The 57671-nt window shown below is 32.5% G+C and carries 43 protein-coding genes, 1 tRNA gene and 14 pseudogenes (1 of these 58 running past the window's edge); 22 read left to right on the plus strand and 36 right to left on the minus strand.

Going from position 1 to position 57671, the window contains the following annotated elements; all coding sequences use genetic code 11:
• A protein-coding gene (locus tag ACU8YW_RS28515; RefSeq protein WP_001036800.1) for a saccharopine dehydrogenase family protein crosses the window boundary here: on the plus strand, positions 1 to 435 show its 3' portion. It extends 654 nt beyond the left edge of the window; only the last 435 of its 1089 coding nucleotides appear in the window; the start codon falls outside the window, past its left edge; the stop codon is at positions 433 to 435.
• Between the two features lie 248 nt (positions 436 to 683).
• Positions 684 to 2120: pseudogene (locus ACU8YW_RS28520) on the plus strand (IS4 family transposase).
• 302 nt (positions 2121 to 2422) lie between these two features.
• On the opposite strand, the pseudogene ACU8YW_RS28525 reads toward ACU8YW_RS28520, so the two are convergent.
• Positions 2423 to 2536: pseudogene (locus ACU8YW_RS28525) on the minus strand (DUF4083 domain-containing protein); the annotation flags it as partial.
• A gap of 336 nt (positions 2537 to 2872) precedes the next feature.
• Here ACU8YW_RS28525 and ACU8YW_RS28530 point away from each other — a divergent pair.
• The 4 genes from ACU8YW_RS28530 (at position 2873) to ACU8YW_RS28545 (ending at position 6091) form a co-directional block, all read left to right on the plus strand.
• Positions 2873 to 3319: a hypothetical protein gene (locus ACU8YW_RS28530; RefSeq protein WP_426936035.1), complete on the plus strand. Its 447-nt coding sequence runs from the start codon at positions 2873 to 2875 to the stop codon at positions 3317 to 3319.
• A gap of 378 nt (positions 3320 to 3697) precedes the next feature.
• The gene (locus tag ACU8YW_RS28535; protein WP_426936036.1) at positions 3698 to 4186 is read left to right on the plus strand and encodes a hypothetical protein; all 489 of its coding nucleotides are present in this window, start codon (positions 3698 to 3700) and stop codon (positions 4184 to 4186) included.
• A gap of 100 nt (positions 4187 to 4286) precedes the next feature.
• Positions 4287 to 4586 (plus strand): contact-dependent growth inhibition system immunity protein, encoded by a 300-nt coding sequence (locus tag ACU8YW_RS28540; RefSeq protein WP_426936037.1) that lies wholly within the window; start codon positions 4287 to 4289, stop codon positions 4584 to 4586.
• A gap of 716 nt (positions 4587 to 5302) precedes the next feature.
• The gene (locus ACU8YW_RS28545) at positions 5303 to 6091 is read left to right on the plus strand and encodes an MBL fold metallo-hydrolase (protein ID WP_426936038.1); all 789 of its coding nucleotides are present in this window, start codon (positions 5303 to 5305) and stop codon (positions 6089 to 6091) included.
• 217 nt (positions 6092 to 6308) lie between these two features.
• On the opposite strand, the gene ACU8YW_RS28550 is transcribed toward ACU8YW_RS28545, so the two are convergent.
• The 6 genes from ACU8YW_RS28550 to asnB form a co-directional block, all read right to left on the minus strand.
• A complete protein-coding gene (locus tag ACU8YW_RS28550; protein ID WP_088609821.1) occupies positions 6309 to 6908 on the minus strand; it encodes a TasA family protein in 600 nt (199 codons plus the stop codon).
• A gap of 258 nt (positions 6909 to 7166) precedes the next feature.
• Complete coding sequence (locus ACU8YW_RS28555; RefSeq protein ID WP_446894125.1) at positions 7167 to 11408, minus strand: S8 family serine peptidase; 4242 nt, start codon at positions 11406 to 11408, stop codon at positions 7167 to 7169.
• Positions 11409 to 11810: 402 nt separating this feature from the next.
• Positions 11811 to 12452 carry a response regulator gene (locus tag ACU8YW_RS28560; protein WP_088123113.1) on the minus strand — a complete coding sequence of 214 codons (642 nt, stop codon included), beginning with the start codon at positions 12450 to 12452 and terminating at the stop codon, positions 11811 to 11813.
• A 1-nt stretch (position 12453) separates the two neighbouring features.
• Positions 12454 to 14286: a GAF domain-containing sensor histidine kinase gene (locus tag ACU8YW_RS28565; protein ID WP_427325535.1), complete on the minus strand. Its 1833-nt coding sequence runs from the start codon at positions 14284 to 14286 to the stop codon at positions 12454 to 12456.
• 455 nt (positions 14287 to 14741) lie between these two features.
• The gene (gene satA / locus ACU8YW_RS28570; RefSeq protein ID WP_262750244.1) at positions 14742 to 15296 is read right to left on the minus strand and encodes a streptothricin N-acetyltransferase SatA; all 555 of its coding nucleotides are present in this window, start codon (positions 15294 to 15296) and stop codon (positions 14742 to 14744) included.
• A 216-nt stretch (positions 15297 to 15512) separates the two neighbouring features.
• The gene (asnB, locus tag ACU8YW_RS28575) at positions 15513 to 17339 is read right to left on the minus strand and encodes an asparagine synthase (glutamine-hydrolyzing) (protein WP_097892063.1); all 1827 of its coding nucleotides are present in this window, start codon (positions 17337 to 17339) and stop codon (positions 15513 to 15515) included.
• 403 nt (positions 17340 to 17742) lie between these two features.
• On the opposite strand from asnB, the gene ACU8YW_RS28580 reads away from it, so the two are divergent.
• Positions 17743 to 18312 (plus strand): TetR/AcrR family transcriptional regulator, encoded by a 570-nt coding sequence (locus ACU8YW_RS28580; protein ID WP_446894126.1) that lies wholly within the window; start codon positions 17743 to 17745, stop codon positions 18310 to 18312.
• Positions 18313 to 18402: 90 nt separating this feature from the next.
• Here ACU8YW_RS28580 and ACU8YW_RS28585 read toward each other — a convergent pair.
• The 3 genes and pseudogenes from ACU8YW_RS28585 to ACU8YW_RS28595 form a co-directional block, all read right to left on the minus strand.
• Positions 18403 to 18844 (minus strand): annotated as a pseudogene (locus ACU8YW_RS28585) (ArpU family phage packaging/lysis transcriptional regulator).
• 546 nt (positions 18845 to 19390) lie between these two features.
• Positions 19391 to 20734, minus strand: coding sequence for a patatin-like phospholipase family protein (locus tag ACU8YW_RS28590; protein WP_227557858.1), 1344 nt, complete (start codon positions 20732 to 20734; stop codon positions 19391 to 19393).
• A 174-nt stretch (positions 20735 to 20908) separates the two neighbouring features.
• Positions 20909 to 21355, minus strand: coding sequence for a hypothetical protein (locus ACU8YW_RS28595; RefSeq protein ID WP_427325538.1), 447 nt, complete (start codon positions 21353 to 21355; stop codon positions 20909 to 20911).
• Positions 21356 to 21591: 236 nt separating this feature from the next.
• Here ACU8YW_RS28595 and ACU8YW_RS28600 point away from each other — a divergent pair, with 236 nt between their 5' ends.
• Both ACU8YW_RS28600 and ACU8YW_RS28605 read left to right on the plus strand, forming a co-directional pair.
• Positions 21592 to 22047, plus strand: coding sequence for an exosporium protein D (locus tag ACU8YW_RS28600; protein ID WP_088123109.1), 456 nt, complete (start codon positions 21592 to 21594; stop codon positions 22045 to 22047).
• Between the two features lie 773 nt (positions 22048 to 22820).
• Positions 22821 to 23007: pseudogene (locus ACU8YW_RS28605) on the plus strand (hypothetical protein).
• Positions 23008 to 23581: 574 nt separating this feature from the next.
• Here ACU8YW_RS28605 and ACU8YW_RS28610 read toward each other — a convergent pair.
• A complete protein-coding gene (locus ACU8YW_RS28610) occupies positions 23582 to 23806 on the minus strand; it encodes a hypothetical protein (RefSeq protein ID WP_088062870.1) in 225 nt (74 codons plus the stop codon).
• Between the two features lie 385 nt (positions 23807 to 24191).
• A pseudogene (locus tag ACU8YW_RS28615) lies at positions 24192 to 24299 on the minus strand (cell division protein FtsK); the annotation flags it as partial.
• Between the two features lie 87 nt (positions 24300 to 24386).
• On the opposite strand from ACU8YW_RS28615, the gene ACU8YW_RS28620 reads away from it, so the two are divergent.
• Entirely contained in the window at positions 24387 to 24599 is a 213-nt protein-coding gene (locus ACU8YW_RS28620; RefSeq protein ID WP_427325540.1) for a hypothetical protein, read from the plus strand.
• A gap of 78 nt (positions 24600 to 24677) precedes the next feature.
• Here ACU8YW_RS28620 and ACU8YW_RS28625 read toward each other — a convergent pair whose 3' ends face one another.
• Positions 24678 to 24992 (minus strand): hypothetical protein, encoded by a 315-nt coding sequence (locus ACU8YW_RS28625; protein ID WP_306008528.1) that lies wholly within the window; start codon positions 24990 to 24992, stop codon positions 24678 to 24680.
• Positions 24993 to 25575: 583 nt separating this feature from the next.
• Between ACU8YW_RS28625 and ACU8YW_RS28630 the strand changes: the two genes are divergently transcribed.
• Positions 25576 to 25860 (plus strand): DUF4183 domain-containing protein, encoded by a 285-nt coding sequence (locus ACU8YW_RS28630; RefSeq protein WP_001123250.1) that lies wholly within the window; start codon positions 25576 to 25578, stop codon positions 25858 to 25860.
• Between the two features lie 511 nt (positions 25861 to 26371).
• Complete coding sequence (locus ACU8YW_RS28635) at positions 26372 to 26827, plus strand: MarR family winged helix-turn-helix transcriptional regulator (protein ID WP_426934406.1); 456 nt, start codon at positions 26372 to 26374, stop codon at positions 26825 to 26827.
• A gap of 184 nt (positions 26828 to 27011) precedes the next feature.
• Here ACU8YW_RS28635 and ltrA read toward each other — a convergent pair.
• Positions 27012 to 28759 (minus strand): annotated as a pseudogene (gene ltrA, locus ACU8YW_RS28640) (group II intron reverse transcriptase/maturase).
• 1584 nt (positions 28760 to 30343) lie between these two features.
• Here ltrA and ACU8YW_RS28645 point away from each other — a divergent pair.
• The gene (locus ACU8YW_RS28645) at positions 30344 to 30601 is read left to right on the plus strand and encodes a hypothetical protein (protein WP_098649088.1); all 258 of its coding nucleotides are present in this window, start codon (positions 30344 to 30346) and stop codon (positions 30599 to 30601) included.
• A gap of 288 nt (positions 30602 to 30889) precedes the next feature.
• Positions 30890 to 31102 (plus strand): hypothetical protein, encoded by a 213-nt coding sequence (locus tag ACU8YW_RS28650; protein WP_097892084.1) that lies wholly within the window; start codon positions 30890 to 30892, stop codon positions 31100 to 31102.
• 373 nt (positions 31103 to 31475) lie between these two features.
• Here ACU8YW_RS28650 and ACU8YW_RS28655 read toward each other — a convergent pair.
• The 6 genes and pseudogenes from ACU8YW_RS28655 to ACU8YW_RS28680 form a co-directional block, all read right to left on the minus strand.
• Positions 31476 to 31549, minus strand: a tRNA-Ile gene (locus ACU8YW_RS28655).
• Positions 31550 to 31783: 234 nt separating this feature from the next.
• Positions 31784 to 32779, minus strand: a complete 996-nt coding sequence (locus tag ACU8YW_RS28660) for a type II toxin-antitoxin system antitoxin SocA domain-containing protein (protein ID WP_446894127.1) — start codon at positions 32777 to 32779, stop codon at positions 31784 to 31786.
• Between the two features lie 40 nt (positions 32780 to 32819).
• Positions 32820 to 32999, minus strand: a pseudogene (locus ACU8YW_RS28665) (hypothetical protein); the annotation flags it as partial.
• A gap of 355 nt (positions 33000 to 33354) precedes the next feature.
• Positions 33355 to 33960: a hypothetical protein gene (locus ACU8YW_RS28670; protein WP_242015977.1), complete on the minus strand. Its 606-nt coding sequence runs from the start codon at positions 33958 to 33960 to the stop codon at positions 33355 to 33357.
• Positions 33957 to 34439: a hypothetical protein gene (locus tag ACU8YW_RS28675; RefSeq protein WP_000825893.1), complete on the minus strand. Its 483-nt coding sequence runs from the start codon at positions 34437 to 34439 to the stop codon at positions 33957 to 33959. Before ACU8YW_RS28675 ends, ACU8YW_RS28670 begins: the two co-directional genes overlap by 4 nt.
• 415 nt (positions 34440 to 34854) lie before the next feature.
• Complete coding sequence (locus ACU8YW_RS28680; RefSeq protein ID WP_446894128.1) at positions 34855 to 35148, minus strand: ArsR/SmtB family transcription factor; 294 nt, start codon at positions 35146 to 35148, stop codon at positions 34855 to 34857.
• 625 nt (positions 35149 to 35773) lie between these two features.
• Between ACU8YW_RS28680 and ACU8YW_RS28685 the strand changes: the two are divergent.
• Positions 35774 to 35992: pseudogene (locus ACU8YW_RS28685) on the plus strand (hypothetical protein).
• On the opposite strand, the pseudogene ACU8YW_RS28690 reads toward ACU8YW_RS28685, so the two are convergent.
• Positions 35916 to 36276, minus strand: a pseudogene (locus tag ACU8YW_RS28690) (hypothetical protein); the annotation flags it as partial. The pseudogenes ACU8YW_RS28685 and ACU8YW_RS28690 sit on opposite strands and share 77 nt — an antisense overlap.
• A 395-nt stretch (positions 36277 to 36671) precedes the next feature.
• On the opposite strand from ACU8YW_RS28690, the gene ACU8YW_RS28695 reads away from it, so the two are divergent.
• Positions 36672 to 37139, plus strand: coding sequence for a hypothetical protein (locus ACU8YW_RS28695; protein WP_098134995.1), 468 nt, complete (start codon positions 36672 to 36674; stop codon positions 37137 to 37139).
• A 246-nt stretch (positions 37140 to 37385) separates the two neighbouring features.
• Here the strand turns inward: ACU8YW_RS28695 and ACU8YW_RS28700 are convergent, their stop codons facing one another.
• Positions 37386 to 38756, minus strand: a complete 1371-nt coding sequence (locus tag ACU8YW_RS28700; protein ID WP_446894129.1) for a lytic polysaccharide monooxygenase — start codon at positions 38754 to 38756, stop codon at positions 37386 to 37388.
• Positions 38757 to 39054: 298 nt separating this feature from the next.
• Positions 39055 to 39216, minus strand: coding sequence for a hypothetical protein (locus ACU8YW_RS28705; protein WP_179864182.1), 162 nt, complete (start codon positions 39214 to 39216; stop codon positions 39055 to 39057).
• Positions 39217 to 39701: 485 nt separating this feature from the next.
• Between ACU8YW_RS28705 and ACU8YW_RS28710 the strand changes: the two genes are divergently transcribed.
• Positions 39702 to 40121, plus strand: a complete 420-nt coding sequence (locus ACU8YW_RS28710) for a hypothetical protein (protein WP_097890828.1) — start codon at positions 39702 to 39704, stop codon at positions 40119 to 40121.
• Between the two features lie 69 nt (positions 40122 to 40190).
• On the opposite strand, the gene ACU8YW_RS28715 is transcribed toward ACU8YW_RS28710, so the two are convergent.
• The 4 genes and pseudogenes from ACU8YW_RS28715 to mntA form a co-directional block, all read right to left on the minus strand.
• On the minus strand, positions 40191 to 40406 hold the full coding sequence (locus tag ACU8YW_RS28715; RefSeq protein ID WP_001167052.1) for an alpha/beta-type small acid-soluble spore protein: 216 nt from the start codon (positions 40404 to 40406) through the stop codon (positions 40191 to 40193).
• A 206-nt stretch (positions 40407 to 40612) separates the two neighbouring features.
• Positions 40613 to 42307, minus strand: a pseudogene (locus tag ACU8YW_RS28720) (methyl-accepting chemotaxis protein).
• Between the two features lie 494 nt (positions 42308 to 42801).
• On the minus strand, positions 42802 to 43215 hold the full coding sequence (gene hepT, locus ACU8YW_RS28725) for a type VII toxin-antitoxin system HepT family RNase toxin (RefSeq protein WP_097890830.1): 414 nt from the start codon (positions 43213 to 43215) through the stop codon (positions 42802 to 42804).
• Positions 43205 to 43612, minus strand: coding sequence for a type VII toxin-antitoxin system MntA family adenylyltransferase antitoxin (mntA, locus tag ACU8YW_RS28730; RefSeq protein WP_097890832.1), 408 nt, complete (start codon positions 43610 to 43612; stop codon positions 43205 to 43207). The genes hepT and mntA overlap by 11 nt, the downstream gene beginning before the upstream one ends.
• A gap of 100 nt (positions 43613 to 43712) precedes the next feature.
• Here mntA and ACU8YW_RS28735 point away from each other — a divergent pair.
• A pseudogene (locus ACU8YW_RS28735) lies at positions 43713 to 43885 on the plus strand (TetR/AcrR family transcriptional regulator); the annotation flags it as partial.
• Positions 43886 to 44395: 510 nt separating this feature from the next.
• On the opposite strand, the gene ACU8YW_RS28740 reads toward ACU8YW_RS28735, so the two are convergent.
• Positions 44396 to 46036, minus strand: coding sequence for a S8 family peptidase (locus ACU8YW_RS28740; protein WP_446894130.1), 1641 nt, complete (start codon positions 46034 to 46036; stop codon positions 44396 to 44398).
• Positions 46037 to 46368: 332 nt separating this feature from the next.
• On the opposite strand from ACU8YW_RS28740, the gene ACU8YW_RS28745 reads away from it, so the two are divergent.
• On the plus strand, positions 46369 to 46836 hold the full coding sequence (locus tag ACU8YW_RS28745) for an RsfA family transcriptional regulator (protein WP_262720367.1): 468 nt from the start codon (positions 46369 to 46371) through the stop codon (positions 46834 to 46836).
• Between the two features lie 170 nt (positions 46837 to 47006).
• Here the strand turns inward: ACU8YW_RS28745 and ACU8YW_RS28750 are convergent.
• Both ACU8YW_RS28750 and ACU8YW_RS28755 read right to left on the minus strand, forming a co-directional pair.
• Positions 47007 to 47222: pseudogene (locus ACU8YW_RS28750) on the minus strand (MDR family MFS transporter); the annotation flags it as partial.
• 236 nt (positions 47223 to 47458) lie between these two features.
• Positions 47459 to 48106, minus strand: a complete 648-nt coding sequence (locus ACU8YW_RS28755; protein ID WP_097890836.1) for a lysozyme family protein — start codon at positions 48104 to 48106, stop codon at positions 47459 to 47461.
• Positions 48107 to 48320: 214 nt separating this feature from the next.
• Between ACU8YW_RS28755 and ACU8YW_RS28760 the strand changes: the two are divergent.
• A pseudogene (locus ACU8YW_RS28760) lies at positions 48321 to 48443 on the plus strand (histidine kinase); the annotation flags it as partial.
• A 78-nt stretch (positions 48444 to 48521) separates the two neighbouring features.
• On the opposite strand, the gene ACU8YW_RS28765 reads toward ACU8YW_RS28760, so the two are convergent.
• Entirely contained in the window at positions 48522 to 48878 is a 357-nt protein-coding gene (locus ACU8YW_RS28765) for a YxeA family protein (RefSeq protein ID WP_426934409.1), read from the minus strand.
• Between the two features lie 497 nt (positions 48879 to 49375).
• Positions 49376 to 51190 (minus strand): acyltransferase family protein, encoded by a 1815-nt coding sequence (locus ACU8YW_RS28770; protein WP_262720459.1) that lies wholly within the window; start codon positions 51188 to 51190, stop codon positions 49376 to 49378.
• Between the two features lie 454 nt (positions 51191 to 51644).
• On the opposite strand from ACU8YW_RS28770, the pseudogene ACU8YW_RS28775 reads away from it, so the two are divergent.
• A pseudogene (locus tag ACU8YW_RS28775) lies at positions 51645 to 51876 on the plus strand (zinc ribbon domain-containing protein); the annotation flags it as partial.
• 338 nt (positions 51877 to 52214) lie between these two features.
• On the opposite strand, the gene ACU8YW_RS28780 reads toward ACU8YW_RS28775, so the two are convergent.
• The 3 genes from ACU8YW_RS28780 to ACU8YW_RS28790 are packed head-to-tail and all read right to left on the minus strand — an operon-like array spanning position 52215 to position 54315.
• Positions 52215 to 52826, minus strand: a complete 612-nt coding sequence (locus tag ACU8YW_RS28780; protein WP_353842101.1) for a replication-relaxation family protein — start codon at positions 52824 to 52826, stop codon at positions 52215 to 52217.
• Complete coding sequence (locus tag ACU8YW_RS28785) at positions 52813 to 53979, minus strand: FtsK/SpoIIIE domain-containing protein (RefSeq protein ID WP_088062831.1); 1167 nt, start codon at positions 53977 to 53979, stop codon at positions 52813 to 52815. The genes ACU8YW_RS28780 and ACU8YW_RS28785 overlap by 14 nt, the downstream gene beginning before the upstream one ends.
• A 15-nt stretch (positions 53980 to 53994) precedes the next feature.
• Positions 53995 to 54315: a hypothetical protein gene (locus ACU8YW_RS28790; RefSeq protein ID WP_088062830.1), complete on the minus strand. Its 321-nt coding sequence runs from the start codon at positions 54313 to 54315 to the stop codon at positions 53995 to 53997.
• Positions 54316 to 54608: 293 nt separating this feature from the next.
• Between ACU8YW_RS28790 and ACU8YW_RS28795 the strand changes: the two genes are divergently transcribed.
• Complete coding sequence (locus tag ACU8YW_RS28795) at positions 54609 to 54830, plus strand: helix-turn-helix domain-containing protein (protein ID WP_088062829.1); 222 nt, start codon at positions 54609 to 54611, stop codon at positions 54828 to 54830.
• A gap of 212 nt (positions 54831 to 55042) precedes the next feature.
• Here ACU8YW_RS28795 and ACU8YW_RS28800 read toward each other — a convergent pair whose 3' ends face one another.
• Positions 55043 to 57025: a methyl-accepting chemotaxis protein gene (locus ACU8YW_RS28800; RefSeq protein ID WP_426934410.1), complete on the minus strand. Its 1983-nt coding sequence runs from the start codon at positions 57023 to 57025 to the stop codon at positions 55043 to 55045.
• Positions 57026 to 57671: the final 646 nt, after the last annotated feature.

Genomic DNA, 57671 nt, shown 5'->3' on the forward strand with positions numbered 1-57671 from the left:
TCAATTCATGCTGTTTCGGCTAACTTTCGGATTGCTTTTGATAGTAAAATATCTACATATGGACTGGTTTCTCTGGTGAATACAGGAATTTGGAAACTGATTAGTGGAGAAAAATTTAATGACTTACGAAAAAATATTCTTTATAAACCCGGAAGTGGAAGTGCACATAACATAGTTATTCACCTTAAAGGTTATGATGCTACTGGTGTATTGCATAGACGATGTGTGAACATATCCGATCCGTTAGGACAGACACATCTTACGGCTTTAGGAGCGGCTGTCCAAGCAGAGAAAATTTTACAAACATCTGATATTGTGGTTCGGGATTCTGAAATTTACTTTCCGGAAAATCTATTAGATTTGGGTGTGAATGCATCTGTAATTATAGATTTTTATAGAGAATATGGGGTCACTATTACGAAAGAAAATATATAAAAAGTACCGTTCTATACTTGGTAGTACACATATGGCTATCCAGATAAGAAATACAAATATCTCCAAAACGAGAGAATGTACATCTTCATGTGAAAATGTACATTCTCTCGTTTTGCGGTGTTATAAAATTCTTAAGTTGATGGATGTGGGTTACCATACATGCCCATCAACTTAAGAGTTTTACTACCCCCAAGTGTCAAAAAACGTTATTCTTTCTAAAAAACTAGCTAGAAAGGGTGACATTTTTTTTGAATCTTTCGATTCAAGATGAATTACAACTATTTTCTGAAGAATTGTATCGTCATTTAACCCCTTCTCTTTTGGAAGAACTCGCAAAAGAATTAGGTTTTGTAAAAAGAAAACGAAAGTTTTCAGGAAATGAATTAGCTACCATATGTATCTGGGTAAGTCAACGTACAGCGAGTGATTCTCTCGTTCGACTATGCAGTCAATTACACGCAGCCACGGGCACTCTTATGAGTCCAGAAGGACTCAATAAACGCTTTGATAAAAAAGCGGTTGAATTTTTGAAATATATTTTTTCTGCATTATGGAAAAGTAAACTTTGTAAAACATCGGCCATTTCAAGTGCGGCACTCACGTGTTTTCAACGCATTCGCATTTTAGATGCAACGATTTTCCAGGTACCGAAACATTTAGCTCATGTATACCCTGGGTCAGGAGGTTGTGCACAAACAGCGGGTATCAAGATTCAATTAGAATATGATTTACACAGCGGACAATTTTTAAACTTCCAGATAGGACCTGGAAAAACAATGATAAAACATTTGGTACAGATTGCTTAGATACCTTACAACCAGGTGATCTGTGTATTCATGATTTAGGTTATTTTTCATTGGAAGACTTAGATCAAATGGATCAACGTGGCGTGTGTTATATATCAAGGCTTAAGTTAAACCATACCGTCTATACGAAAAATCCGCTTCCGGAATACTTTCGTAATGGGACAATAAAAAAACAATCACAGTATATCCAAGTTGATTTAGAGAACATTATGTACACGTTAAAATCAGGGCAAACGTATGAAATAAAAGAGGCCTATATTGGCAAGAGCCAAAAACTATTTACAAGAGTAATTATCTACCCGATTAACAGAGGAACAAATACTAGAGCGTAGAAAAAAACAAAGCTATACCAAAAGTAAAAAGGGGATTACGTTTTCAGAAAAGAGTAAACGATTAACGGGTATCAACATATATATTACGAATACGCCTTGGGAGATGGTTCCGATGGAACAAATTCATGATTTTTACTCCCTTCGTTGGCAGATCGAAATCATATTTAAAACGTGGAAATCGCTATTTCAAATCCATCACTGGCAAACTATCAAACAAGAAAGATTAGAATGCCATGTGTATGGAAAGCTCATTGCCATTTTTATCTGTTCTTCTACGATGTTTAAGATGCGCCAACTTTTGTTGCAAAATCACAAAAGAGAACTAAGTGAATATAAAGCAATTGGGATGATTCAAGATCATCTCTCCCTGTTATATCAAGCGATACAGAGAAACACCCATATAATAGCAAAGGTTTTTATCCGTCTGTTTACCCTACTAAAGAAAAATGGCCGGAAATCTCATCGATATGAGAAGAAAACTCTCTTTGATATTATGGGTGTTATCTATGAGTATAGTGGATATAGAAAACAAAAGAAAGTTGCATAAGTGAAAAAATGAAACCCGTTAGGGTTTATTTCGTATGCTTATTTTTAAGAGGATTATACTGTTTAAAAATTTATTCATTTCAAATAATGAAAAACCGTGGAGTTTCTATCCTTAAGTTGATAGGCATGGGGTACTGCCAGCATTTCGCTAAGAAAAAAATGAGCCGTCCATATGGACAGCTCATTTACATAATTTTCGTTATTGGGATCTATTGCAAGCTACTTATATTTTGAGTAGGGTTAATCTTTATTTTTTTCTAATAATCGAATAACCTTATATAAATTTTACTCAACTGAATTTTACTTTTTGCGATTGCTAGAATATCGAATTATACGTATAATCCCCCCAAGCAGTGCACCGATGATCATTAATATAATAGCAACTCCAATGTAATAAATAGAGTTTTCTAAAGGCATTATACAGGACCTCCTTTTCCCTATTTTACCATTTATAAGAAGTGATTTGTTGTTTGATTTTGGTTGTATACTCTATACATGTCAGGTTAGTATAACATCTCATTATCGGTACCAAGAGCAAAGAGTCCCCCCTACGCTCAGAAAGAAACCTCCTTTTTCTTTTAGTTATTTTCGTATCCCGAATGTAACCGCAAGAGATTTATGTATCCAAGTTTTGGTGTACTTTATATTATATTTGCATAATTACATAATTATCCTTTATATAACGATATTTAAATTTATATTTTTAACCTGTAAAATACAGGATATTAAATAAACACCTAAGGGGTTGTTAATATGAAAAAATTTATGAGCATGTTAGCTATGTGTTTTGCACTTACACTAGCATTTTTACCAACTATTTCAAAGGCGGATTCTTCTCCACTACGAAGTGTTAGCATTAGTGCTGTAGGCGATAATAACAAAATGTATAGTGCAAGTTCTTACTTAACTATTCCTGTTCTTAAAGGCGATTACCTTTATGTGAAAGTTAGTGAAGTAGGTACACCGGATTCATATTCTGAGGCTTTAACTGTTAATGGTGTTAGATATGCAGGAAGTTCTTTAGACGAAGTCAGTTCTTATACTGGTCCATTCGGATCTGAAAAAACATTTAGATTACGTATTAAGGATTCTTACATCTTCTCAAACACAACAAATTCAACAAACACTATAGCTTTTGAAGCTAGAGTCCCTTTCTCAATGCAAGTATTATCTAAAAGTATATCGGTTCATGTAGAATAATTTATAACATTTTTATTTAATAGAAACATAATTTGAACTTACCATTATAGAAGAAGGGGTACCATAAAAATGGTGAACTTAATATTGTTCAAAGTTACTTATACTTATCTCCCAATTAATTGTACAATCTACCCTTTTCATCTACTAAGTTTTTTTACTAAAGAATAGAAACTAAAAAAGAAATAGAAATAAACCTTTTTTATTATTTTGTTCATCTTTTTTTTCGTTTTAGGGGAGATATTGTTTTTTGGCTTGATAACAATGTGGAGGTATCCTAGGTTTAAAAATCCCTGTAGTTACTGCATACTAGCAACACCCTTTTTGAAATTTAGGTTACTGTGATGTATAATTACCAAAAAAATCTAAGGAGTTATATATATGGCTAATATAAAAATAATAGCTGAGGTTCTGAGTATAGGGTTACAAATTGGTTTATTTTCAAAAACTGAAGTAATTAATTGGGCTGATCATACAATTGAAACATTAGATAACCCTTCTATTGAAATTATAGAAATTTCTCTATCTAGTAATGATAAGTTGGTTGACATCGTACCTAAATTAAAAAACGTAAAAGGAACGTATGATAAAAATTTACCCGTAAAAATTATACTGGGACTGTTATGGGATAAATTTATTCTAAATGAAGAAAATGTATTGAAGATAAAACCATTTATATCTAATTTGATACATAATAATTGCTGTGAGGGATTTAGTTATGTAGATGAACAGCTATATAATTTTAATGAGGAAATTAATTTAGCCGCAGATAATATATATGGGAATCTAGAAGATATTAGTCAAGACTTAAAAAGCTTTTTATCTCCTTATAAAGACTTTAGTAAATACTTTAGTTTTTGGGAAACTTGAAAAATATTAAATGGATGGAAATAGTTCCTTTAGAGATAGATTCTCATAAAATGGTAGTTTTATGAGTACAGGATTTCCAGAAAGATAGAGGTGAGTTTACATGAAAGATAAATACACACAATATGAAGAATTAGGTTGTTTTTTAGCAGGAACTTTCCATCAAGATATTGAATCACTCCAATTTGCCATAAACGAATTTATCACTGAAGTTACTACTATATGTTTAGAGAATACTATTGAAGACATTACAGCATTCCTACAAAGTGGTTTATCCGTTCATGAAAAAGAAGAATTCATCATATATAATACCGAAATTTATTTTCCTGCTTTAAACCTTACTCCTATAGAATGGCTAGAACAAATAATTGAACTCTTAAAAAGAGCATTAAAAAATAAATAGTAAGACCGATTTTCAACCGCCCTTTACAGGTTATTTTTTACTTTTTCTACTTCACATATACAAAAGGTTCATTTGTCGTAACATAATATATCCCCCTCCTTTTCATTCATGATTTTTTACTTCTTTTCTCTCCCTTGCCAATGAATATAGTATATAATTCAGCACCTCCCAAAACTATTTTTCTTCCACATTACGAGAAAAATCCCCTCAAGGTATCTCAAAGGCAGGACAATTATTTAATATTCCTATACTCTCCAACATACAACAAAATACATCGTAAAATATATCTTAAGATGTATTTTAAAAGGGAAATCGGCATCAGTTTTCTAACCCATATATTTATGAGGAGCTTTACCCATAAGTTGGTCTTGTGTTAATTATTAACCTATAAGCCGGCCATTATTTTATGCGAAATTTTATACATATGGAGTAAAGGAAATAAAGATAATGATTGCTTTTAACCACTGATATAATGGAATGAATAAGAAACTGCATACGTAAGTGAATAGGATGTTTCACGAATATTAATTAGTCGGGGATTGTTGATAAGGAGAACTTCTGATAATGAGACGTTACGTTAACCGAACATGTATAGGATATACACTGTTCCTTATTCAACCAAATGGCATTTTAGTTCAAGAATGACAGTAGAAGGTTTCAAGTAAGTTAATAGAGAAAATTGTTGGTATGAGATTTTAGAAAGGAGAATTTAATAAATGGTTAAAATTAAAGACTCATGGTTTACAGTAAATCAAATAGATAATACAACTTTCGCTATTAGTGAGTATGGACATTGGGAACAAGTTCACTCTTATTTATTAATCGGTGAGGAGAGAGCTGCATTAATTGATACGGGTCTTGGGATTGATAACATAAAAAGGATTACAGACCAGCTTACAAATTTACCGATTATTATTTTAACAACACACGTCCATTGGGATCATATTGGAAGTCATGGTGAATTTAAGAATATTTATGTACATAAGGATGAAGAAGACTGGCTAGTCAATGGTATTAAGAAACTTTCTATCGAACAAATCAGAAAAGATGTAAGTCGTGATATTACAATTCCTACACCAAAAACGTTTAATCCAGACACCTATAAACCCTTTCAGGGTAATCCTACAGGTTTGTTAAATGACGGTGATGAAATAGAGATAGGCAATAGAAAATTGACTATCTACCATACTCCAGGACATTCTCCGGGACATATTTCAATTTTAGATAATAGTAAAGGTTATTTATTTACAGGTGATTTGCTTTATGATGGGACTCCAGTGTATGCTTTTTTCCCTACGACCAACCCTGTGGATTTAACGCAATCGTTAAAGAAAATATCCAAAATCCCCAATGTTACGAAGATTTATGGAGGACATAATACAATAGGTCTTGATGCAAGCCTTTTAAAAGAAGTGAGAAATGCAGTTGAGGAACTTAAAGAAAAAGATCAAGTAAGATTCGGAACTGGAATTCATAAATTCAAAGGATTTAGTTTGCAATTTTAATTATGTTTATTAAACTAATTGGGGCTTTAATTGAGCAAGAAACTAAAAACTTTTAACTTTCTCTTTTGAATTTCACGTCAACTAGTACCTCTTACGAGGGTCTAGTTATTATTTTTGTTGTATACATATTAGAAGCATAAGTTGGCCAAGTTGATCAAAACAGCCATCTTATGCTTCTTGTTACAGTTTTGAACATAGAGTATACAAATTATTACACTTACTTTTCTTCACCGCTTGCTTGCATGGAATTAAAAGTCCAATTTAATTTCAATGCATCTCCCTGAAATACATTTTGGTCTTCACCGCTATTTACAAATGTGAACATTACATAAAATGTATCATCATCACCAGGAGCAAGTCCATTTCCTTCTCGATCTACAATACCTTTCTTTACAAGGTCAGGAATACTTCCATTTTGGGTAGCTACCTTTAATTCAGATAATGTAGTAGACCATACTGGAACTTCATTTTTATCCAAATTCCACAAGAAATCCACACGGATATGATCACCAAAATCAGCATTTCCATTATCCCCTTTCGCATCGATTACACTGTAATCTGTCAGGAGTTTCACATCTCCTATTGCTAAGGTTCCTTTGTTAACTAATTGAAAACCGCGCTCCATTTCATCACCTGGTTTCAGATTGTCGACATTAATAACAACTTCAGGATTTACACTCAAATCTAAAGTACCCGCTGCAAACGTGTTTTGTGATACTTCCTTATCACTGAAATACGCGTATGTTCCCCCGCCAATTAAAGATAAGCCTAGCGCTGCAGTTATGACACCCATACCAAGTTTTTTCTTCATACCCATTTCACAAGTCCCCCTATTTTTAAAGTTCAAACTACAAACCTTATTTCCATCCCACAAACAATAATCATTAAGCAATTACCTTGTCCCATAACGAAAGCGAACTTAGTTTAAACAAATTACTTCATGTACCCAAACGACTATAACTTTTAAAATGACCGGTAATATTACCGTGAATCATTACCGGTCATTTGTTAGCCAATCTCATTTCATTTACTATTCATTGTCCGATTACTTTATTTACTCTATAAGTTTGTCCACTTATTTTTTGGGTTCTAAGCCGATAGATCGTAAGATTTTATCTAACGTCACTGGCCCTACATTTTCTTTCGGTTTCTGATTTTCTTTGGCATCTGGACCCTTTTTCAAGAAGTTTTTCTCAATAAAACGAATATCTGTTTCATCTACAACACCATCTTGATTTATATCTCCATCTTTTACAGATACTTTTCCTTTTCCATATGACAGAGCTGCTATTCTAGCATCTTGAATATCCACCATTTTATCGCCGTTTACATCACCTGCAAGGTTATCATCCATGTCAGCTCTAAAGTTTTGTCCCACTAATTCTCCATCCTGCATTTTCCCTATTTTTGTTGTTAATTTACTATTTAAATGACCTGGCATTTCTACGAAAATATCATATTCTTTATCGCTCACTGGGACACTATGAATTTCAAATTGCCCGTTATCATTAATCGTTCCTGTATATTTCTTTCCGTCCTTGCCAACTGCATACACTTTTGCTCCTAGTTTTGTATAGTCTTTCTTACCTAAATACCCCTCTTCATTCAAGAAAGCTTCCGGACCAATATAACCTGTAACCGTTGAATGTTTCGAAACAATAGCAAAAGATTTATCTTTAAACACAGGAATCTCATTGCCTTCTGTTGCACCAACTTTTGTATAAGAGAACTTATCTACTCCAAATGCAGTTAACTCATTAAAGTATTCATCGCTCGTCATCTCGAATGTAACATCTAAAAATGGTGTATCTCCATCTAATCCTTTAAATTCTTTTCCTTCCAATGACGCGCCAACTTTCACCTTGTTTTCCCAAGCTCCTTCTTCACTTACCTTCGGATCTTCTAATTTAAGGTTCAGTCCATGTTGTTTTACATATTCCGTAAGTGCTGGATTTGGTTTCACATCTGTAAATTTAAAGAGCTGCTTGTAATAAGGAATTTCAAATGTACCTGACATAAGCTGTTTTACATTATTGAGATTCAAAGTTAACCTAATTTTTTCACCTAATTTTATTTTATCTTTGTCATAACTTGGAACAGCGTATTCTGTCCCTTCTTTTACAAAGACATAATCTTTATATCCAGTTGCCATATTCCCTGCAGTGGCAAGGTCATATCCAAATAATTTTAAATTTAATGGCTCATTTATTTCCTCTGGAAGTACTCCAAATTTAAAATCACCATTTGCTTGAATTGTATTCAACCAACCTGATGGGAAGGCTGAGTTTTGATAATATACGATTTGATTCGCTTTTTGATCATACTGCAGGCCTTTTTCCTTTAATGCATCTACTGTAGAATCATAAATATTACCATGCACCCATAATGCACGTTGACCGTCTTCTTCTTTAAACATGGAATCATTGACTTCGTGTATACCAGGTTCTACATCCTTAAATTTCATTTCAGGTATTACATTATCAATGATTATGCTATCGCCTTTTGTATACGATTTTCCTTCTTTATCATATCCAACGAAGTTCAATTCGTAATCTCCATCAGACAACATAACAGGTTTATCTCCAATTGGATGAGCTGGATCTCCTGTGAATGGAAGTACATACCCTCCCATACCAGAAAACATCATATACTCAACATTTGGTGTTAGACTACTTGCATTAAGTGTACCAACGACTCCTAGTGCCTTCCCTGTCTTTCGGTCCTTCACAACTGCATCAATGGTTTCAAGGGGACTATTTAATTTAAATGTCAACGGCGAACTTGGTCTTTCCATAAATGGATGGAATTTAGAAGCATCTGTTGCCATTGCATCTCTTAGTAAATCCACAGACGCAATCCCTTTTTCTGTGAATTTAACTGCAAATGGTACTTGATATACTTCTTTTTCATTGTTTTTATTTGAAATATGAATATAGCCCTCATATCTGCCAAATTCAGCGTTTTCCGGAATTATAATTTCAGGACTAATTTCCCCTGATGTACCAGGAGCTACTTTAATAGAATCTGGTACGTTTAGCTTCACACCATTCTTCGCTGCATCTTGCACACCTACACTTGTAGGTGAAAACTCTACTTCTAATTTAAATTCTTTCCCATCTGTTTTACTGCTGTTCTTAATTAACACTTTTCGGCTATCTTTAATAGGCCCAGTTTCAATTTGATTTTTATACCCAAATGCAATAGAACCTGTTTTTTCTTCAATTTCTACTTCTTCATCATCTACAACGTTTGATGTTTTATCGATAACCTCGATAGATGTATCTGCATGAACTGCACGATATGCATCAATTCTTCCTGATCCCACCTCAAATACAGAACGCTCTTCTTTTAAGTCAACTGCGGTATTCATAAGTGCTTCTTTTACTTCAAATGGACTATAATTTGGATGTTCTTGTAAAATGAGTGCCGCTACCCCCGCAGTATGAGGAGTTGCCATAGATGTACCTGACATACGTCCATACGCTACCGGATAATTTTCTCCATCCTTTGGATCATTAATATATTCCGGAACGGTTGAGAAGATAGACACACCTGGTGCTACAATATCTGGCTTAATATCATCTGTTTTAGTTGCAGGACCACGGGAGCTGAAATCAGCTAAGTGATCTCCCTCTGTTTTTATATTACTAAGTTCCCCAAACGCTAACGACACATCTCCTTGTACAGCTTTTGCTTTTAATTTCTCACCATCTCCTTTTGTTAAGCGGAACGATGGAATAGATGAAGTACTTTCTCCAAGATAACTTGTAATTTCCCCATCTACATTGTTATATACAATTACTGCCTTTGCGCCTGCTTCCTTAGCATTTTTAATTTTTTCATCAAATGTAATCTCACCGCGTTGGATAAGAGCTAACTTCCCTTTTACATCTTTCCCTGTAAAATCACCTGATTTCCCAAGCCCTGCATATACAACCGATAAGGATTGTCCTTTCAAATCTTCAATCTTATCAGTAAAACTTTTTCCAAGTAGCATCATCTTATCTACATGTACATCACCTGCATCGGCGGAAAACGTTGGAATAGTCATTGCAGCGTCACTGGCTCCAACTGTAATGGGAAGTGCTGCTGCACTAGGAGATCCAATGGTACCTTCTTCCGGACCACTATTACCAGCTGCTACTACTGTAACAACACCAGCTAACATCGCATTGTTCACTGCGACAGAAGTAGGATATAAAGGATCATTAATAGACGCTCCTAGTGATAAATTAATAACATCCATATCGTCTTTCACTGCTTTATCAATCGCAGCAAGAATACCACTTGTTTGTCCACTTCCATATGGACCTAATACGCGATATGAATATAAATCTACATCTGGGGCAATGCCCTTAACCGCATAATCTACATTATTTTTTTTGTCTGCAGCAATTGTCCCAGCTACATGCGTACCATGGGATGTATAATATGCACTTCCCTCATAAATCTCAGGATATCCCCCAGAATTTTGCCAATCCTTATACGTTGTCTCCATTGGATCAGCATCATTATTAACAAAGTCCCATCCTTTTATGGAGTTCGGATCTATTTTGCTTGAATCCTCACCTTGTTTTGCACGATACCCTTTATATGCATCTTTCAAATCCGGGTGGTTGTAATCAATACCTGTGTCCAGTACACCTACCTTAATTCCTTTACCTGTTATTTTTTCATCATGCAGCTTGTCCACACCAATTTGCGGTACACTATCTGCCATTTTCGGTTCAACAGCAGTCTTAGCTGTTTCTTTCGGCAAATCAATTTTAACCTCATGATCTTCCCATACGCGCTTAACGATACCGGTACGAACTAAGTCCTCAATCATATTCGCTGGTAAAGAAATCGCTACACCATTAAAAGCATTCTTATACTCTCTTGTTATTTTTGCAGATTTTACATTTGTCCCTTTCTCTTTATTCTTTTGCAGCTGTTCAAGCTCTGCTTTAAACCCTTTATGTGATGCCTCTACCTTTTGTTCCGCATTTGAAAGAGCTACCTTTTTCCCTTTAGCCGCTTGTTTTAATACCTCAATTTTGCTAGGTGCTTGCTTAAATTCTATAATCACATTCACATTATTAGGACTCGCTGTATTGATACCTGGCGAAATAACAAAACCTGGTTTTGCATCTAACGTTTTTAAGGCATTACGTTGTTCCTTTGTAAGACCTTTCAAGATAGCATTTGCATCATCAACTCCAGTTAAAGTAGATGTATTTACCTCTTCCGCTAATACGTTATATGGAATCCCTTGAGACAATAACATTCCAGCTGTTAACGTTCCAATAAGAATCTTTCCAAATTTCCCTCGTTTCATATTGCATCTCCCCATTTTTAATATTATTTTTTGAAACAAATTGATTCTTAAATTCCCATTTAGCATTGGAAACTCTATTAATCTTAATCTTTTGTATCATGAAAGATTTCCAACACTACTACCATCCCCATACCTCATATAGCTAATCACTCACTTTACTCTTTCTATAAGAGCCCCCCATCATTTATTTTCAACAAAATATTTTTACAAAATGAATTATTAACAAGGTTAAAATGTAATTCTATTTTTATTATTCCACATTTAGATTATTCTGAAAATTAAACAAAAGGAGTATCTTTTCTCTAAGGATTCTATGCCTACATAGTACAAAAGAACTATCTTGCCTTTATTCTTTGTGATACAGAATAAAGCAACACGATAGTTCTTTGAAAGATTTCTTATTTAATCTAGCGGAACCAATTGATTTCGGACTGCATAAATCACTGCTTGCGATCGACTTTTCACATTTAGCTTTTTAAAAATTTTATTGATGTGAATTTTAACTGTTTTATCACTAATATATAAAACTTCAGCAATCTCTTTATTACTAAGTCCTTTTACTAGTTCAAAGAGAATTTCCTTTTCACGTTCCGTCAGTTCATTTTCATTTGATTCTACTTTCATTTTTTGCTGATGATATGTAATTAATTTTTTAGTCATACGCGGATGAATAACGGAATCGCCTCGATATAACATTCGAATTGCTGCTACTACCTGCTCTGATGAGGAATCCTTCAATAAATAACCATCAGCACCGGCCTGGAGTGCATCCATTAAATACTCATCATGCTCATACATTGTAAACACAAGTACTCGGCAATTTGGATATTTTTTTTTCACTAACTCGGTAGCTTCAATCCCATTTTTCCCTGGAAGGTTAATATCCATCAAAATACAATCTGGTCCGCATTCTTCTACTTTTCCCAATACTTCATCCCCAGAGCTAGCTTCTCCAACCACTTTCATATCAGATTCATCCTCTAGTATGCTCCGAATTGCATCCCGTAAAAAAGCATGATCATCTACTACTAATATTTTAATCATTTTACGCACCCCTTGTTTGTGAATCTGGAATTAACAGTGTAATTTCTGTCCCTTTCCCTACAGAACTATCAATCTGTAAAGTAGCCCCTAATTGTTCAGCTTGTTCATTCATATGTAATATACCATAATGTGGCTCATTCTTCGTTTTAACCATAGACTCAAACAGTGAAAAGCCAACTCCATTATCCTTAACCCTTAAAAGCACGTGCTCACTTTGATAACTGAGTAAAACATCAGCCTTTTTTGCTTGTGCATGTTTTACAATGTTTTGCAAACTCTCTTGTAATGTATCAAATATCACTCTTTCTTTTGAAAAGCTAAGCGCACGTGCATGACCTCTTTCATGATAGGTAATGTCTAGTTCATATTCTTGTTTTAAAGATTTTATTTTACTTGCTATCGCCTGCTTAAAACCTAATTGTTGTGTCGGATATGGTTTTAAAGCATAAATAGAATAGCGAACTTCTCCTAGGCTTCCTCTTAAATCTTTTATGTTTTTCTCAACTACTTGCTGCATATCTTTTGGTTTATCACGGTATTTTTTCTGCGCGGATTCTAGTTGGAATATCACCCCGGCTAATGTTTGCGCAATACCATCGTGAATTTCACGGGCGATTCTATTTCTTTCTTCTAAGATCATTCTTTTTTCCTGTTCAGAAATCAATATCCTTGTTTTAACAACGTTAGCTAATTGGTTAGAAAATGTAGCTAACGACTGTACATCTTCCGGAAAGAAACCCGCATTTCTACTTTTCCCTGCAACAAACATTCCGACTAATTCATCATTTACTATAAGAGGAAAATATACAAGTGAGCGTATAACACTATCAAATATTTCATCTCCAGGAGCCGTACCAACTTTCCAATCATTAAATACAAGATTTTTAGAGATTCCTTCAAACGCCCTAAATTTTTCTGAATCATCAGATATATAGGAGCGGACTTTCCCATCTTTTAATAGAATATTCCAGTTCCCATCATCTTTTGTCCATATTACATATGCTTGTATGCCAAAAAAACCTTTGAGTGCTTGTTTAATATGTTTCAAGTTTCCTCCGGTTAATCCTCGACTAATTTCGGTCGTAATAAGAAATAACTCATATAATCGTTCCTTTTCCATCCTTATCCGTACAGAAAAAGAACTTATCACTGAAGTTGCTACAAGTGGAAAAAAGAAAAACAGTACTGTAATCTCGTTTACTTCCACACTATATGTACTAATTAATACGTGCATCAGTGCCGCATAGGAGAAACCAAAAGTTTCGCAAAGAAATACCGTTACAGTTTTTTTATACCACTGATAAATTGAATATGGCTGCGGAAGAAGTATCATTAACAAATCGTAAAAGCGATTGTTGAAAAAACAAAAAAATACACAAAATAATAATAAAGATATTAAATTTCCATACAGAACCGACATATCTATTTTATTAATTAATAAGGACATACATTTGTTTGAGAGCCATTCGGCCAAGATCAAACTAAGTGCATGCTGAGTACTATTAAATAACATTCTTTGTATCGGTGAACGGCGATGCAGATGAATAATTAGCGTAACGAGTACAATAGCAACAATAGTTATATGGATTCCAAACTGCCAATTCATTGCGTAAATGATCGGAAAGGTAAGCGAGCTAGTTCCTCTCCAAAATCTTACGGGAAAATACTCTGCGATCCCCATAAATAGTAACAACAATATTAGTATTGTTGGATGAGAAGGGATTTTAATTTCAAGTAAAGATATAGTTATAGTAACCAAACCAAGAAAAGAAATAAAATAAAGATAAGAACTAGCAATCTTTTCTCTCATAAAGATAGAATTTACATCTTTCAAAACAACCCCTTCTTTCTTTATAAAAACTTTATTTTCTCTATTATCCAATAAAAAACCGGCACTGGCAAAATGGAAGAGCATCCACTAGCCAATCACCGGCTGTGTACTGCACCTAAAAAGGCAAGACACAATACTAGTATAAATCAGTTCATAAAATTTACCCACTAGCCAAATGGTGTAATTGTACATACTTTTAGACTTATATCTACTAGTACAAAAGATATATACAAAAATAGAATTTTGATTCACTAAATCAATTCTAAAAAAAATAGAAAGGCAACCGTAAATACCTACCTATTGATTTTATCCAAGTCTAATTAATATATCGTTTGATTATTGGTAGAAAAATCAAAGATGCCCCCTAATTTCAGAAAGAAACCTCCTTTTTCTTTTAGTTATTTGCGTGTCCCGAATGTAACAGCAAGGAATTTATATATCCGCGTTTTGGTGTACTTTCATTTGAAATGCAAATACCAATACATTGCAACTTCATCGCTTTCTTCATGTATTCCTTTATAGATAAAAAAGTCGAACCCACCTATTACAAACCCACATTTTTCATAGAACTTACATGCTGCTACATTATTATTTTGTGTTTCAAGCATTAAACCTGGCATATTATTTTCTTTTGCCCACTGTGTTGCTTGCTCAATTAACCTTCTACCAACTCCAAGTGAACGATATTTTTTATCCACCTTTATATCTTCTATGTAAGCATAGTGATTCCAATTCTTTTTCAATACCATTACTCCTATAATTTGATCATGTAAAATTGCTATGTAAATTACTTGATCAGGCTTATTTATATATTCAGTGTAGGCTAATTCATCATTATATTGATCTTGTAAATAACTTTTCTCATAACTTGGAACGTCTTCTACTGTATATTCTATTTGCTTATTTACTTTTGAAAGAGAAAGAATTAACCGAGAGTCTACTATAAAACTATCATCAATCTCCGGTAAATTGTCTAAATCATCTACTTCTAATTCTCTAATTAAAAGGTTCATCGTATTCTCCTTTACGTGGGACCTCCAATTCATATTATTCCCCCTAGTTCTTTCCATGTCCCTTATTCAATTCTAATTTACTAACTGATTAGCGTTATTGCAAATGAAGATAATAAAACCGCATCTCCAAATGTTAGATAACTATCTAATACATTGGAGATGCGGTTCACTTAGGTCATTAATGTTTCAGCTATTCTCTTTATTTAAAAATTACATCTACCATACTAATTTAATATTATATTCCTGAAGCCAACTATTAACTTGAAGTAAATAATCTATTATACCTCGTGCATCATTACCTGAAATTACTTCGTCTTTTCCTTCTGCAATAGCACGAACTCTTTCTACATTAATTAATGGCAAAATAGGTGATTCAGGATTGTTCAACACATGCAACATCCAATCACTAATACCTTGTAGATAAGAGGCATCCTTAGTGCTTGGATATGCACTTTTTTTGCGATAACGTACATCCTCTGGAAGTACATTTTCAAAAGCTCTACGTAAAATACCTTTTTCAATATTGTCTATGCTTTTCATTTCGAATGGGACATTCCATAGGTATTCTACAAGCCGGTAATCGCAAAATGGAACTCGTACTTCAAAGCCATTCATCATACTTGTGCGATCTTTTCGTTCTAGCATAAATGGCAAGAAACGTGTAATAAACATGTAAGACATTTGACGTTGCTTCATTTGCAGATTACTTTCACCTTCTAAAAAGGGAACCTCAGCAACTGCATCTTCAAATTTTTGTTTTTGATATTTTTCAGGGCTAATCTTCGCTTTAAAATCCTCTGATAAAATTTCTGTACTATACCATAAATTAACACTCCAAGGGAATATCTCTGCATCTAGAAACTTCTCTTGATGGAACCATGGATACCCTGAGAATACTTCATCTGCGGATTCGCCTGAAAGTGCAACTGTTGCGTCTTTTTTCATTTCCTTAAATAGCAAATAAAGAGACGTTTCTAGTTCTCCAACTCCAGGTAGATCACGCGCTCGCATTGGAGTTAATAAATGCTCTATTAAACTATCTGATCCCAACTCTATAGAGTGATGCTTTGTTCCTACATATTCAGCCACACGTTTCACCCAAGGTTCATCACGATCGAAACGAAGGAAGTCTTGCTCAAAGTCTTTTTCATCATTGATGAAATTCAGGGAATATGTATGAAGGTGTTCCCCTTTATTCCCAAATTCGTTTCCTGCTAAACCTGTTAGACCACTTGAATCTAAACCTCCGGAAAGCATAGATACCACTGGTCTATCAGCAATTAACTGACGTTTAACCGTATCTTGTAAAATGGAGCGGATTGTCTCCACTGTCATATCAATATCATCTATATGGTTTTTACTTTCAAGTTTCCAATACTGTGTCGTATCCGAGCCATTAGAGGTAAACGTCATATAATGGCCAGCACGCACTTCGTGTATATCCTTGAAAATCGCATGACCTGGGGTACGTGTTGGTCCAAGACAAAATATCTCAGAAAGTCCTTCTTTATCTACTTCTGCATCTACAAGTGGGTGCGAAAGTAAAACTTTTAACTCTGAACCAAAGAGAATTGCACTCCCTCTTTGAGCGAAAAACAAAGGCTTCACACCTAGATGATCACGACCAAGCATCAATTTCCCAAATCTTTCATCCCAAATACCAAAAGCAAAAATTCCATTTAAGTGTTGAACACAATCTTCTTGCCATTCTAAATAGGCATGTAGTAATACCTCTGTATCAGACTTTGTCTGAAATTCATGACCTTTCTCCTCAAGTTCTTTACGTAATTCTTGATAGTTATAAATTTCTCCATTGAACGTAAGACCAATCGTATCATTTCCATCTTTATACAGCATAGGTTGAAGGCCACCTTCAGGATCAATAACGATGAGACGTCGATGACCTAATGCCGCTCGTTTTGAAAACCAATGCCCCTCTGCATCAGGTCCTCGGTGAATGATAGCATCTGTCATTTTTTTTAACGTTTCTTGTTCATTAGACAAATCTTTAGACCAGTCTATCCACCCTGCAATTCCACACATAGTGTCTACCTTCTCTCAAATAGTATAGAAACCGACTAAAATCAAATACCAGTCGGTTTTTCATAAAAAAAATCCGACTAAAAACATCTTTTAGTCATGTTTATATAATAAAATGAATTGAGTAAAAAATCAAATTATTCAATCGGTGAGGAGATCGCCGTCTCCTTTCACTTGAATTCTCATCATCCAATTAATAACCTATGATCTCATACTCTCATTTCTATTCTTAAGATGTAAAATCGTATTCTATTATGGTTATATACTAGATATAGGAATGATGTGTGTTATTCTATAAGAAGCAACTAGAGGACTTTCTATTAGGCGTTAATAAATGACAAATAGACTGATAGAGAATGTAATGACAGAAAACTTCGCTAAATATCTCAAGGATAGGGTGTAGACGATGATAAAATTAGAAAAAGAAAATAAAAAAATGAAAATCATTCAATCTGCCACAATACTGTTCTCTACGCGTGGTGTCCGTAACACAACGGTTGATGAAATTGCAAAGAAAGCTAAAGTTGGTAAAGGAACTATTTATTATTACTATACAGATAAAACTCAAATATTATGTGACTGCTATATGCGTCATATTCAACTTAAACGCTCACAATTATTTGATTTATATAAAGAGGAAAAGGATGTTTTACTTCGAATACAAAAAACCCTTCATTATATCAGCCTAGAATATCATCAAGACCCATTTGTTTCTACACTCTTTCAAGAATATAAAGAATACCATTCACCTGAAATTATAGCTTGTTTTAAAAAATCTGAAGAAGAAGCAATTAAAATGATAAGTAATTTGCTTGAAAAAGGTTATCAGCAAGGGGCTTTTCATAAGGTACCATTACCGCTAACAGCTTTTTTGTTAGTGCGAATAATTTTTAACTATGAACAGGATTATATGAAAGATGATAAAAGTGATAAAGAATTTCTGCAGTTGCTAAAGCATATGCTTCTTAAAAACTAGTTTTAACCACATACAAAAAAATAATTGTGGTACAAATATATGAATAAGCAAACCGCCTAAAAGGGTGGTCTTTTTTTGGCTTTAAATCAATTACTTCTTAATTTCTAATTTAAGAGCAAAAGCTAAATTAGAAATTGCTCTGAACTTCCAACGATGATAAATACATTCAACCATTCCAATTTCGCTATAGACCATATAATCACATACAGATTCTTCTAAATAACGCTTATTAATAATCTCCCTCTGTATCTTACCAGTACAGCCATGATCTAAGAGGCTTAAAAACTAATCAATACAAAATGACATTAACTCCAGCCACTCTTCATGCTCACTTTGTTGCAAATTAGCAATCGCTATATCCTCCAAAGCCTTTCCAACATTATGTATAGGGCCATGTTCTCTCCTTTCATAAGGAGGAGTGACTTTCATTTCCTTACAAATCATTCCTAACTGTTTATATAAGAACACCCTCTAACTTCTCTTGCGTTGATGCTCTATCGATTTTTGGTAAGAAAGATAATTGTTTAATCATGTAAAAGCACTCCTTTTTATTTTAAAATCACTTTTGTCTTAACGCTTCGCGTCTACGTTCATAATAAGGACTATGCATCCTCATTCCCCCCCATTTCACGAGTACTTAATTTCTCTTTTTGTTTTTTCTTCTTTCTTTTCTTGGATTGCTTTTTCACTCACGTAACTGATCTCTTAGTACCTTCATTTTCCCATCTCTCTTTTCAAAATAAAAAGAACACCTATTCCTAAAACAACTTTCATTGCTGCTTTAATGAATTGATGTCCTCTAGTTTTCTAGTCGGACTATATAATATCCCTTTAAAATCCCTCTTCTAAAATTTATTAATTTCTTTTGATTAACTTTATCACTCATGCATGACAACTATGATTTTCTTTTTTCAACATAATATTCAGTTTTATCTATTGTTTGATTTAGCTAATTCTCATTTTGGCTATTTTAATTTATTTTTTTAAATTCCCCATTTGATAATTTCAAACTACAAGCGTATGAATATTATTAGTATTTTTAAACAAAATAAAAATTACACAAAACATTTTCATTATTTTAAAATTTATCTACATCATGTAAATTCTCAAAAAATCCTCCCGTAAATCTATGTTTTCCACCTCGGCGTAATATTTTTTCTAGATCATCCATATCTTCCGAAGGAAATACAGGAATAGGCACGGTATTTATATTCTCCATGTACTCAGGTAATAACGACCTTAACGCGATATCCATTCTTATTTCGCCCGCACGCATTAAAGTATTAATCTCACTATCATGAAAGCTGTCTAAATCAGTGCGAAGACCAGCTAACAGACTTTCAACATCCTTAGAACGATTTGGTAATTTATAATCAGGTAAAGGAGTTTTATCATTATAAAAAGGATTATTATTTTTTTCGAATAATGATTGAATAGGTTTACTAAGAATAAGTTGCAATCCTGGGTATATTTTGGAATCTAAGGTTTTTAATAATCTTCTCCTTAAAACTACAATTTGACTATTAGATGTATCTAAAATCCGTTTAGTTAATTCAAAATGTGAAGGTATTTCATCTTCTTTCCAAAATTTTTCAGATGCAGAAGCGTCTAAAACAAGGTAAATTTCATCAATACCTGCGTCTGGATCAGGAATAAATTTCATAGGCTCTTTTCTATGTTTTGTATTTGAAGGGGAGCTACTGTTTTTGTTCTCACCATCTGATATTAATATCGGCTCAGTCCCGATATTATCAAATACTCCTCCATCAGAAAACCAAAGTGTGTCAAATTTCAACAAAGGATTCCCCTGCATTCTATTTTCTGGATCACTAAAATTTCTTCCCTCTAATGATAGTGATATAGGTGCGAATAAAACTGGAAAAGCAGCTGAGGTCCCAACAGCATAAGAAACTGTAATATCATCAAAATCATTTGATTTTCCAATAAGTGTTCCATATATTTCTTGATTGGAAAAATAAAACATCCTCATCGTATCTAAACATGTTGTATTACAGTACCATTTTATAGGGGAATTTTCTAATTCCTTCATTCTTACCCCTTCACATAAATATTTATCTAACATTGTCGGAAAGGCCTTGCTGCATTTTTCACGAATAGATTTGAAAGATAACGCTTGTTTTGTAAACGAATTCGTGAGTAACTTGGTACGAAGATCTATTTGTCCTAACTTTACCAATGGATTCACTACGCGTTCTTCAAAATCATTTACATTACGGAATGATCCACCTTTATGCAATGCAAGCATAATAGCGGCGGCAGTAATGCTGCCACCTGAAACAGAACTAATACTATTTACACAATGATCTAGCTTGCATTCAACTAAACGTTTATATCCCCCTAATGCATAAAAAGTCGCTCTAAACCCACCTCCAGAAAACGCTAATTTCAATTCCTTCTTCATCTATGATTCCTCCTTAACTCTTCCACCCATAAAGTTCGAGTAAAGTTATGCAAAACGTTTAAATATAAAATAATTATTAGTAATAAAGTAATTCATGGAATGTATCACTTACATGTGATACATTCCATTCGAAAAATTGGAAATTAGTTTTGTTTTTTTCTGATATTCAAATCTCTATCTGTACTCTGTCCCATGATACGTAATAAATCCTACAGGGCGATAAGTAAAGTGTATTACCACATACCCAGGATTCCCTTCGCTTGGAGTCGCAGTAGTTTTATCTAAATACTCACCTTGTAATTCAATTTCTTCTCCCTCTTCTAAATCTGGGATACGATTTCGTATTCCTAAATTATCCCCATAACGAATTGCACAAAATACTATCGTATCGATGGTTAATGATTCTGGTAATCCATGGGCATCAATAAGTTCTACTTGATCAACTATAATATGTTGATGAGTACCCCCTTGAGGGTTTGTATCATCTTCTTCCACTTGTTTTATGATTCCTTTAACATGTACAATAGGACCGTGATGTGATAATGGATGACGATGATGCTCCATAGGATGGTCAGCTAAAGTGTGACCATAATGAGGATGGCGTTTTAAATTTCCAATCATAATTCTACCTTCAAATGTTATTATGGATATTGCTCTTTCCTGAACAATCTTTTGTATGTTATATCAAAATTATTCATTTTTTATTTATATTAGTATAAGTAGAAATTTAAAGAATACCTTTTAAAATAGCGTTTTCATTCAGCTTTATAGAGCGAATTTCATATTTTTGTACAAGCACTTTTCCTTTTTGATAAATAGAATATATTGATACCTCGAAAAAGGAGAGTAAGATAAAGATGGCTGATTACTTTTACAATGATAGTAAAAAATGTTATAAAAAACGGTCGGATTCTGAACAGCAAAAAGCTTCTTGCTCCATTGCAACACATACGATATCTGGTACTGGGATTAATTTAAATGGAAATATACTACTAGATATTTTTGTTCCCCCTAACTCAACAATCACTGCATTTGAAGATTTCACTAACAACCATAATAAAGCATTACTTCAATTTTTTGTTATTGGTGGTCTCCCTCCTGTTACAGTAACCATTGTGACAAGGAATTCTTCTAGACCAATTACTGTTACTTTGGAGGCGCTTGATACTAGAATATTTCAAGTAGAAGATTTTAAAAGTCTTATTTTCACAAATGCAACTAACGAAAATGGTGGTGTTAGTATATTCGTTGAAAAAACATTCTGTATTTGCTGTAATAGTGAAAGCAACTCTTGCGATAAATATTACAGTTGATTAAGTATGTAGTAATTATCTTATGCTATTTTCTAAAGGGCACTTATACAAAGTGCTCTTTTTCTCTTGTTATGAAATAAAGACTTCACATACATTAAAATCTTAAGTTGATGGACATGTGGCGGACCCCTACTAATATTCTTGCTTTTAAATCATTTTCAGTATATTATATTCATATGGTAATATAGGAATTATGATATACATAAAGGGATCAAATCTATTTGTAAGATTTAAATCCTTTTCACAGATAAAAAAATTTCACCAAAACGTAATATAACTTATACTTGTCTTTTTAAGATGTATCTAATAAAAACGCATTTTTTATCAATAAAATTGTGTTTTCAATATAAATGAGTACTTTTAAATAGAAGTTTATTTACTTTCAATGATAGGAATTAGTGTTCTAAAATATAGATAAATAAGGCACCATACATAGTACCTGACAAACTTGAGAGGTTTTGTATGTATTTTGCTCATCACAGATACAACAAAAGAGCCTTACCTATCAAGGCAAGACTCTACTAGTTTAGTTATATAATTTTTACATAACAACTAAGAAACTAAAAACATATAACACCAAGTAGCAGAACCCTAATATTCCTCCTACAGCTAATACCTGTTTAGCCCAACTTTTAATTTTCAGATTACTGTAAATCACTTGTACTCTTTCCATATTTCCTCCTATTATGGCGAACCCTTAAAGACTCTCACCTCCGTATGGTACCATTAAAGAATGACTAGTAGAGATATAATTTTTGTCTAAACGTATAAATATGCAATATTGCATACAAAAATGTATTGTTATAAATGTAAGCGCTTACTATAATAAGGTTATAAAGATTCAACACATCTTAATACAAAAACAGAGGAGCGAATAATATGGAAATCGCAATGGCAGTTTTAAAATTTATAGGTGGAGCAATACCATTAATTCAAGAACTTCTAAAAGCATTTATGTAATTCCATGGTTTAGCAATTTTTTATAAATATTATCATACAAATGATCTGTATATCAAAGATAAATTGATTTACAGATCATTTGCGTGATTAAGGTCCCTATAACATGATTGAGGGGCTTTTTAAATTTTTAAATACTTACGATTACGTCACATCAAAATCAAGTTAGCAAAACAAAATGAAACATACGCCAACCATTCCTATGATTCTACAAAAAGAATAGCGTATTTTTCATTTTGGAGCATTTTAAAACTTTAACTCGATGATAATGAGGTAAAAGTTGTGATTTAGAGATACGATCAGATTATACAAAGATACCCCACCGATATGTGGAAGATTAAGAATACACTTGCGAAATTGAAATGATTGAATTAAAAAATTTGATATTTTCATTATTGCATAGGTTTCCTTTTAAATGATATACGTCGACTTTACCATCGATAAGCAATGACTAATGTCTCCTATTCAATCGTAAAGATCACCCATGCCATGTTCTAAAGGAACCCTCTTGGCTAAAACGATAAAAATAAAGAGAGACACTTGTCCCCCTCTCCATAAGTACTTGTATTTTTAGATTTTAAATCATGCCTTTTAATATTAAACCCAAAACCGACATAGTGATTGCGCTAATAATAATTCGTAGAATCCAAGTTGTATTCAGGCTAATCTTTTCTAATTGCTTATTAATTGTAGCTATGTCCTTCTCATTAATTGTTGTGCGAGTTTCTAAATTACGAATATCTCGCATAATTTCTTTTTGTTCTGCTTTTAAATTGTCAATTTTTACATAAACATCTTCCAATACGTTCACACCCTTTTATAATCGTAATAAAGCAATCTTTACATGATATGAGACAACCTTATTCTTGGTGAATTCATTGCAGGAAATTCCATACAAAATCCGTATTTTGTTAAAAATAAAAAAGAGAAAGTTTCCCCTCTTTAAATACATAAAACTTGATTTTATCCAGCTTTATCATTAATACCATTGATTTGTTGCTTTAATTTTAATCCACTTAACTTGCGTCCTATTTGAATTGAAGGTCTCTCAACTGAATAATACGTAATGCTATAAACTGTTTTTATGAGGATTTCGTATAAGTATGATTTAACTGATTAAGGCTATTTTCAAAGACGACATATCAGCGATAATTTTTGTCTATTCTATATAAGTGTTAGCATTTATATATATCTTCTATTTGTCTTAGTTTCTTATATTCACTAAATTCCAATTCCTCTTCTTTTAAATCAATTACATAAAAATGAGCATGATCTGGATTAATGGTATCGCAGCTTTTATCTTCCTTTTATTCTTTATCCTCAACATGCGCGATTTTAAAAAGAAAAACTACAGGACCTCATAACAATAGGAGTTGATACATATGTCGGAAAGATTTAAAAACTATAAGTATTCCTCAAAGGAATTAAAATTCATGCTTTGGTTATTTGGTATTACTTGTTTTGTACACTCGGTTGCTTTCTTTGGCGGACTATTTTCTTCTGAATTTCTTTGGTTTAAAGGTGTTTGCGCTATTGCAGCACTACTAGCTTTTATGGATGTTAAGCGAAAAATTAATAAATACAAGATAGCATGATGAAAAGGAGCCATTACAGGTTCCTTTTTTCTATTCAAAATAAAAAAGCAGCTGTTAGGCTACTTAAAGTTTGTCTTATCACCAAATAAAATGATATATATATTCTCCCGTTACACTTTCATCAACTCCAGCAACCCTAGCAAATCTCATCACGTCAGCACCCTGAAGGAAATACATTGTTAGCATTACTGGCACACGTGACCACATAAACCGATAAAGTTCATTTACTCTTTGCTTAGTTGTAACAATTAAATCGTTCGCAGGTCCATTAATCCACGCAGAAGTTCTAACTGAAGTAAACGGAAGATCTTTCCCATTCACCACTATTCTCGCCATAATATGTGTTATATCCATATCGATCCCCTCATTCCAAGAATCAAATCTGTTTCCCATATTTACATAAATATTCGTAACTATAAGAAATGTTTAAAGTTAATTTTTTATAAAATAAAAACGCAGCTGATTCGCTACTTTTATTTGTTCCAATCTTTAAAATCAGGGTATTTACTATATTCTTTTTTAATAACGTCTTCTCATGCATTTCGCTTGTAAAGCCCGTTGCTCTTCCTCATCCAAAACTTCTTCAAATGCACATTTTAATCTTCTATATCTAATTTCATCATTTGTACTTTTCCTAAGTTCCGGAAATAGTAACTCCGCTCCTGTATGTTTTGGAATTTTACTTTTAACAGCCGGTAATCACGTAATACCTCTATCACGAAAGGACGTATTTCCTTCTCATTTATATTTCTAGAAGAGTAATTCATACGATACGGTTCCCCTCCGTTCAATCTACTTACTTATAAACGAATTATTTTGTTTAAATTTATACAGCATCTATTAAAAACATAATAATTATACTTTTTTACTAGTATACAAGCCGTATCTTTTAAAAGAAGCACAACATAGAATAAAATACAGGACAAGACTTTCAAAAAACTTGTCTGAGTTTATTCTCAAAAAGAGGTGAACATAAATGCCTATCGTTAAACCCTTTATAGCTGGAAGACGATTTGTAAGTACTGCAGCAACAGGGACTGTCGCTGGAGCAGATTTAACTTTTGCTAACACAGACTTCACTGATGACACTGGTGCTGTAACAACCTTCCCTGCTTCTTATGCTTTTTTAACGCTTTATATTAATGGCGTTATTCAAACAGGTGATACTATTACTGGTGTGACTACTACAGCTGCTACTATTGTAGGAGGCGCTGTCCTAGATGGAGGAACTCCTATCGCAATCGAATTTACAATAACGTAAATTTAGTAATTTTTTAGAGGTTTCATTAAAAGAAACCTCTAATTTTAGTATCAACTACATGATACAGTGCATATACTAGTACAGGATGATTGGTATTTATACTCACTCTTAAAAAGAGCACTTATACAGTGCTCTTTTTAGGTTTGCTAGAATAAAACTTAATATACGGTCAATACTGTAGACACATGGTTATGTTTCTACGATTTTCTTATAAAAGCAATTAGCTTTTGCTAGCTGCTCTTTTGTGATTCATCGTCACATTATGATGAAATGTTCATATATTATCTCGAAGCAAAAAACTAATTTACTTTTCAATATCTCACTTTTCCCTTAAAGAGCACTTTATTTAGTGCTCTTTTTGGTGTTTCAAATTAATACAAAATGAAATTTTTATTAAGCTTTCTATTAATAACGTATATTGATTTCTTTTCTAAATTAATTTAGAAATAAATAGTTCATCGGTGAACTATTCTATGTTAAACTAAATTAAAAAAGAAAAGGGATGAGTATTATGAGTTTAAAAAATCAAAGTTTCAAACAAGCAGGAGAAGTTGTCCAGTCATTTGTAGCAATAAACAAAGAAATTATAAAGTTCACACATCAAAACGCCTCCAGTTTAGGATTAACAGTACAACAAATGGGTATTTTAAATACAATTTATGCAATTCCTAATATCACTCTTAAGGAGATTTCAGAACGTCTTTCAGTTCCTAAAAGTACAGTGAGTGTAAATGTAGATGATTTAGTTAATCTAGAGTTCATCGAACGAAAACAATCAGATGAAGATCGTAGAGAAATAAGATTAAAAGTAACACCCAAAGGACAAGAGGCATCGAAAAAATCCATTGAAAACTCTACTTCCTACAAAGCGATGTCCCTAGCATTACAGCAGCTTCAAGAAGACGATGTTCAAACATTATTGCGTATTCATAAAAGTTTATTAACCTCTATAAAGCAATTTCGTTGATTGATGTAAAACATTAATAAAACAAATTCTAATTCTTATTTTTCAAAGAACTGAGCAGTTAGATTTCACTAGCTGTTCTTTTATTTAGTTGCGATAGGTAAGACTTTGAAGTTATCTCCATCTTTTCCCCCACTTAACACTGTACGTGCGACTTTCATCGCATACAGCGCCCCATCTTATTCTTTTATACTAAAGTAACTAGATTAAAAACTTTACGAAGTTTGTTTATTTTCTTCAGTTGATTATCGCTCAATTGAAGTATTCTCATATATGTTTTAATCGTCTCTTCATTTGTTGCGTATATCAGTCTATGGACAAATTCATGTACAATAATTAGGTTATTAAACTCGTCAGTACCTCCCATACCTCTCGGTATTTTATGATGACAGTGCACATCCTCGGCTATTAAGAAAATTCCGTTGACAGCGCATTTACCATTTTGCATGGAATACCTCGATATTCTGTTATCTGCATACTCCATGCTCTGTCCTTTATTGGAGGATAGCAACATTTTTTGTATTTCATTGGCAATGTTACCTTTTAGACTTTCGATGAGTTTTTGTCTTTCTTCTCTAGTATAGTTACACATGTCTTTACTAAAACTTTGAGGGAACCGTGTTTGTATGTCTGCTAGTGGATATACATGGTTACCTGCTATTTCAAAGGTTCTATAATTGTTTCTGTGTAATCTTTTATATAGTCTATTAGCGTTGATAGGAATTTCATATTTCCCTATTGATTTTAGACGATTAAATAAGGTTTTCGAGAGACGAAAGGCTATATTCACGTGTGTTACAATCTTGTAATAGTTTTTAATACCAAGCACATAAGAGTTATAATCCTGTACTGTTTTACCTGATGGACTCTTTTGAATTGCTTTAATTCTTGTTTTTGCTTTTTCAAGGATATCCTTTTTCTTTTTCTCGCTCACATGTGTGTTTGCCACATATCTTTTGCGCTTTTTAACAGATTTGATAGAGAACCCTAGAAAATCCGAAGATTTTCTTTTTAAGTTGGTTATAGTTGATTTTTCATTAGATATATTAAGATTTAATTGATTTTTGAGATACCTTTCCACTGCATAGAATATTTTAGTTGCCGATTGATGATTGTTGGTAAAGATTTTAAAGTCATCTGCATATCTAACTATGTGCATTTTCTTCAATTTCGCTTTTATCAACAGTGGATTTTTGTTTTTTGTTGTATATGGTTTTCTTGTTTTAATATTCTCCCACTGACTAGATATCCACCAATCTAAATCATTTAATACAACATTACTAAGTAATGGACTTAGAATCCCTCCTTGCGGAGTTCCTTTTGTAGAAATGCCTTTTCCTTTAATTGGTTCTTTTAACATTTTCAAGATGATTTTCAGAACTCTTTTATCAGTTATCCCTATGTTGTATAGTTGTTTCAATAGTTTGGAATGGTTTACGTTGTCAAAGAAACCCTGTATATCAATGTCGACTACGTGGTTAAATCTACCTCTGTTTATCAAGTATTGACACCTAGCCATTGCATGGTGTGTTGACCTATTAGGTCTGAATCCATATGAATGTTTATAGAATTTTACTTCGCATATTGGTTCTAGAACCTGCTTGAACATTTGTTGAATCAATCTATCTCTCATTGTAGGGATTCCTAACGGGCGTTTCTTCCCATTTGATTTAGGTATCTCCACCCTGCGTACCGTATTTGGTTTATAGTGTTCGAAAGTTTTTCTTATATTATCAACGAAAGAATCTACCTTTTCCATTTTATAATGGTCGATTGTGAACCATCTGTTCCTTCAGTTTTTGAACCAGTGTTAGCCTTTATATTTCTATATGCCAGTAGAATATTTTCTTTTGATATGATGTGCTGATACAAATTTATCCCTTTAGTAGCATTGTTTTCACTACGTTGATATAAATCATCAAACACTTTTTGTATATTTTAATATTCTGCATGTCGTAATGTTGTACTCACCGATGTATTAATTCCCCTTTTTTACGAAAAGTCCCATCATCTTACTCGATCCTGTGAGTTACATCTAGTTAATTTAGTTTTCAAAGAACAAGACTAGGGACTATCCCTCCACATTCGTTACATGCTTCCTCGGTACTGTGTCCCCACCTTCACAAGAATGAAGCAATTTCGGTTCGTTCGAACCTTATATGCATCTGTCCGTTAGTAGACGTTGATGACAGTTTCTTGCTTACCACGTTCCGATTGACCTAGCTATACATATATCCTTAGGTGCTTGCTTTAAGCCTGTTATCTTTACATCCTCATCGTTAGATGTTCCGAATTTCATACTATTTAATCTTACTTTTCGGTAGATAACGTCGTCATTAACGACATATACATTTCTGATATATTAAACGTTTAGACCCGTACATTCGCAAGTTTGCCAGTCCGTTAGGACATTCTCACCTTAGATATTTTGTAGCACCCCGACCTATCCATTACCATATGATTTCTCACTTAGGTTTTGTTCAGTCGACTTCACCTAGCTTCATACAACTTGTGACTACTATCACGCCTTGCATGTAGGAGTATCAGATAAGTGGTTTCAGCTCAACCTGACGGCTTTCATTCCTACTTTCGGTCAATCCGTTGTTGCCATCAAAATTGATAACCCTCCCATTTCGTGTTTACACACTTATAGGGAAACGTGTCGCACAAATAGCGTTTTTATTCAAATTAACAATCATATATTTGGACACATTTACCAGTCTTATTACCAAAAAATTCATGATATGGTTATTTAGTCGAGTACGTCATTACTTGACAATTACCCTTAGGAACCCCGCAGACAAACGGGGTTTCTTTTATTTAAATAACGATTTCATTAAAATTCCCACTTGCCTCTTTTCTTTAATGACATGCTCCATAACTCCAAGTAAGGCATACAATATAAAAAATTAACTCATAAAAATCTGATTACAACTTTTTAGATTTGTATTTTATGAGACATTCGCCTATCTTACTAAGAGTGTATATAAAAATGCGCTCTTTTTCATTTTTTCTTTTACCAAAATCGTCTTGAACCTTGAATAAATTCCATATACTAAACCGAATAGTCGTTACAGTACATTCACCCCTAGGGCGTCTTTCTCCCAAGGCGCTCTATTCATTTATTGTTGGTTTCAAAAAATACTTCTCACCTTTTAACTGGACAAGCATATGTTATTGTATGGAGACTCTCCGCTCATAGGAATCTATCTTTCTTGTCTAAGAGCACATATATTGTGCTCTTTTCTATGTCTAAATAAGGATTTTGTTTAGATTTCATTAACCTTATTGATTCCTTTGCATACAGTATTATCACAAGGAATTCTACAGGTTTCCCTAGGCCAGTTACCTTGTATTCCTTGCACACCTTAAGGCAAGAATCCGTTTATAACAAACGGGTTCTTTTATTTTTTATACAATAAGAATTTTGTTTGGCTTCAGTTCTTACATAAGGCCGACTAGACACTAACATTTTTATGTAGTACAATTCCTATCAGAAAAATGTTAGGAGATTTATTTATGACTTTTGAAGATAATCGTAAATTAGGAATTCAACAAGGTTGTATATTAATAACAGATCAATCACAATATCTTGTTGTTAAAAGGAATGAAAATTATTCTTTATTAAACATCGAAACTGCGGAATGTATAAACTTTGAAGTTTCACTTGAGCATCTTGAAGAAATGGTTCAAGTAGATTTAAAAGAAAAAATTCAAGATATCATTCCACCAGAGAATATTAAAATCGTAGTAAACACTAATTACATTGAATGCTAGGAAAAATCCTAGTATTTTTTATTTCTCTCATATCAGTCGGTCCTTTCCGTTTCTCCTCACTTTCCCACTTCTTTTTAAGCTTTCCAACATAAGTAAAGCTACGATCATACATAATACTAATTTCCTTTTGATTCATACGATACGGTTCCCCTCCATTCAATCTATTTACTTTTGAATGGATTATTTTTTTGAGTTTTAGTATGCAATAGTGCATATTTCGTACTTTCAATTTTCATACATGCAATAATTTATTTATGAAAATTAAAAGTATTAGTAAGGATGATTTATATGAACAAATTCCGACAGAAGATTATTAAATCGTTACAAACATTTTGGGGAGGATTAGCATTCGGTATATTAATTTTTGCTATCTTTTTAATTATAGATCTAACAGATACACCTTTAAATACATTAAGCTTGAGAGACTGGATAGGTTCTGCAGTAGGCGCAGCCATTATATCTGTAGGGATATTTACTTTAAGTAAATTGGATTTAAAATAAAATTTCCGTCAATACTGTATATAGGCTGTATGTCATAACTCATTTGAAGTAGTTTTCTTTGTATTGAGCAGTTAGCTTTTGCTTGCTGCTCTTTTATTTACGAAAAAAGATGAGTTTCTTTATAATAATTCTTCTTTATTTCTCAATATAAAGAGCCTTGGATTTTCGTTAACAATCTTTTACTATATAAACAAAGAGTAATTAAAAGACTTACTCTTTGCTATCAAACACATGACCGTCTAGTTTAACTTTCTTATTGTTATATTTACTCATTGTTTTTCTCTTTTGTTTTACTAATTAGCTAATTAATTTCATATATTTATTATAAACAAGGAGAAAGCACTCAAATGAGTGCTTTCTCCTTGTTTATAAGTGGACCTTGTAGGACTCGAACCTACGACCGAACGGTTATGAGCCGTTTGCTCTAACCAGCTGAGCTAAAGGTCCAAAGCATAAAATTTACTTCATAAGACGTATTCACATATATCATTTTACCATATAATGTATTAATTTACTTTACATTTTATTTAATATGCATATTTACATCATGTTAAAAGTGTTTATATTCTGTACTCCTTATCCTTTGTAATTATTACTATCTTTTAATACCTTTACAGGGGTTTGGTTAACAGTAAAAAAATCGATATATCAATCATATTAAAAATAATATAATTACAACAATTAATTGTTTATATTTTCAAATACCCTTATACTATATTGTTTAATATCAGAAATAGTAACTAAATTATATGCCTGTTTCATTGTATTAAAACAATTATCTATCTCCTCTTTTTCCATGATAGGTTTACCAGAATTATTATCTTCTAATTCTAGATCAGCTACTTCCCATGGTAAGTTAAATAGAATCATTTTTTCTAAACTCTTCCCACTATAACAGCCTAAAGTATTAACTACATAATCTAATAGTTCCTTTTCTATTTGAGTTAACTGATTTGTACTATCATAATTGAATTCAAGATTGTCGTACTGATATCCTTTGTATTTATCAAAAATAACTCGATATACCGGGCCGTGACTTCCTACTTCACAATCATCTTCAAATAAATATGTTCCAGTAAACACCCTACAAAATCCTTGCGCATAGTATAAAAGCTTTTGAAGAGCTAAAGGAGTAATATCATCATTTTTATATAGCAAATAATTAGCAACTGCCTCAATTTTCGTAGTCTGTGTAGAAGTAAAATTCTCATTTCCCTGCAGCTTTACAATCGCTTCTTTAGAAACCCTATATGCTTTTTGCGTAATTAAACCTTTATTTCTTTCCAGAATATCTAGCATAAAAGATTGATCCCTACTTAATCTTTTCAATATATCCGAGTACTGCTTTGTCGGAATATCCCCATTTACATACCTTGTTAAGGTAACTTCACCCCAACCTAAAAGTAAAGACAATGGACGTTTTCCAATCTTATATTTTTCTAAAACCTCTTTTATTTCAGAGATAGTAACTAACTGCTCCTGTTGCCTATATGCATGATCTAATTGTTCTAAATTATAATCATGAATGTCAGGAACAAATATTTCAGATTTACACTCTTCGCATTTTGCTTCTTTACCCACGTAATGATATTGCTTCCCTCTAATGACTGTCATTTTTGGAACATCTTTTGTAGAATAATTCACCATATCTCGACAACACTCACATAAAACCAACATAAAAATCCTCCCTCATTCTAAAACCATTAGTCACTTATCTTTACCTAAAAAGATAAGTGACTGGTTTATTCCTTTTATGAAAAGAAACAACAATCATGTATTTGTTCCTATCCTTATTTTCAATCAGATTCGTCTTAATATATATGTCTACCGACTTCTTTTGTCCCCAATCATCTAGCTCATATTGTGGACAAAAGATATACAATTTTTCATGAGCAAATACAATAAGCTACTTGGCATAGGCATTTCACATTTCGGGCAATATTCTCTATATCTATCTTGCAATTGCATAATTATTTCTGTCCCACATTGATTACAATTATTCATGTAGCAATCTCCTTTAATGGATAACTCAATTGGTCTCTCCTGTATTTTTTACTCTCCTGAAATTATATATTATACTATCAGGTTTTTACATATTATTCCCATCCCACTTAAATTTAGCATTAAAAAACCTTCCATTAGGGAAGGTTTTTTAATCTATATATCTATTTGACAGTAATCTAATAATTAATATTGTTTAATGAAAGTTTCTTATAACTTAATAATCAGAATGAAAGCTATCATCCTAATTATTAATCTATAGATTCAAATTCAGAGAATAAACAATTAAATAAAGTGAGCTTATTACAAGAAATATATTCTGTTTCTATACCTTCTAATGTAGTATTTAATAACTCTTTAGAGATATAATTAAACCCTTTTTTATCCATAAAAATTTTAGCCTCTTCTAGAAGTTTAACGTATTGTCCACTATCACTTATATTATTGAAATTCCATTCATCTGTTTCTTTAATATAGCTAGTTTCCTCTAACATACAGTAATAATAATTTCCCAGTAAACTAATAAAGATCCTTAAATCCACTCTTTTTCCACCTAATAATTTAATTAACTCAATATCATCATCTAAAATTTTCTGATTACTGTGAGCTAAAACCTTATACTCTAAACACTGGCTATTAGGTAAATCCGTCCAATTAACAACTGCATTATTAGAGTATAATTTTTGAAACTCGGTATACCAAATTTTATCTATATTATCTTCTTGACTATGTTGCTTTAAAGATAGTAACCTCTCATTTGGCTTTAAAATTTTTACTGATGATTTATCCGTAGGTCTTTCATAAGAAAAAAATGAATCTACTGTATTTAAAATATCACTTTTAGTAATTATACTCATTTTCTATTATCACCCTTGTTAAATCTCTTATCTGTTAGTAATTTTTTTGCCTTTTTCGCATCTTTATTTCCTTTTTTAGCTAAATCTTCAATCTCCTTCACAGTTTTATTTTTCATTGAGCCTGGAAATTCCTTATTAATAGCACCTTTTTTATATTTACCAATGACATCTTGTGCTTTCATTCCAGAAATACCAACAGCAGATCCAATTGTAACTAATTTACCTGCTTTCCATACCTTATGAACTACTTGTGCACCTCTAGCACCCCAAATAATCACAGGAATGGCTAATGGGAATGCAAATCGTTCTACTTGATTAAATTCTGCCACTTCAATTTTACTATCTTCTACTGTTTCTACACTAATAACCGGTACATTATCTAATTCATGAGTCGCTGCTTGCGTACTCATAGAAAATGATGTAGTTAATAGAGAAAATGCTGAAATACCTAATAATGATTTTGCTAATAACCTTTTCATAACAACCTCCAAATATTCCTGTTTTTACCTTACATGTAAATTTTACGATTTATTAGGAAGTGACTTCAAGTCTGTTTATTACTAAAATAATTTGTTATAATTCTTATAAGAAAACTCAGTTAATACAGTAGGTTTATTATTTATAAAAAAAATAATAAACCTACTCCACATCTTCCTATGAATTAGCTAAATTCCATCAATATAGGTACCCAAAAAAATATTTAATAACATAAACATAATTATAAGCTCTATTGAAAACAAATTAGTAGATTTTATTTCATTACACTCCTTTGAGAGGTACAGAAATTCTATGGACAATATTTTCTTATTTACACAGTAATCCTCATAAAATAAAATTATTATTTATATAAAGTTCCCTACTTAATAACAGGAAACTTTTTTGCTTTTTATTAACCTACAATCCTAAAATTCCAACAATTTGACGAGCCTTAACATTATCTATATAATAATGCATCTCTAATCCCTTTCTTTCTGCACGAAGTACGGTTCCCCTTAATTTTGAAAGATGCTGTGAAACAGTAGATTGTGGGAGTCTTAATATTTCCGTTAATTGCGTAACATTACACATTTTATGATGCATTAATTCATTTACAATTTGTAATCGTACCGAATGTGCCATTACTTTTAAAACATCTACGTCTTCTTCGCGGATTTCAGCTAGATCTCTATCAGTTACTACTGTTTTCATTTCGCATTCTCCTTTATTATTAATTTCTATTTTTCTTATTATCCTTATAAATAGTACTTATAAATAATTACGATTTGTCCTGTTGAGAAAATTTATTCTCTTCTTAAAGCAAAAAGGAAACCTATCCTGAAAACAGTTTTCACATAAATTTGATCTATATTTAACACGCTTTGCTAAGCAAAAGTACTTCTCCTATCCTTTGTTTAAAGCAAATAAAAAATTCTGCTTTTGCCTTCCCGTCCTGAAAAATTGATAAGCAGTATCCCCCATCTCACACTCTACAAAATAATCATTTTATTTCTCAACATAGATACCTGGAATTTAAATACCAAAAATGGTAATATGAAGTCACCTTCAGTTGTCAATTGTGTCCCTTTTTGAAAGGCCCTGTCTATAATGACAAGGCCTTTTAAATTTCCTTAAATCCCCTTTCTATTTCGTTTTCTCTTGAATTCCAAAAGTATGTTTCCCCCCTTTGCATCTATTAAAACCCTATCACATTCATGCTCAATAACATTCCGCCTCGTAAATAACATATTATTTAACAAAATAGAAGCCCTACCAAATCACTATAGGAATCTCTTTTCCTCTATCATATTATCAGTAGAGGAAAGAGGATGTATGCATGGAAATCCTAGGACTAGACACGCTCGTTAGCGACTTTAGGTATACTTGAATACACAAATCTTCGCAACAATTTAAGGGTGTAAAGAGATGAAAAACATAATTCAATTGCTTCCTAAAGAGAAGCAGGTTAAAGTTCTTGGAAGCTTACTTTGAAACAGTGGCAAAGATGATTGAACAAAATAATTTAATTCTTTTAGAACAGATGAAAGCTCTATAACTAATTAGAAATAACAAATTTATGATTAATTAATCTTACATACGCTTCCATAAATTATCTATATTTATCTAACATACTAGCCTCTATCTTTACAGAAGATTTGGTTATACTCCTTTTCATCTTTTAAATTTGAATTCTTTCTTTTACAAGTTGAAATAGATCTACTAATAAACCTGGTGTAGACTCTAATTCTTGCTTCTGCTTCATATTCTCTTCTGTTACAGCACTTATAAACTCCCACAGTACTTGTGCTCTAATTGTTCTGCAAATCGTTTCTCACACATTTCAAATGTTTTTATCTTCGTTTTGAACACCGTCCTAATTTAATAATTTTCTTTCCTGTAAATGGCTAGATCAAAATTATTAGCTCTTGTCAGTAGATTCCAATATTATGTATAATGACATTATCTTTTTACCAATAAACGGTAATGACGAGGTGATACAAGTAAATAAACCAAACGTGTCATCAAAATATTAAAGAATCTATTCCATGTACATTAAGATACATATATAGAATTTAAAACCATGAAATTTTATGTACAGATTGAATTACTACAAGATGGAAGATTGGTAGCAAATGTACTCAAGAAAAAAGAGCATTCAATTTGCTTAATGTTATAAAACTACTTGATGTGACATCTGTTGAATGAATTAAAAACATACTCAGGGGGAATTTCAAATGAAAACATTTAGTAAAGTATTATTAGCGGGAACATTGGCTCTTGGCAGTTTAGCAGCAATGAATGTGGAAACACCGAAAGCTCATGCTGATGGGGCGAGCGAATATTGTCGTTACATTTGCGGTCCTAAAGAAACATTAAATAATTTCACAATTCAACTTTCAGATACGAAATATAGACTGGGACAAAATATCATTCTACGAGCAACAAATGATAATGCATATGATGTACATTACACAGCATCTTTTGAAAAACACTACGATACTGGTTGGGATTATTATGACGCTGATTTTCACTATGGTTCCTTATTACCAGCTGGAACAAATGTATATGAAGATTTTGATGCTGAGACTGGCAATGGTGGAGCAATTTCTGAACCAGGAACATATCGCATGAAAATTAAAGTAACACATGCTGATGGACACGTTGATACAATGTACACAGCGCCAATTACATTAGCAAATTAAATCATAAGGTTGCTTCATATCTTATTGTTTTTATTATCTATCAAATATTTATTCAAAGTACCTAATCTTTTAATTCGTATTAGGTACTTTGAATAATAGTTTTATTTTTAGGTTACGTTCCCTATTAATAGGTATTGAAGATGCAGAAATTGATATTCAAACAATATTAAGGGTTAAAAAATAGGAATACCTTCTCTTATAATTGTCCCATTATTTAAACACTAAAGGGATTCACTATTTACAGCATTAGTTTACTTCTTTCCATAATGACAATGCAAAAATCCAATTTGGATCTCCATTCCCTTGATAACTCTGAACTGCCTCATACACCTTATTCTCATGAACTACTCTATTTCCTGCTTTATACGCTTTACGCGCATCCCATTGTTCATAAGAGTTTTCTTGCCCTTTTGTTATAACTGTGATGGCATCACTTTTCATTGATTCATTACCTGATGTATCGACAGCAGATACAACATACTTATATGCTGTATTCGCTTGCAAATCTTTGTCCATAAATGAAGTTGTATTAGCAGTACCTATTTCTTTCATGGTCCCTCCAACTTCTCTGTATACAATATAATGGCTCACATCTACATTATCCTCCGATGGACCCCACATTAAATCAATACTACTCGTAGTGGTTCCCATACTGTGTAATCCTTTAGGCTGGGTCGGTGCTTCTGTATCTGGTTTTTCCTCTGTTGTTTTAATAACTAGTGCTTCACTTTCCTCAGATATATTCCCTGCAGCATCTACTGCTCTTACTGTATACGTATATTCTGTGTTTGGGCTTAATTTTTTATCAATTATACTTGTACCGACTACAGTATTAATTAACTCCCCATTACGTAACACTTGATATTCTTTCACCCCTTCATTGTCTGTTGCAGGTTTCCAATTAAGTTCTACACTATTTGAAGTAGCTTTTATTACTTTTAATTCAGATGGCTGGGTTGGTGCCTCTTTATCTGGTTTTTCATCATTTATTAGATTCACATCAATCACATTATAGAAAGCGTTTACAGTATCAGCTACATCCCAAACAGCTAAAATAACATGATACCCACTACGATCAGTTGGTACATTGATTTTATGTGATAAATTATTAGTTGCTTTAGAACCATCGTGTTTTACAGTACCAATTAACTCGAAGTCTGCTCTTGTTAGAGGTTTATTTGGATCCCATCCCTTTTTTGTGATGTAATAGTGCCATTGACTTGTTGAATGAGGAGCTGTGTATTTCCAAGTGAAGATATTTTCTCCGCTTTTAATCGTATTCTTAAACCATCTATCAGCTGTTTGTTGATCAAGAATCCCACCAAACAGGCCTCCTGCTGAAGCAATTTTCCCGTCTGCTGGTCCACCCTGTGGGAATCCTTTAGGAGCTTCTAAACTTTGCGGTTCATACATTATATTTCCACAATTTGAATTCAGCGCTCCATAATTTTGACTGCATAAAGCTGCACGGCTACCTGGCTTTTCAACAAACCCATGTGCATAGGCATTTTGAGGAATAAGAGTTGTACTCATAATTCCCACTGCTACTGCAGCAGCACTTAATCCTTTTTTATTTGTAGCCATTTTTCTAAACTGCCCTAGAATTTTTTTATTCATACTACTAGTCCCCTCCTATTGAATTTCTTACTATATTAAGAGCATGGATATAAGTGAAGGCTAAACACGTATAACTAAAATGAACAATTGAATACACAATCTCATAATTTCATACTCAACTATTCATTTACCTTCATTACATTCAAATAACCCTATAGTTGAATTATTACATACTAATTTATTAAACTTTCACAGAAATTATGACAGTTATTGGACTTTTTCCCGTACCCCTCTTTTGTCTTAAAAGTTCTTCTTACTGTAATTTTAGAACAAAAAACGTATTCCCTCTTACATTTACCTACACAAATTTAAGAAATAAATAATTCAAAAGGAAAAATAAAAATACTACAACAAAGAATTTCCATTTGTTTCTTTTCGTTGGTTTTCCAGCATGTTGTATATAAGAAAACAAGGCAATACCTGCCATAGTAAATAAAAAGATTTGATAATAATCAATCATCTGTAATCCCCCTCCATACAAAAAATAAGAAGCCTCTTTTTGAGAGGCTTCTTATTTTTAATACAAACGACATACATAGGCTAAATATACACAATAAGATTAGGATGCTGAACCTTATTGCAGCTTTATTATAGCATATAACCCTTTGTTTTTTGTTTAATAATTCCGAATTATACAACTTTATCAACATTTGAGTGTTTATTTACATACAATTCACAATAAAAAACAAAAAATATCCACGGATAAAACCAACGTATGTAAAAACCAGCTACCATCCCATTCATAGTTTTAAAAATTTGTCCTATCCTTCTTTTAACAATACTTTAAACTTCGGATAGATTACCGTATATCGACATCTTATGTATGCAAAATTACATATCAAATCTCATTGAAAATCATTCTCGTTGTAACTATAATAGTTTCAAGGGGTGATATTTTCACTTCCTTTTCAAATCTCACAATATATTAAAGGAGGAACTAGCATTATGAAAAAAGTTATTTTAGCAGGGGCATTAGGAATTGCAGTATTATCAGGTATGAATTTACCAGGAGCAGAGGCATCTAAAGCGAGTGCGGCAACTACAAATTTAGACATTCAAGAAGTTACAAAATATTACTCTATGAGTTCCTATGAAGTTTCTCAAAAAGAATCATTTAATCTTAATAAAGGAGAAGAACTTACGGTCTTTGTACAAAATTCCGGGTTCCCAATTTCTTATACAGTCTTTGATGCAGATGATCAAGTAATTGGCACATACAATGCTAATTCACCATATGGTCGCGTATTCAAAGCACAAAAAGACGGTAATATTTCTGTACAATTTCAAGCAGGAGTAAATTCTTCTTACATGAAGAAAATGAATTTCACAGCTAAATTTACAGTTTCTAAACTTAACCAACAATAAAAATTTTAACAATCCTCTTTAAAAGAAAATTAAAAAGGTATATCTCTTCAATGGGATATACCTTTAACTTTAGTGAATTTTATATTGACCAGATAACTGCTCTTGCGCCATACGAACTAAACGTTTCGTAATCTCTCCACCTACTGAACCATTTGCTCGTGATGTTGAATCTGGTCCAAGTGTAACGCCAAACTCCTGAGCAATTTCATACTTCATTTGCTCAATTGCACTTGCTGCCGCTGCTACCAAAATCTCGTTTGAATTATTATTTTCTCGAATTTGCATTTCTAACACACCTCCATTTAATTGGTAATATCATGCTCTATTTCCAGTGGAATATGCAAAAGAATTATTCTTTTAACTATTTTACATATATATCTAAGCTTTCATCCCTTATGTGGGAATAAATAAAGGTATAGGTCATACCTACACCTTCTTCTATCCTACTTAATTTTGAACCCTCCTATTAACTCCTGTAATTCTTGGGAGAGCTAATTTAAAGAATTTGCTAGCTCTGCAATATCTTGTACATACATTTCTTGCTCTTTCATACTTATCTCAACATTACTACTGCTACACTCATATGTATTTGCAATATGTGATAATTCATTTACAACCTGAACAATAGATTGACTATTTTCTAAAGCATCTCTTGAATTACTCGAAGTTGCTTTAATTTGATTTGTAACAGATTGTGCAGATTTTGAAATTTTTTCGAAGAAAGCGCCACTACTCTGAACAAGTATTTTTCCTGATTCCACTTCCTTTGAACTCCTTTGCATGGATTTTACAGCCTCTTCTATTTCAGCTTTAGTTTCATCAATTAATTTAGCTATATCTCTCGCAGATACATCAGTCTTTTCCGCTAATATACATACCTCTTCCAAAACAATTGAAAACTCTTTATCGACTTTTCCAGCACATGAGTCTTCAGTAGTAGCATTTAAAGCTAATAGATTAGTTTGATTTGAAACGGTTGTAATTACAGTAATAATTTCATTAGATCGTGCTTCTAATGCATAAATACTAGAAGATACATCTTGAACCCTATCTCGGATTATTTTCATTTGATTAACAATTTGCTTAATCAAATCTTTCCCTTCTATAGAATGCTGTTCCATGCCTTCGGAAGCAGTAGCAACTTGTTTTGCAGCGCCCTTAATTTCTTTCATCTTACTTTCCATTTCTTGAACAATCCCTAAACAGTTATGCACTACATGAGAATGTGCCCCTAATTTCAATCCTGTCATAGTGCTTGCAATCTCTTGAAATGCCATACTATTCTCTTTTGTATTTGCCGACAATTCCTGTGAAGATGCCGAAACCTGTTCAGCAGTCTGCCTTACTTTATCTATAATCCTATTAAACTTTTCAATAGTGTTATTAAAATGGGAATTAGTTATCCCTATATCATCAGATCTTTCATTCAATTTAATACTTAAGTCCCCTTCACCAACTTTGCGTAAACCTTCCTGTAAATCCTTTAAAGGCGATAAAGAATTTCGTGAGATAAATATTTGAATCGTGGTTGCGATTGTTAATGAAATTATAATAAAGAGTAACCCTTGCGCTATAAATTTTTCCTTTGTAAGTGGAATAACAGAAGCATTCAAATCCGCTGCAACAATTGCAATTATATTTTTATTTTCATCTGTAATTGGCTCTAAAATTGTTACCCAGAAACCTAATTCATCTTCATACACTTCTGTCATTTGTGCCTGTTTCGTTTTCATTACTTTACTGTATGTTTTCATCCAATGAGTAGGATGCTCATAATAGTCACCTGTTTTTAAAGAACCTAGTTTTACAGAAACTGTATTTGCTAATTCTGTATCCAAAGCTACCAATTGTAATTCAGCTTTATCATTTAGCTTGGCTCCTGTAACATATGTTTGTCCGACACTTTTCATACCTTTTATAGCTTTATCTAATTGCTCTATCTATTTTTCTTTCTTCACTCTTTGTGCTGTGGGGTCTTTTGCTACATCTCTCACTATTTCTACATCTAATTGATTTATTACTGTATCTCCTGTTTCAAAAGATTGCCTCTCAAATATAGACATCATACTATTTTGAAACATATTAAAACTTAACGCCCCCATACTTCCCACAAGCGTCAGAATTACTAATACCGTTAGTAATATATTTTTTTGAAGTAACGATAGCTTATGCCAATATTTTTTCATTAAAATCACCTTTCAAATTTTCCATAATAAAAAATAAAGTAGTAATACATTTAAAAGACACTCTATTCATTTTATTATTATAAAGTAATATTCAGGATTCTCTCCTGATAAAATAAAAAACGGACAATCTTGTCCGCTTTTTATTTTATGGTAATTCCTCATATTTCTCTATGCTATTTTCTTCCTTAGATTTATTTTGAGATAATTAAAACTTAAACCTATATATATTGGAATGCTGACAATTTAGCATAATAAATATCTTTGCTTTTCAGGATTTGTTTACACATAAAACTCAGAGTTAATTAAAGAAACATTCGTGTTTAGATGTAAACGCAGTAAATCAAAGAAAGACACTCTTTAAAGAGTATCTTCCCACTATGCAGCCATATAATACTTGCTTCTTTCATCTTTAAATCAAGTAGGCAAACAACTAAATTGTTATGTTAAAATTAGAAAAGAGCATATCAATCTCTCCTCACCTATATAGCGTCTCCCTATAATTCCAATATTCCCATAACTTCTTTTGTAAATATTTTAAAATCAGTTAAATGTTTTTCAATAATTTGCCGAACAATATCTAAATTTACACTTTGATAATCATGTACAGCGATATTTCGAAATCCAACCATCGCCTTTAACTTATTTGCCAGCTCTGCGCTAAGTAGTCCTGCTGTAACCAATAAATCAAAAGCTTCTCGACTAGATTGAGGTAGTCCTAGTTTTTTTCCAGCAACAATATGCATTGCTAAATCAATACTCGCTTCACAAGCTCTTTGTATATTCAAGATTATTGAATCTTGCTTTGTGTAATCTTCCAAATTTTCAGGGTCATTTCCATACACGTCTTGGATTCTTTTTATACAACGCTCTATTGTGGAAATTTTATTTAAAATAACCTCATTCTTCATATATTGAACCTCTTTTCTTTATATCATCGAATACTATCTTGCGTTCCTCATTTAATTTTGAATACATTTTTAAAGTTTTCATTTCAAAAATGATTTTCCGTTCTTCATCAGAACAAAATATTGTCTTTCCTGTATGTATAATCTGAGCTTGAAAAACTGTAGAAGCTTCGGATAAATCAACTAAATCAACATCTCTATGAACAATATTAGCTAACTCCTGTGCTAATAAAAAACGTTCATAATTCCCTAAGGTTGTATCACTTACATAAGCTATATCAATATCACTATCTTCCCGTTCTCTATTCTCAGCCGTTGATCCAAACACAATTATCCAATAGGGATTCACCGTCTTTTGTAATTTTTCTATAATAGCTGTTATCAGGCTTTGAAAAATCATTTAATTAATCCCCCTTAGTATACTTGAACTTTATTATATCATAATCATTACGAAATCCATTAAGCTTCAACAAATACATAAACAAAATTAAACCTTCTTAGTACTTAAAGACGGAATCGAAAAAAAGAAATTAAAGATGATATGTCACTTACTTCTTTCCTTTCTTCTTCCATGGAAGGAGCTATTATGGCTAGTCGAGTATCAAAAAATAATATACACCATCATTATTTTATAGAACAAGTAAGACATCTCCTTAATTCATATGCCAATTAAACCTTCTTAAAACGCGGCTTGTATATAAAAACAAAAAGACACTTTGAGGTGTCTTTTTTCAATTAATTCATTTACCCATCATAATATTTTTAGAACAAATTCATATTAAAGGTTTTATAATGAGTATTAGTAAAGAATCAATTGCTGTTACTGGGCCAAATCTACAGATAAAAGATAATTCAACTAATAAGATTATACAATCTCCAAATAAAATCACTATTAAAATTAAATCAATTCAAGCAATTAGTAATACGAAACACTTCCTTATAAAAAATAATGCAGATTAAATAAATTAAAATAAAAATACCCACAAGTACGAATTCACTATGTCTATTGTAACGCTTGGTTTGTTAAGCAAGGTAAGTATCTAAAGAGATACGTCCCTCCTATATAGTTAAAAGTACAACAGATAGGCTCTTATGCTATTACACATAAGAGCCTATCTCACCAGTATTATACTTAACTGGTTATATAAAATTCCTTTATATTAAATAGAAGTTATCCTTACAATTATTCTGGGAAAATGAAGTTAGAGTTCCCTTCACCATTAGCGGAATCCTCCCTTGGGAATGTAAAAGTAGATCCTTCATTCCCTTTATTTATTTCTTGCTCCTCAGGAAATACAATGGAAGAATCATTGCCTAAGTTCGGTGAAAAACCTAGTTTAGATAAAATGGCTTTTAAGTCAGGTAAAACACCAATTTTATCAGAGATTGGATCGTTAGATTTCGTTCCAGTACTAGAATCACTTAAAATATCCCTAAGCTGTCTTGGTGTATATACTCTCCCCTGATTATTTTTTGCAATTCCTTGAATTGATGCTGCAGCACCAGCAATAATAGGCGATGCACTAGATGTTCCAGCAAAACTAGATGTATATAGATTTGTTATAAATTCACTTGGTTTAGCATCTGTAGTATCTACTGCATTCCCCCATCCATACACATCCACTCTACTACCGTAATTAGAGAAATATGAACGTTTATGAGGAACCCTTGCAGAAGCTGCCCCAACCATAATCGCCCCTGAATCTTTAAAATCAGGACTATTACGATTTAAAACTTGTTTACCATTACGGTCTCTAAATTGATCCAAGTCATTTCCACCGTTTGCACCTGCTTCAATAATAATAATTCCCTTATTTGTTCCCATACGAATTGCATCAAATATGTCTGGTTTTACTTCCACTGGAAAATAGTTCTTATCTCCATATCCATCGTAAGTTGCTTGTGCCTCTAGTAAAAGAATATCTCCAGCTTGCATATTGTTAACCGCACTTAAAATAGCATCAGCTGTATTATAATTTCCGTTATCCCTAATCTGGGATACAACCTTTACCTTAGCCTTTGGTGCAATCCCAATTCCACCTATGTTATTATCCTCTGCAGAAACAATTCCCAATACTGAGGTACCATGATCATGGTGTTCACTCTTATTCTGTCCGGACATCAATTCAATCTTTTGATTCACTAAATCTTCATGACTTAATAACCAACCATACTCCATATCTACGAAAGTAGTTCCTTTTCCGTCCCCACCATTTATACTCCAAGCATAAGGTGCATTAATTCCTAATGGTGCTGGTTCAAGGTAACCTTGTCTTGTAAGTCTAGGCTCATCATATGGATTAACAGATAAATTTGGTAAACGCTCTTCAGGTGGCGTTTCTTCTTCCTGTAAATACGCCGTTTCAATAAGAGATGATTTCTCAAACTTTGCAAGTAAAGCTTGTACATCAATATCACATTGGTTTTCTACAATATAATAGTTTAGCAAATTGGAAGAAATATGTTCGGAGTCGTTTATTTCTCTACCTAAATTTTTAATTTCTTTAGGATTTAAAGAACTAAAAAGTCGATTTATAGTTACATTTGGGTATTCGTTTAAAATTCCAATTAATTCAGGATCTTGTTTTTCTTCTTTAATGAATTTTTCTATTCCATCCTGATATGGCAAATTTGCCTCATTTTTAAATTTCAAAATTAATTGTTTCGTAACTTGCTTATGTACAGTAGAATTCAATTGCTTATTTGAATAATTGTAACTAGCTGCATAGGCAACTTCTGATTTATCACTTGGAAGTAGTCCACCCACCCCATTAAATGCTGTTAACGCAATTGAAGAAACTATAATTCCCTTAAAAATTTTCAAAATGTGCACCTCTTTTAATTTATATATAATTATAAAATGCTTTATATGGCCTTAATTCTTTTTATATAAGCTTCTTATATTTCCAACTCCGTTCATTTTTTAATATTTGCTTAAACATCATTAATACAACTACTTCATACCATCAAACCTATTAATTTAGCTGTATAACTGTAACCATTATAGTTACACCTATAGCGAATAGTCAATCTAATTTTTTATGCAATTTCGCATTTTAAATAATACATACTTCTAATTATTTTAAGATAAGTTAAACTTCTATCATTTTAAATAATTGCATATATGTAATATAAAGCATATAAGGAGGTTAAAACGTGGTAATCTCAAGACAAGATTCCTGGACTAACGATAACGATTTACTTCTCGCATCAACAGTACTCCAGAATATTCGTACCGGTGGAACACAGTTAGCTGCATTCAAAGAAGTAGCAAAATTACTAAATAGGACACCTACAGCTTGTGGATTTCGTTGGAATTCATACGTAAGAAAACAATACCAAGAGGAAATACAACAAGCAAAACAAAATCGAAAGGGAGGAAACAATATTTCTCCCCCTCAACAAAAAAAAGAAACAAACTCTTTATCTATGACATTAGATGATATTATTCTCTTTCTACAAAATTATAAAAAAACAAATGAATTTACAAACTTACAAAACCAAATAAAAAATTTAGAAGCAGAAAACCAGTCCCTTCTACAACGTGTAACTATGTACGAAGAAGAGTATCGTATGTTACTTAATCAAATTGATAGGTCAAGAAGTTTAGTTGTAATTGATTAAAAGAAGCAGTAAATTACTTTTATATACTTAGGTCGTAACCTAAAAAATTTATATATATGAGTTAATTTAAATACTAATAAATAAAGTGCACGTTTACTAATAATAAACGTGCACTTTATTTAATTCTTAAAACATAAAATTTAATTTTCAACTCATTAACAATATTAAAATTAAGATGTTTGTTTTATAGGTATTTCTTTACTTCTATTCTCAATAAGTCTGTCTAAAAGTAAGTAAATAAATCCAGAAATAATACAACCTACACCTAAGATTGTAAATAACATATGCCCTAAAAGCTGATCCAGTAATACACCACCTAGTAGAGGTCCAAATACATTACCTGTAATCCATTGCAGATTAGCCGCTCCCATATAAGTCCCCCTCAAAAAATTGCAACTATATTTTAAATCCACTTTTAACCCTTAAAAATACGGGCCAAACAAACTATCTTACAGCTTGACTGTAGAAACTTTAGGGGTAATGCTTTGACAAATATATTATATAACAAATATTAACATCTACGAGATTTATTTTTGAAAATTATGTGAATTAAGAAAGGAAGTAGTTTTTTTCTTAGATATTATTGTTAATAACTTGGTATCATTATATATCATTCTGCAACTTATTTAGAAGAGCTATGTACATTTCGAAGAAGTTCTTCAATAAGTTTTGTTTTTTCATTTACCTTTGTGGCATATGTGAAATCACCATAACAATATGGATACCTAAAATTATTTTTATTTCCACCACAAGTATACATCGCTGGATTTTGATCAACTTTCATCTTAGAAAACTTTTTGGCTGAATCCTCCGAGTGTTGTTTAACTTCTTGACTAGCAACAAAATCAATATACCCTGGCCCCATATTATAGCTTTGAATAATTGTATCCATGCTAACATCCTTGTCCGTTCCATATTTGTACATTTTAGCAAAGTGTTTTACCCCTTGTTCAATGCTCAAGCTTGTCTCTTGAATTTCATTTGGCTTTAATCCAAGTGATTCGGATGACTGCATAGGATCGTTTCCCTCACCTCTACTCTCTTGGTACATAATTCCTAATAAAACTGCTGTTTTCTCTCCTAAATTATATTTTTCTAATTCTTTTTTCAAGGTAGATTCATATTGCAATACACGTTTTTCGGTGGCTAGCGCTTTATTTTGTTGAATATTGGTTTTATGATTAAAATATAGCATTCCAAGTATTATTCCTAAGCCCAAAATACTAATAAGGAACACTTTTATAATTTGTTTTTTACTTGTATCCTTCATATATTCCTCCTCGTATAAAAAATTCAATTTTTCAAAGGTAATTGGTTATTTACAAACTATGTAATGGACATCTATCTCCCGCCCTTTTTAGACTAAAACATCAATACTTTAAGGTTTTAAGTTTAATATAAAAGTTTAAAGATAAGGTAAAGATAAGATAAAGATAAGATAAAGGGCATTTTTTATACGTACTTTAAAAGATATTGGTACAAAGGGATATGTGGGACAATTTGTTGATATAAATGGATTTAGTAATAAAGGAAAGGTTAACGTACAAATTATTAATTATGGAGATATCATTCCGGAAGATTTACCTTATCTTTTCAATATGCTTTATATAAAAAACTACAACATAACATATAATAAAAAACGGCGAACCCTCCACGTAGGAGAATCCACCATCACAAATAAATGATTATTTCACACCTAGTTTTTCTTTTGCTTTCTTAGGAAGCTCGTCTTCCTGCACTTCCTCCCAAGCGGTTACACCTTTTTTCTCTGAGTGATATACACGTAGGAATACTTCTTTACGAAGATTCTTTTGTGCCATAAATTGTAACTCTTTTTCTTTACCTTCCTTATCAAAACCCGATAATGTATATTCATACTCCTTTCCCATCACTTTACCATCCATAGATTTTGAAACTCCCTCTTTTCCATCCATTGTAATTTGAACGTAATACTCATCTTTACCCATACGATTAATATCACATCCAACTAGCAGACCTGCAAATACAACTAAAAGACTAAAAAGTGCCATATATTTTTTCATATTGTTCACCTCATTGATTTTCTATGATACTGTAATTTTAATCTGTTCTCGTTTGAAAAAAAATTCAAAAACATTACGTCAACCTTACATTTTCGAAAGATAACAAAATTACCTATATCAATGTTTATAAATGAGATATTTACTTAATCTTAGAAAATCATTTAAAAGATTACTAACTGAACTGATACATTATCTAGTAAGAAAAATATAATTAGCCCATTAAAGAACCCTATAGAACAGGTTTATTAACCTGTAAAGTGACAACCACTTTTTCAAAACAACAGAAATTCAACATTTTGGTTATGCCGTACGTATAGTACAAGGCATCGACATCATTCATGTCCCGTACAAAAAAGCGAAGTCTTCAACTAAACTTCGCTTTTCAATGTATTATGAATTACAGGAATTATTGCTAAATGCCAAAAATTTATTTTTCCAAACATAGATTTTTTTTATTTCAGCTAACTTTGCAAAAGAATTTGACAAAATATAATTAATTATTGATTAACCGCTTTAGCCACAAGGACTGCGTATGCTTCTGCACCTACATTGGTTAAATGCACACCATCAGGTGCAAAGTAGTCTTTCTTTCCAGCACTTGCTGCATACCAATCAACTAGAGTTACATTAGGATATTTAGTTACTGTTACTTTCAGTCTCTCGTTCACAATTGATTCCCACGGACGTGGCACTCTCGTATTAATAAATATTATTTTACGTTCGTTTCCAATTAATTTTATTAATGAAACAAGTTGCTCAGTAGTAAAGGCTCCATTTGTACCTAATCCGATAATGACATTGTTTCCTAAATTCCCTTCATTTTTTAACTGTTCAACTACTGGAATCGCTTTTGACAGCTGACGGCCAATTTGCGCATCAATCCTAATATCAGGAAAAGTATTTTTTAAATATGGAGTAATATCAATCATAACGGAATCGCCTATCGCAGTAACTGTGAGCGGATTTTTAGGTTGTGCAGAATTTACTTCTTTTGATTCCCCTTGATTTAGAGGCGTTTCTTGATTTGGATTTTCCCAAACAGCAACTGGATGTGGCGCCGGTTGTGTTTGTACTGCTTCCACCTTCTCTTGTTGATAATTCTCCTTAGCCTTACTAGCATTTGATAACCCTAAGACTGCTATTGACGAAAAGAATAATGAACAAACTAAAGCTAACTTAACACCTAAAGTGACATTTTGAAGTCTTAAGTTCTTAAACTGAATGTTCCGGAGCGCACCTTGTCGGATTGGTTTTTCGATAAACTTCCATGAAATTTGCGCGATCAATATTATTAAAAGAAATTGAAGGATTGCTCTTATTATTGAAAAATCCCCCGTATTTACTTTTGGAGTCGTTAATGTGAGAATTGGATAATGCCAGAGATATATGCCATACGATCTTACCCCTACCCAACGTAAAGGTCTAAATCGTAAAAATTGAGCAATGCGACTAGCTGGATGAGCTAGATTTGCCACTAACAATGCTGTTGCAATTGATAAGAGAACCATTCCTCCCTTGTATAGAAATGGATCATATTGATTGGTCTTCCAAAACATAACCAAAATAATAATAAGAGCAATGCCCCCCACTACATCAAGGATGAAACGCGCCTTCGGGATAATTTTATTAGCAAGCCTATTGCTTGGCCAAACTAAAGCAAGTACCGCTCCGATAAGTAAGGAAAAGGCCCTCGTATCTGTACCATAATATATTCTGCTCGGATCAACTCCAGGTTCATACAAAATTGCCATTGCCAAAGCTGAAGCAAATGCTCCTAGACAAATCAATAAAATCATACGAGATTGTTTTTTTATGTAGTAAAGTCCTAAACTAATAATAAACGGCCAGACAACATAGAATTGTTCCTCGACTGCTAACGACCAAAAATGATTTAATGGAGAAATCTGGTTAAAATTATCAAAGTACGATAATTTATGATAAATATACCACCAGTTACTAACATAAAATAATGCCGCTAATGAATCTCCACGCATTTTTTCAAGTAAAGAGCTATGAAAAATCGTAATCCATGCCAATGTTATAACGAGCATAACAAGCATTCCTGGAAGCAATCTTCTTGCCCTACTAAGCCAGAACTTTTTCAAATCAATTCTCTTATTTCTCTTCCACTCCATGGCTAGAATATCTGTAATTAAATAACCTGAAAGTACAAAAAATACTGTAACTCCCAAAAACCCTCCAGGCATCCAATTAAAATTAATATGATACAAAATAACACCTAGTATAGCTAGACCCCTTAGACTGTCCAACCCTACCATATAACGACTATTTTTTTTAAAAGGTTTAGTCATCCTACATTCACCTCTATTTCTTGGAAACTAGGTTAATAATAACGTCATAAAATGCTATTAATTTCCTAAAATCGTATAAGCTAAACCATTACAAACATCATTTTGTAAGGCTTTTTTTGATATTTACATGCACAGCAATACATACTTTATCACGTTATCTGGCTCTGTTGTGCAAATTTTTATAGTAGGTGTTTTTCCTCTCCCTAAAAAAGAGGAATTTGCCCAATCAAAAATTTATATACCGTGTGTCTTAAAGTAAAATTTTGATACGTTTTTACAGACATATCAAGGCCTGTGACATTTTGAATATAATCGATAATGCGCATGTAAAGGATTTTATATATAAAAACATTATAAAAAAGGGATATGTATAATTACATATTTCTCTTACTGATAAAGCGTCTCCATTTTGGAAAAATCCTTCTTTAATATTTTTAGTCTCTTTGTTAGCTTGATAGCGAAATGGTATGGCAAACAAACCATTGTCGTATCGGAAACATTTGTTTCAAATCAATTATGTTCTTGTTATGGATATCAAAACCAAGACGTTACTAATCTAAACCTACGAAAATGGGACTACCCTTCTTGTTGTACACACCATAATCGGGATATTAACGCAAGTATCAATTTGGAAGAATGAAGTGATAAGGCTTCTAACCACAAGGACTATGTTGATAGCCTACTAATAAATTAGGACTCGATTGAGCCCCTTACTTATTAATTTCCTTCTTCTATACAAAGTAACTGTGGGAGTAATTCAACAAGGAGATAATCTTCATAAAGTAAAATTACTGGGAGTAAAGAAGGGGATTTTCGTGTTTATAAGAGCAACAAAAAGAACTTGTAGGAATCTCTACAAGTTCTTTTCAGTTTAAGGTCAATATACGAGATAAACAAACTACCTTGAAAATTTATCATAAATACTACAGGGGTAATGCTTTGATAAGTATATTATATAACAAATATTAACATCCAAAAGTTTTAATTTTGAAAATTATGTGAATTAAGAACAAAGTATCTTGTTTTATGATTTTACTGCTAAATTATTTATAAAACTCTCTATAGAATTTGCTTGGAATATACGGAAATACGGAGATTGAATATCGTAATGTTTGTCAGTAATGATAAGGATTGATGGAAAAAATTTAGAAGCTTTCGGTTGCCAATATTCATTATGCCATTCTTGGCTATGGAAGTATAATTCATATCTATTTATCTTATCTTGCATTATTTTTTTACTGTACACTGACTTTTGAACTTCAATAAAGAATGGAGATCTACGCCAAATTGTAAATGCATCGGGTTCCATGAATTCTTTCCCATACTTTGGTTCAACATCGAATAGTTCAGGATGTTCATAATGAACGAGTTGTTTATATGAGTCCACAATACCAAGGAAATGAGGAATTTTTTGACTCGTTTTTCTGATAGGATTGGGTCGCGGAAAATAAATGTATGGGTGTTGCAATACGTTAGCATCAACATGACCGTCTCTTCTTAATCGTTTCATAACGGTATTACAGCAGGTTATCGCATTCTTTAAGCCTTGAAAATGCAAGTCAATAATATCGTCTCGGGACATACATCTAAATTGCTTCAAATCATTCAGAATTCCTTTATCTCTACTCTTCATCATCTAACACCCCAAATAACGGAATTTCTACTTGCGATGAATACTTGAGTACCCTCTCCTCTTTAGACATGCAATATGGTTCAACAATTTGTTTCGCCTTACTTAATTCCAAATAAGGAGCTTGCACTTTCATTAATCCATTGCGTTTAAAAATCATTTGTCCAGATTGCTCTAAATACTCTGAACCAGAAGTACCCATAATATTACTATTAATCACACTATCACATTTAAAGCCCATTCTTACAGTCATATTAAGTTTTAACTTACCATCTAACACCTTGGCATCTGGCCTCTGCATACTAAGCAAAAGAAAAACCCCTAGTGATCTCCCGACTGCTGAAATCTTTTCAATCGTAGTCATGCACTCTTTTTCATCTTTCAGCATAGCCACTTCATCAATAGCAAGTAGGATATATGGCTTTGGATGATTTGGATTTAATTTGTTGTACGCATCAATATGATCAACTTCATATTTCTCCATAAGTTTTCTTCGTTCCCTGATTTCCTTCCATAACTTTTGAAGCATTATTTTCATTTCGATTTCTTCCATACAAACTTCTTTTACATGCTTCACTCTACGTAAAAAATGAAATTCAGAGTTTTTTAAATCACCAAGATACAAATGCAACGTATTAGGAGACATATATTGAATGAGTGTGGATAGCACAACACGTACCATACTACTTTTCCCACTTCCTGTTTCTCCTGCGATTAATAAGTGCGGTGAATTGGAACCAATCATGTCGTACGCAATCATTTTTCCGTATTGGTCCCTGCCGACCACAACAGGTAAACCGTAACCTTCTAATTGTGTCTGCCATTCTCTAAAACAATAAATATACGGCTTTAGCCCAGCATTCGAATGAAATACATGTAGGACAAACTTTTTCACATCCCCTTCAATTGTAATATTCCGTCCTAATATTTGCTGGAAACAAAACCACTTCTTTTCAATCTTCTGTGGATCTAATCCGTTTGGTAGGGTAAACACATATCTCACACTTTCTTTTGAAGAAGAAATATTATGTACCTTTGGATAAATAGGCACTTTTCCCCCGCGTGTTTGATGTTCCGTATATAAACCTGCTTTTCCGAACACCTCCATAAGCTGATTCCTTAACCTTTGCGTACGAAGCCACTCCTTTATGATCCCCATAACTCCCTTCCCTCCTTAAAACATGATTACGATACGAACAAATACATACCCAATCAAACAAACTCCCCCAATTCGCATACCGTAATAAATACTTCCACTCACAAACTTTGCAGCAAATATATGGTCATTTTGTACCAAATACTTTTCTAACAAGACTGCCCCAATTAAAACCGTCCCCATTACTCCCAATGCAATATAGCTATTTAGCACTTGATCTGACATATGAAAGAATGCAAAAGGACTTAATGAATTGTATTTACGAATTGTATTTTCTTTATCTTTGTATGACCGTTCCATAAACTTGCGAAAAAAAATCCTTTCTTTCCTTACACGCATTTAAATGCCTCCGTTCTCTTTATAAACAGAATTAAAAAACTTATAAAACATAGGATTGATTCACTTATTACCTTGTTAACATTACTTTGATAGTTAATATGGTATGTACTTTGCCAATACAAAGGCGAATTGATTTGATATCCATCTTGATAATACGTTTGCTAGCACCTTTGATAGCGACCTTGATACATCATATTGCAAACAGCTTGTACATTATTAACACTTTTGTTTAAAAAAATCATGCTTTGGTAAAAATGTGATTAATAGAGTATCTAGGAATAGGAGTGTTCGCAGTGTTTGGCTTAGGAAAACCGTTATCTAAGTTTGGTAAATTTTTAAGAAAGAATGATATTACTCAAACAGAATTAAAGGCATGGAGTGGGGTAAACCAAAATACAATTAGCCGTATCTCTCGCTCCAATCAATACAAGCCCTCATTAGGGAATGGTCAAAAGATAATAAGAGCCTTAAAAAGAAAAGGATACGGCGTAGACTTTGAAGATTTTTGGATGTGATAATTTGCTCGATAAATACTACTGTATCAACCCTACACTTTAATGAAAGATATATTCAAAAATGAATATAAAAAAAGATCAACTACCATTTAAAGTAGTTGATCTGCATTTGCAATCTCTATAAAAAATACATATATTTATTTGCTACATTATAAGATTTTTAACTTCTTTCCTTAAACATACTGTCTAGGATTCTATCCTAGAATCTGAACCTATATCTTAAATCCACCAATTAATTCTTGAAGTTCTTCGGCCATCTGTGCTAATTGTATTGCTGAAGAATTTATCTCTTCCATAGAAGCATGTTGCTCCTCAGATGAACCGGCTATCGTTTGCATACTTGAAGAATTCTCTTTCACAGCCATAGATATTTGATTAATTGATGTATCCACTTCCATTGCATCACTTGTCATTTTATTTGATAATTCCACCATACCATGTACTTTTGACACGATATCATTTGCAGATTTTGAGATTTCATAAAAACTTTGTTTTGTATCATTCGCAACCTGAATCCCCGACTGCACTTCAACTCCTACTTCATTCATAGCTTTTACAGTCTCATGTACATCTGCTTGTATTTCATTAATTAAACTTCCAATTTCCATTGAAGATTCGGATGATTGCTCCGCTAACTTCCTAACTTCGTCAGCAACAATTGCAAATCCGCGCCCTTGTTCTCCTGCTCTAGCCGCTTCAATCGCTGCATTCAATGCTAATAGATTTGTTTGTGCTGCAATATTTTGAATTGCTTCTAATATACTTCCGATTTGCTGTGATTTTTTATCTAATAATTTAATTACATTATCGGATTGAGAAACAGAATGATGGATTGACTCCATTTGCGTTACAGTTTGTTCTACTAATTGTTCACCCTCATTAGCTTTTTGTTTTGTATATAAGGATGAAGCGGATACTTCAGAAGCATTATCAGCTACGCATTGAATATTACGCGTGACCTCACCAATTAATTTCGCTCCAGACGCTACTTCATTATTTTGAACTTCTGCACTATTCGATATTTCTTCCATTTCTTTTGTAATTTGTTCTGTCGCAACACTTGCTTGCTCTACGCTAGCAGTTAGTTCCTCAGAAGAAGCAGCCACATGTCCTGCAGATGTGTTAATTCGAGAAATTATATTACGTAACGACTCTGCCATTGTGTTAAAACTACTACCTAATTGACCAAGTTCATCCTTGGAACGAATATCTATTTTCTCAGTTAAATCTCCCTGACTAATTTTTTGAGCTGAAATAACTAATTGTCTTAGTGGATTAATAATAGATTTAAGAATGAAGAAAGTTACAATTCCACCTAACAACAATGAAGCCCCTATTATAGTGAGCGTTTTATAAAAAATAGGATTGGTAGCTTCTTCAATTTCTTTAATAGGCATTACACCAGCTATTTTCCAACCTGTTTTTTTGTTTGTTTTAAAGCTTATGTTTCGATCCTCGCCATTAAGGCTATAAGTAATTACTCCCTCTTCTTTCTTGTATAGTTCATCTGCTAATGATTTCTCTAACTTCTCACCTGGCTTAAGTGTAGGATGAACAACTATAGTCTTATCTTGACTTACTATAGATACAAAGCCTTGTTTTCCTATTTTTATCATTTTAGAAGTTTTTACGATATCATCAATATTCAAGTCCACACCAATGACACCACTTTTATCAGCATTTTGCTTCGCAATTGCTATTACCATATTTCCTGTAGCCTTTGATTTATAGGGAGGCGAAACAATAATCTCTCCATTAGCTTTTACTGCATCCTTATACCAACTACTTTCTAACGGATTAAATCCTTCTGGTATTTTTCCAACAGGTGCATGGATAAATTGATTATTACTAGATGTAGTATAAATCGTTTCTATCTCTGGATGTAACTGTATATATTGATCAAATTTACTTTGTACATTTTGCAATTGGTCAGCATTATAATCACCTTGTGTAAGTATCTTTGCAAAATGAGTTACATCTACATGTTTATTTTCTAATTCATCATCAACTATCTTATTTAAAATACTCACATTATCTTTCGCGGTTTGTAGAATTGTTTCATTAAGATCTGTTCTTGCTTTATCATAAGACGATACCCCTACGACAAGACTTGGTATAATTAATATTGCAATAAATGCCATAGACAACTTCGTTTTAAGCTTCATTTGTTCCAATCTTTCTTTTATTTTAAACACTATCTACTTCTCCCTTTCATTCTTACAACTGATATAGTTTATTTAATTGTTTGCTCCTTTATTTTTTCTACGTTGATTTATGGTATTATTCGAAATGAAATTACCGTTCCATCCCTTTACGCACATCTTCTCATATAGCGATTTATTTTTTACAAGTGAAGTTGTATCTATCCCCCTTTCAACTATGTAATTTTTTTATAGTAAGCAATGTTAAAACTACAAATTATTCTACATTAACTGTAGAAACATAGACTTCATTTAAAAGATGATTTTTGGCTTTGATTGAATCAAAAGTTTAATTTCGAACGATTCACATTAGATGAAATCCTTACCATACTAAATTCCTTTTAACTTAACTAAGTGAATTTATTCTTTGAATAACTATATTTAACAGCCTTATCCTTTTAACCACTCTGACCGCTTCGCTTTATTCATTTATCTATTTACTACAGCTACTTTTATTTTATCGGATACTAAACCATAAATTCTAAATAGGAGAATAAAATAAATTGGAGAACTTCATTGTAACACGTATACATAAGTTTTAAATATTAAAATTAATAAATATTTTTTTATATCATAAAAGATCATTTTTCACTTATTTATTCTTATAAGTTTCTGGAATATCAAAAATACCTTGCCCTTC

Source organism: Bacillus pretiosus, from assembly GCF_052947655.1.

Excerpts from the sequence above, each read along its gene's own strand:
- ACU8YW_RS28755 (WP_097890836.1), bottom strand. The coding sequence starts at position 48,106 with ATGAAGGATACAAGTAAAAAACAAATTATAAAAGTGTTCCTTATTAGT.
- ACU8YW_RS28670 (WP_242015977.1), bottom strand. The coding sequence starts at position 33,960 with ATGAGTATAATTACTAAAAGTGATATTTTAAATACAGTAGATTCATTT.
- ACU8YW_RS28715 (WP_001167052.1), bottom strand. The coding sequence starts at position 40,406 with ATGCAAATTCGAGAAAATAATAATTCAAACGAGATTTTGGTAGCAGCG.
- ACU8YW_RS28790 (WP_088062830.1), bottom strand. The coding sequence starts at position 54,315 with ATGCGTGTAAGGAAAGAAAGGATTTTTTTTCGCAAGTTTATGGAACGG.
- ACU8YW_RS28550 (WP_088609821.1), bottom strand. The coding sequence starts at position 6,908 with ATGGGTATGAAGAAAAAACTTGGTATGGGTGTCATAACTGCAGCGCTA.
- ACU8YW_RS28625 (WP_306008528.1), bottom strand. The coding sequence starts at position 24,992 with ATGGGAAACAGATTTGATTCTTGGAATGAGGGGATCGATATGGATATA.
- ACU8YW_RS28785 (WP_088062831.1), bottom strand. The coding sequence starts at position 53,979 with ATGGGGATCATAAAGGAGTGGCTTCGTACGCAAAGGTTAAGGAATCAG.
- ACU8YW_RS28530 (WP_426936035.1), top strand. The coding sequence starts at position 2,873 with ATGAAAAAATTTATGAGCATGTTAGCTATGTGTTTTGCACTTACACTA.
- ACU8YW_RS28710 (WP_097890828.1), top strand. The coding sequence starts at position 39,702 with ATGAAAAAAGTTATTTTAGCAGGGGCATTAGGAATTGCAGTATTATCA.
- ACU8YW_RS28705 (WP_179864182.1), bottom strand. The coding sequence starts at position 39,216 with ATGATTGATTATTATCAAATCTTTTTATTTACTATGGCAGGTATTGCC.
- ACU8YW_RS28780 (WP_353842101.1), bottom strand. The coding sequence starts at position 52,826 with ATGATGAAGAGTAGAGATAAAGGAATTCTGAATGATTTGAAGCAATTT.
- ACU8YW_RS28680 (WP_446894128.1), bottom strand. The coding sequence starts at position 35,148 with ATGAAAACAGTAGTAACTGATAGAGATCTAGCTGAAATCCGCGAAGAA.
- satA (WP_262750244.1), bottom strand. The coding sequence starts at position 15,296 with ATGAACCTTTTAATTAGAGAATTAGAAGTAGATGATTTAGACAATTTA.
- ACU8YW_RS28620 (WP_427325540.1), top strand. The coding sequence starts at position 24,387 with ATGTCGGAAAGATTTAAAAACTATAAGTATTCCTCAAAGGAATTAAAA.
- ACU8YW_RS28540 (WP_426936037.1), top strand. The coding sequence starts at position 4,287 with ATGAAAGATAAATACACACAATATGAAGAATTAGGTTGTTTTTTAGCA.
- ACU8YW_RS28555 (WP_446894125.1), bottom strand. The coding sequence starts at position 11,408 with ATGAAACGAGGGAAATTTGGAAAGATTCTTATTGGAACGTTAACAGCT.
- ACU8YW_RS28630 (WP_001123250.1), top strand. The coding sequence starts at position 25,576 with ATGCCTATCGTTAAACCCTTTATAGCTGGAAGACGATTTGTAAGTACT.
- ACU8YW_RS28590 (WP_227557858.1), bottom strand. The coding sequence starts at position 20,734 with ATGAAGAAGGAATTGAAATTAGCGTTTTCTGGAGGTGGGTTTAGAGCG.
- ACU8YW_RS28645 (WP_098649088.1), top strand. The coding sequence starts at position 30,344 with ATGACTTTTGAAGATAATCGTAAATTAGGAATTCAACAAGGTTGTATA.
- ACU8YW_RS28650 (WP_097892084.1), top strand. The coding sequence starts at position 30,890 with ATGAACAAATTCCGACAGAAGATTATTAAATCGTTACAAACATTTTGG.
- mntA (WP_097890832.1), bottom strand. The coding sequence starts at position 43,612 with ATGATTTTTCAAAGCCTGATAACAGCTATTATAGAAAAATTACAAAAG.
- ACU8YW_RS28770 (WP_262720459.1), bottom strand. The coding sequence starts at position 51,190 with ATGACTAAACCTTTTAAAAAAAATAGTCGTTATATGGTAGGGTTGGAC.
- hepT (WP_097890830.1), bottom strand. The coding sequence starts at position 43,215 with ATGAAGAATGAGGTTATTTTAAATAAAATTTCCACAATAGAGCGTTGT.
- ACU8YW_RS28695 (WP_098134995.1), top strand. The coding sequence starts at position 36,672 with ATGAAAACATTTAGTAAAGTATTATTAGCGGGAACATTGGCTCTTGGC.
- ACU8YW_RS28545 (WP_426936038.1), top strand. The coding sequence starts at position 5,303 with ATGGTTAAAATTAAAGACTCATGGTTTACAGTAAATCAAATAGATAAT.
- ACU8YW_RS28660 (WP_446894127.1), bottom strand. The coding sequence starts at position 32,779 with ATGTTGGTTTTATGTGAGTGTTGTCGAGATATGGTGAATTATTCTACA.
- ACU8YW_RS28580 (WP_446894126.1), top strand. The coding sequence starts at position 17,743 with ATGATAAAATTAGAAAAAGAAAATAAAAAAATGAAAATCATTCAATCT.
- ACU8YW_RS28600 (WP_088123109.1), top strand. The coding sequence starts at position 21,592 with ATGGCTGATTACTTTTACAATGATAGTAAAAAATGTTATAAAAAACGG.
- ACU8YW_RS28535 (WP_426936036.1), top strand. The coding sequence starts at position 3,698 with ATGGCTAATATAAAAATAATAGCTGAGGTTCTGAGTATAGGGTTACAA.
- ACU8YW_RS28765 (WP_426934409.1), bottom strand. The coding sequence starts at position 48,878 with ATGAAAAAATATATGGCACTTTTTAGTCTTTTAGTTGTATTTGCAGGT.
- ACU8YW_RS28700 (WP_446894129.1), bottom strand. The coding sequence starts at position 38,756 with ATGAATAAAAAAATTCTAGGGCAGTTTAGAAAAATGGCTACAAATAAA.
- ACU8YW_RS28560 (WP_088123113.1), bottom strand. The coding sequence starts at position 12,452 with ATGATTAAAATATTAGTAGTAGATGATCATGCTTTTTTACGGGATGCA.
- asnB (WP_097892063.1), bottom strand. The coding sequence starts at position 17,339 with ATGTGTGGAATTGCAGGGTGGATAGACTGGTCTAAAGATTTGTCTAAT.
- ACU8YW_RS28635 (WP_426934406.1), top strand. The coding sequence starts at position 26,372 with ATGAGTTTAAAAAATCAAAGTTTCAAACAAGCAGGAGAAGTTGTCCAG.
- ACU8YW_RS28675 (WP_000825893.1), bottom strand. The coding sequence starts at position 34,439 with ATGAAAAGGTTATTAGCAAAATCATTATTAGGTATTTCAGCATTTTCT.
- ACU8YW_RS28595 (WP_427325538.1), bottom strand. The coding sequence starts at position 21,355 with ATGATTGGAAATTTAAAACGCCATCCTCATTATGGTCACACTTTAGCT.